A 56,523-nucleotide genomic window follows, 5' to 3' on the forward strand; every position below is an offset into this window, starting at 1 on the left:
TCCTGGAGACAGGCAATCCCACAGGTCGCCCCGCCAGCGCTGGCTCCCCTCTGGTGCGGGGCGTCGGTCAGGTCTTGGGCACGACGTGCCCTATCCCTCCTCGTCTTCGCCCTGGCCGACCCCGTCCCCGTCCTCGCCTACCCCCAGCGCCTGCGCCGTCGCCACGATGCGCTGGGCCACGCGGACGGTCATCGCGTCGGCCATCTCGCCGTCGACCACCCAGGCGCCGGCGGTCTCGCGTGTGGCCGCCTCCAGCACCCGCTTCGCCCAGGCCACGCGGTCCGGCGACGGCGTGAAGACGCGGTTGAGGACCTCGACCTGCTCGGGGTGGATGGCGGCCTTGCCGGCGAAGCCCAGGTCGGCGGCGTCGCGGGCGTCGTCCTCGAGGCCGACCAGGTCGCCCAGGCGGAACCACGGGGTGTCGATGGCGACGACGCCGGCGGCGGCTGCGGCGACGGCGATCACCGACCGCGGGTAGAGCAGCGACGCGGGCGTGCGCTGCCCGCCGGTTTCGACCAGCAGGTCGCCGGCCCCGAAGAACAGGCCGATCACCGCCGGGCAGCAGGTGGCGATCTCGACGGCGCGCACCAACCCCCGCGCGGTCTCGACGTGCGGGAGCAGGCCGACCCTGGTGCCCTCGAGGGCGCGCGCGACGGCCAGCACGTCGTCGGGGCCCGCGACCTTGGGGATGACGACCACGTCCGGCAGCGGGTCGGCGGCGCGCAGCGCGGCCAGGTCGTCGCGCCCCCAGGGCGAGGCCAGCGCGTTGATGCGCACCAGCCGCTCGCGCGGGGCCAGCGGCAGGTCCCGCAGCGCCTCGCGGACGCCGGCGCGCGCCTCGGCCTTGCGGGCCGGGGCCACGCCGTCTTCCAGATCGAGGATGACCCCGTCGCAGGGCACGGTGGCCGCCTTCCGCAGCTTCAGCGGCTGGTCGGCGGGCACGAAAAGCAGGCTGCGGCGGGGGCGGGCGACGCCAGGCCCGCTGTGATCCTGCGACGGGTGTCCAGGGCGCATCGTCAGATCACCCCTTCGTCGCGCAGGCGCGCGATCTCCTCGCGGGAGAGCCCGAGCAGGTCGCCGTAGACGACATCGTTGTGCGCGCCCAGCGGCGGGCCGGCGAACGCCACCTGCCCCGGCGTACGGGAGAACTTGGGGATCACGGCCGGCATGGGCACGGCGCCCAGGTCGTCGTCGGGGACGGTCACGATGTCCTCGCGTGCCCGGTAGTGCGGGTCCTCCAGGATGCGGCGCGCGTCGTACACCGGGCCGGCGACGGCCTCGGCGTCGGTCAGCCGCCTGAGGACCTCGTCCAGCGGCCGCGCGCGCATCCACGCCTGGATGATGGCGTCCAGGGCGTCGATGTGGGCGATGCGCGCGGCGTTGGTGGCAAAGCGCGGGTCGGTGACGAGGTCGGGCCGGTCCATGGCGCGGGCGAGCCGCTCGAACGTACGCTGGCTCGTGGCCGAGACGGCCACCCACGCGCCGTCGCCGGCCTGGTAGAGGTTGCGCGGCGCGGCGCCCGGGAAGCGGTTGCCGGTGCGCTGCTGGACCTCGCCCAGCAGCGCGTACTGGGGCACGAGAGGAATCAGCAGGCGGAACAGCGGCTCGTAGAGGCTGAGGTCGATGACCTGTCCTCGTCCGCCGCCGTGGTCGCGGTGGTGGAGCGCCGCCAGCGCGGCGGCGGCGCCGAGCAGGCCGCACACCGCGTCGGCAAGCGGCATGGGCGGCAGCAGGGGCGGGCCGTCGGGAAATCCCGACAGCGCCACGTACCCGCTCATGGCCTCGGCGATCGTGCCGAACCCCGGCCGATCGCGGTAGGGCCCGGTCTGGCCGAAGCCGGAGATGCGGACGATCACGAGCCGGGGGTTGGCGGCCTCGAGGGCCTCGGGCCCCAGGCCCCAGCGCTCGAGGGTGCCCGGCCGGAAGTTCTCGACCAGGACGTCGGCCCGCGCGGCCAGCGCCCGCAGCAGCGCTTGCCCGCGCGGGACGCGCAGGTCCAGGGTGATCGACTCCTTGTTGCGCGAGAGGACCTTCCACCACAGCGAGACGCCGTCTTTCGTGGGGCCCCAGGCCCGCAGCGGATCGCCGCTGCCCGGTTGCTCGACCTTGACGACCCGGGCGCCGAAGTCGGCGAGCACTGCGGTGGTGGTGCCCCCCGAGACGATGGTCGAGAGGTCCAGCACCAGCAGGCCGTGCAGCGGCGGTGTGGTCATACGGGCTCCGTGGCGCGCACCGGTTTGCAGAGCATGGTTCTGCCGGCCGCGCGCGCACTCCTGGCGCCCCGGCCTGGCGATGCGCAGGGGTCGTCGCGCGCCGCTGCGAACTTCCTCACCGGATCCGATGCGTACTGCGCTCGTAGACGGGGACGTCCAGGACAGCGGGCGGCGCGCGGCACGGCTGGCCGCGCTCTATGCCACGGCCCTGATCCTCACCCACGCCACGGTCGACGCCGGCGCAGGCGCCAAACCGGCGCTGGTCCAGTTCTTCCGGGCGCACCTCGGCCTGTCGTACACGGTGCTGGGCGTGATCGTCACGGCCTCGGCGCTGGGCGGCGCCATCGCCCAGGTGCTGTTCGGCCTGCTGGCCGACGCCCACCGGCGGCCGTGGACGGCGGCCGCCGGCGGCGCCCTGGCGGCGTTCGGCTTGAGCCTCACGGGGTTCGTTACCAGCGCGGTGACGGCCGCGGTGGCGCTGGGACTCGTGGCGCTCGGCTCGGCGGCCTTCCACCCGGAGGCCTTGCGCACGATGCACCGGCTGGGTGGCGAGCGCCGCGCGACGGCCATGTCGTACTTCACCGTGGGCGGCAGCGTGGGGTGGGCGCTGGGGCCGGCGCTGGTGGGCGCCATCGCCGGGACGTTCGGCCTGGCCGCGATGCGGTGGTGGGTGGTCGGGGCCCTGCCGGTGCCCGTGGCGTTGTGGCTGGCCAGCGTGCGGGTGCTGCCGCAAGCGGCGACGCGTCCCGCAGCCGACGCCGCCGCGGGCGCCGACCGGTGGGGCGACTACCGCACGCTCTTCGCGGTGGTGCTGCTGCGGGCCGCCGCGCACCAGTCGTTGACGGTGTTCTACCCGGCCTACCTGATCGACGTGGCCGGGACCAGCCGCACTGTGGCGTCGCTGTCGCTGTCGCTGCTGCTGGTCTCGGGCATCGTGGCTGGCCCGGTGATCGGCCGCCTGGCCGACCGGTGGAGCCGCCGCGGCGTGCTGGTGGCCACCGTGATCCTCTTCGCGCTGCTCACCCTGGTCCTGCCGGCCCTGCGCGGCCCCGTGATGTACGCGGTGCTGTTCCTGGTCGGGGGCGCGTCGATGGGCGCGGTGCCGATCACGCTGGTGATGTCGCAGGAGTACCTGCCCCGCCGCACGGGGCTGGGCGGCGGCCTGGTGCTGGCGGCGTCGGGCACCGCCTCGCTGGTGGCGACCCCCTTCGGGGCGCTGGCGGATGCGGCGGGGCTCGCCGCGGTGATCTACGCCTGCGCCGCGGTGGCGGGGTTGGCGGCGGTGATCGCGCTGCGGCTGCCGGGTGATGCGCCCGCCGCACGCGCGCGGCTCGCCGGAGAGCTGACGGGGTAGCGGCGCAGGAACGGTTGCTCCGGCTGGCCAACACCACGTATCGTGAACGTGCACGGGCGCGTGACAGCGTGAAGAACGGCGCGGAGGTGAGGACACGGTGGACCTGCAGGGGCTGCGGGTGGCGGTCCTGGCCGAGGAGCTCTACGAGGACCTTGAACTGTGGTACCCGGTGCTGCGGTTGCGCGAGGCCGGGGCCACGGTGACGATCGTCGGCCCCCGGGCCGGCGAAGTCTACAAGAGCAAGCACGGCTACCCCGCGAAGGCGGACTTGGGCATGGACGAAGCGCGGCCGGCCGACTTCGACGGCGTGGTCATCCCCGGCGGCTACGCGCCCGACCGCATGCGCCGGCACCGCGCGATGCTCGAGTTCGTGCGCGCGCTGCACGAGGCGGGCAAGCCGGTGGCGTTCATCTGCCATGCGGGCTGGGTGCCGATCTCGGCGGGGATCGTGCGCGGCCGCACCGTGACCAGCGTGTCGGCCATCAAGGACGACCTGGTGAACGCCGGCGCCACGTGGGTCGACCAGGAGGTCGTCGTCGACGGGAACCTGGTCTCGTCGCGCACGCCGCCCGACCTGCCCGCGTTCTGCCGCGAGGTGATCCGTCTGCTGGCGCAGCGGCGGGTGGCCGCGGGGCGCTGACGTCAGTACACCGGCGGCGCGTAGACGTTCACCGTCACCAGCGGCGTCCGCCCGGTGTTGCGGATCTCGTGCGGCTCGCCGGCTTCGATGAGCAGGAGGGTGCCGGCGGCCAGCGCCACGCGCCGCCCCCGGACGACCGCCTCGCCCCGTCCAGCGATCACGTAGAGCCACTGGTCGGACGTGTCGTGGACGTTGTCCGCGCCGCCGGTACCCTGCCCGGGCGCGAGGACCATGGTCGCTGCCTGGGACCGGGGTGTGCCGCCGACAAGACGGAAGAAGCCGGAGGCGGCCGCGGCATGGACCAGTTTCATCGAGCGAGCCCGCGCCCCCGGGGCGACGGCATCGGCATCCGTGCGTACCCGACCTATCCCCAGCCCCAGGCCGCCCGCGGCACCCGCCGCCAGCGTACGTCGAAGCGCCACAGCCCCGCCGCCCGTGCGTAGGCCAGGGCCTGCTCCAGCTCGGCGCGCGTGATCCGCCGGTTGATCTCTTTGAACTTCTCTTCGGTCTTGGCCCGCCAGGCGGGGTAGTACTGGTCCATGATGTTCACATAGGTGTCGCGCGAGAGCCCGGCCAGGTAGTTCATGATCTCGCGGGTGTCGTCCAGCGCCCCCGGCATCACCAGGTGGCGCACCAGCAGCCCGCGCACCGCCAGGCCGTCCTCGGTGACCTTCAGCTCGCCCACCTGCTCGTGCATCATGCGGATCACCCGCCGGGCGGCCTCGGGATAGTCGGGGGCCAGCAGGTAGCGGCGGCTGCGCTCGCGGTCCCACAGCTTGAAGTCGGGCATGTAGATGTCCACGACGCCGTCCATCAGCCGGATGCTGTGCTCGCTGTCGTACGCGCCGGTGTTGTAGACCAGCGGCAGCCGCAGGCCGCCCTCGACGGCGAGGAGCACGCCTTCCAGGATCTGCGGCACGACGTGCTCGGGGGTGACGAAGTTGATGTTGTGGCAGCCCTCGGCCTGCAGCTGCAGCATCATGCGGGCCAGGTCGCGGGGGGTGACCTCGACGCCCTCGCCGATCTGGCTGGTTTCATAGTTCTGACAGTTCCCGATCGCCACGCCGTGGACGAGGAAGGAATGCGCATCATCTGCGACTTCAAGATTGTAGACGGGGCCGTCGTAAGGAATGCGGGAGATGCGTCGGATGGGGACCCAAAACCCGTGTTCAGTCCGGAAGTGGCGCACGCGCTCGTCCGGCCCGATGCCTTCCCATGCCGCGCGACGGCACTTGACGTAGTAGAGGGTCTCGCGCTGCCGCACGCGACGACCTTGAAGGGTTTGGAAGCGAGACCGCGGTGTGGCGTAGAAGTATGGGAACACGCCAACGCGCAGAAACAACGTCATCAGACCCAGCGCGAGGTCCTCGGACACGGTGCTCGCCGCGATGTAGTGGGTATGCCAGCACCCGTCGCCCGCGAGGTACGCTTCGAGGAACGCACGCACGATGGCTTTCGGTGCAGTCGCCAGCGGAGGTGGCACGCGCTTCTGCGCGGCCCTGTGACCGCAAAGGCTCGCAAACAGTAACGCCAGCGCACTGTTGCCAACCTCCACGGTGATCGTCGTCGAACGCGTCCGCACGGACGGCGTCACGCCGAAGACCGTCTGCAATAGTGTTCGGACGTGGTGTACCTTGTCCGGTTCATGGAGGCCAAAAGAGAAGATCAACCGATGCGAGTTGGGCCGGCTCCGCGCCGAGGTCACGTGGCCCTCCGCACAGTAGTAGCCCAACAGCCGGGCTACTCCTTCGTCCAGTTGCAGACGACACGGCACGCCCGGGCCCTTCTCGGTCTTGAAGCGTACGCGGCCCCCGCGCTCGACGAGCACATTGGGTAGATGCTCGCTGTCGTGCAATGCCAGACCGCGACGAAGTCGTCCTCGCAGGGTCCGGACGTAGGCCGGATGGTAGCCCAACGTGAGGCCCACAGCGCGGGACGTAAGGCGTGGGGAAGCGGTGGATCCCAGCAGTGCGCGCAGGAGGGCGACCGGCACCCGACGCGTCGCAGGGACGCGAACACTGGTCCGATGGTGCTCAAGCAGTGTCCTGGTGTCAATCTCGGGCACAGCGCCGTCCGCCGGCAGGCTCGGGATGAACAGGAGATGCCGCTCGGTCAGGTCTGCGGCCAGTACCTTGCGCGGCGCCGCGCCTGGAGCAGGCGCGGCGAAGATCGCGTGGTTCGCCGTCACAGTGATCGCGGGCAGGCCGTAGGGCTTGACGACGACCATCTCTCCGCGGTGCGCGTGCCGGAAGACCTTTGCGACGGGCGCCAGACGCCCTTCGTGCGTGTACACACGCAGTGAGTCGACGAAACGCACCGACCCGTCAGGAAGCGTGACCTCACGACCCGTTGCCGAGTCGAAGATCTCTCCGATCGGCAGGGCGCCTCGATCGGTGAGGACGCGCACGTCGGGACTCAAGCAGAAGACGCAGCGCAGGTTGCACCACGCGAAGAAGATCGTCCCCGACCCGTTCCAGCCCCGCAGGACGTCCTCCTCGCCAAAGTGGTGGAAGAACGACGACACCCGCGCGTAGCGCCCGGTCTTGCACACGGCGAAGCGGTTGGCGAGACGGTCGACCCCGCAGTCGCGCGGGCACAGCCGGCAGTCGCGCAGCGCCTCCAGCGCCTCCTCGACCTTGGCGCGCAGCCGGCCCTCCTCGTAGGTGCGGACGTACGCCGGGACGAAGTCGGCCGCGCGGATGACGAACCGCCCGTGGCCGTGGACCTCGGGCGGCATCCCGCGGCTCACCAGGACCATCGCGCGCTTCCCCCCAGGGCCATGTCCCTTCAATTATAGCCGTCCGGGTGTGACCACCCGAGCGCGCGCAGTACCCGCGCGAGCGCCCGCGGACCCGGGGCGGCCGCGGGAACCCGGGTCAGCTGATCCCTGCGCCCGGCGCCTCGCCAGCGGTGGCCCCGGGCACCGCGGCCGGCACCGCCGTGGGCGCCCCCGCCGTCGGTGCCCACCCCAGGTAGTCCTCCAGCGCCCGCAGCACCTTGCCCAGGGCATCGCGCCAGGTGGCCCGGTGGGTGAACAGGTGCGTCTCGCCGGGGTAGTAGTGGCTCTCGACGGTCTTCCCGTGGGCAACGCAGTCGGCGACGATGAGGTCGAGCTGCTCGAAGGGGACGGCCTCGTCCCGGGTACCGTGGAAGTTGACCAGGGGGGCGCGGAGCTGTGCGACCCAGTGGCGCGGGGAGGCTTGGTGCCAGACATCGGGGCGCTGCTCGCGCGTGCCGCGGGCGCGGCCCAGGAAGTAGTCGTAGGCCGGACGGAACGCGCCCTTCGCCCATGCCATCCACCGGTCGAAGTCCCAGATGCCAGCGACGTTGATCCCCAGCGCGAACGTCTCGGGAAAGCGTGTCAGCGCCGCGAGGGTGAGCCACCCGCCGTACGACAGCCCCCAGATGCCGACCCGCTGGGGGTCGACGAAGGGCAGGGTCTTGAGCCACTCACCGGCGCGCACACAGTCCTCACACTCGACCGTGGCCAGGCCGCCCGCGTTGCCCTGCTCGAACGCCTTGCCGTAGCCGATGCCGCCCCGGTAGTTCACCAGGTACGAGACGACGCCGAGCTCGGCCAGCCACAGCGACACCGCGTAGAAGAACGCGTAGGCCTCCAGCGGCGGGAAGCCTTCGCGCATCTGCCGCATGCCGCCACCGTGCACGTAGACCAGCGCCGGATAGCGCCGGCCCGGCTCGAGCGTGCGCGGCGTCAGCAGGTAACCCGGGATCTGCCAGCCGCCCGGCCCCGGGGTGTGCACCAGACGCGGCCGCGCGAAGCGCGCGGGGTCACACCCCTCGGGCATCGCACGCACGAGGCGGCGCAGCCCGGTGCCGTCGCGGGCGACCACCCACAGCTCGGGCGCGTGCTCCACGGTGCTGTGCTTGAAGACCAGGCGGTCGCCCGCGGGGGACCACGCGGGCTCGACGCTGGTGCCATGCGCGGTCACCAGTTGACGCAGCCGGCCCGTGGCGAGGTCGACGGCGTACAGATGCCGCAGCCCCAGGTCGGCGCGATTCGACGAGAACGCGACCTCGCGGCCGTCGGGGCTGACACGCGGGTGGTCGTAGGCGTGCCCGACGTCTTCGCCGATTCCGCCGGTGAGGGCCCGCAGCGCGCCGGTGTCGGTGTCGAGCAGGTAGAGATGCCACCACCCCTCGTGCCGGAGCACGAGCACGGCTCCCCGCCCATCGGGCAGGGCCTGCGCCGCAAACGCCGCCCCCAGTCCCTCGGGCTCGTCCTCGCGATGCACGACCCGGAGCTCGCTGCGCGCGGGCAGGTCCAGCACGCACCACTCCCGCACCGTGTAGGCCACCGACGGTCGGGCGAAGAGCAACCGGTCCGGCCGCAGCCACGTGACCGGCCCTTCCAGGGTCTCGGCGCGCGACCGCCACAGCAGCTGGCCGGTCGGTGTGACGACCGCGAGATCCCACCACCCTGCGTCCTCGACGGTGACGGCCAGGGCCGAGCCGTCGGGCGCCCACACGACGGCCGGCTGGTGGTCGAGCGCCCGCACGCGCCCGGGGGTCGGCAGCTCGCGCAGGGCGGGGATCGCCTCGTCCCACACCCACAGCCGCTGGCCGGCGACGAACGCCAGCAGCCCCGTCGGCGCCCAGGCGACCTCACTGACGGGCTGGGACGGGCTGACGTAGCGCTCGCGCGGCTGCCAGCGCCGGTCGGGGTCGCGCACCGCGACGACGACGCGCCCGCCCTGCACGTAGGCCACGCGGCCGTCGCGGCCCCACGCGAACGCCACCACGGGGTCCTGGCCCTGGGAGATCTGGGTGACCTCGCCCGTGGCCACGTCCACCACCCGCAGCGTGTAGTGGCCCCCGTCGTCGTTGATGTAGCCCACGCAGGTACCGTCGGGTGCCCACGCGTGGGCCGCGGTGAACTGGATCGCCAGGACGTCGTCGAGCGTGATGGCCGGTCTGGACATGGTCGGCAGTCTCCTCACGTATGGCGGGCGGCGTACCTCGTCGAGGCCGCGCGCGACGTCGACCGGCAGTCTTCCCACGTACAGTCGGACGTGCCGGGCGAGGTGCAGGGTGGACGTGCGCCGCCGGGATCGCACGGGAAAGTTCCCCTCCCGGGGTGGGCTTCCTGCCGCCTCCGGCGGTGGACACCGATCCCTGACCAATGTCAGTGGTCGGCGCCGCGCCCTCGCCCCTAGAATGCTGCCCGATATGCCGCTCACCGACCGCTGGCTGGCCCTGGGCCTGTGGGTGGTGCTGTCGGCGGCCGGGATCGCGGCCGCCCGCATCGACTTCTTCCCACCCGCCGGCGCCCGCGAGGCGCAGGTGGCCGATGCGGCGTTCCGCCTGCTGATGCGTCTGGCCGCGCCCGTCTTCGCCCTGGTCGTGACCGTGCTGGTCGTGGCGCTCGCGCGCCGGCGCGGGCACGGCGATCCGCCGCCCGACGCCGTCGTCGGCCCCGAGCACCCTGCCGTGCCACGGGCATGGTTCGGGCTGACCGCGGCCCTGGCGGCCTACGTCATCTACAACCCGGGCCTGGTCGGCATCCACGAGATGCGCGGCGACCCGCAGGCCGACGTGGTGGTCCGGGTGGACGCCACGAGCTGGTACTGGGAGGTGACCTACCCCGAATCGGGCGTCCGCAGCCGCGAGGTGGTGCTGCCCGCAGGCCGCCGGGTGCGCGTCGAGATCACCTCGCGTGACGTGCTCCACAGCTTCTGGATCCCGGCGTTTCGCACCAAGGTGGACGCGGTCCCGGGCCTCCGAACGGTGTTGCTGGTCACACCCACCACCGTTGCGACCTCTGAGACGCACCACGCGTACCGCCTGCAGTGCGCCGAACTGTGCGGCACCGGCCACGATACGATGCGCGCGACGGTCCGCGTCGTCGACGAGGCGACCTTCCGGCGCTGGCTGCAGGAGCAGCGGCGCACGGCGCGCCCCGGGAGGCCGTAGCGATGCGGTTCGTGCTGCGGGGTCTGACATGGGGTGCGCTCGGCTACCTGGGTGGCGGGCCGGGGCTGGCGGCGCTGGTCCGGTGGCTGGGCGGGCCGGCCTGGCGCCTGGAGACCGTCCTCACCGTCGGCTACCCGTTCGCCCTGGCGGGCTGGCTGGCGGGGATCGGGCTGTGGGACGCGTGGGCCCGGGGGTGGTTTGGCCTGGCCGTGCGTCCGGTGCACGCGCCGGGGTGGCGCCGCTACTTCACCTTCTGCACCGACCACAAGGTGATCGGGCTCCAGTACCTGGTGACCTTCGTAGGCCTGTTCCTCCTGGCCGGAGCCATGGCCCTGCTGATGCGGGTGGAACTCGCCTGGCCGGGCCGCAGCGTCGTCGGCCCGGCGGCCTTCAACCAGATCATGAGCCTCCACGGGATCGTGATGATCGCCGTGGCGGTGGCGGTGGTGCTGGGCGGGCTGGGCAACTACCTGGTGCCGCTCATGATCGGGGCGCCCGACATGGCCTTCCCCCGGGTGAACGCCCTGAGCTACTGGCTGGTCCCGCCGGTGGCGCTGCTGCTGCTGGGGGCGCAGCTGGTGGGCGGGTTCAACACCGGATGGACCGCCTACCCCCCGCTGTCGGAGATCAACCCGGCGGGCCAGGCGCTGTTCATCCTGGCGGTGGTCACCTTCGGGCTGTCGTCGATTCTGGGCGGCATCAACTTCGTCGTGACCATCGCGCGCCTGCGCGCGCCGGGCATGACGTGGGGGCGCCTGCCCATCTTCGTCTGGTCGGTCTTCGCGGCGTCCCTGCTCTCGTTCACGTTCACCCAGTACCTGGCGGCCGCGCTGCTCATGGTGCTGCTCGACCGCCAGGTCGGCATGGCCTTCTTCCACTTCGCACGGCAGGGCACGCCGCTGCTCTATCAGCATGTGTTCTGGTTCTACTCGCACCCGGCGGTCTACATCATGATCCTGCCGGCGTTCGGCGTGGCGCTGGAGGTGATCGCGCACTCCGCGCGCACGCCGCTGTACGCGTACCGGTGGGCCGTGGGCGGGTTCCTGGGCATCGTGGGCCTGAGCCCGCTGGTGTGGGCGCACCACATGTTCACCAGCGGCATGCGCGAGGGGCTCCACGCGCCGTTCCTGGTCACCACCGAGGCGATCTCGGTACCCACGGGCCTGGTCTTCCTCTCGGCGCTGGGCACCCTGTGGCGCGGCCGGCTGTGGCTGCGCACGCCCATGCTGTTCGCCGGCGTGGGGTTCCTGTGGAACTTCCTCATCGGCGGGCTCACGGGCATCTTCAACGCCGACGTGGCCACCGACCTCCACCTGCACGACACCTACTTCGTCGTCAGCCACTTCCACTACACCATCGTCGGCGGCGAGATCTTCGCGCTGTTCGCCGCGTTGTACTACTGGTTCCCGAAGCTGACCGGCCGCATGTACCACGAACGCCTGGGGCGGCTGCACTTCTGGTGGATCTTCCTGGCGTACAACGCGACGTTCCTGCCCATGTTCTGGCTGGGGTTGCACGGCATGAACCGCCGCATCGGTGACTACCCGCCCGCGCTGGCCGGGGTGAACCTGTTCGTGAGCGTGGCGGCCTTCCTGCTGGGCGCCGGGGTGCTGGCGGCCGTGGCCAGTCTGGGCCAGGCATGGGTACGCGGGCAACGTGCGGCGGCCAACCCCTGGCAGGCGACGACCCTGGAGTGGCAGGTGCCCTCGCCGCCGCCCGAGCACAACTTCCCGGCGCCGCCCCAGGTGGTCGGGCCACCCTATCCTTACGGGCAGCCTGGCCTGCGCCACGCCGTCATGCCGGCGGCCGGAGGGGATCGATGACGGGCCCGCCGCAGGAGGCAGCCCTGGCCCGCGCGCTGCGCCGGGGGTGGGGCGTGTTCGTGGCCCTGGGCGTCTTGGCGGTCGTCGAGTGGTACGCGGCCGTCGCCCGCGTGCCGGGGCTGCTGTGGTACCTGATCGTGGTCCAGGTGGTGGAGGCAGGCTTGATCGCGCACTACTTCATGCACGTGGCCCAGTTGTGGCGCCGCCCGGAGGAGCCCGGCGGCCCCTGACGGGACATCCCGGAGGAGACGATGGCGAGCCTCGCGCCGCACGCACCCCCGCACACAGACCTGGCCAGCGGGCGGCTGGGTCTGTGGCTGTTCATCGCCTCGGAGGCCCTGCTGTTCTCCGCCTTCATCGCCGCGCGCTTCGCCATGGTGGGGCTGACCCGTCCGGCGGAGCTCAACCAGGCGTTGGGGCTCGCCATCACCACCGTGCTGCTGGCCTCCAGCCTGACGGCATACCGCGCCGAGAGCGCCATCGCCCACGGCGACCGGGCCCGGTTCCTGCGCAACGTGCTGGCCACGCTGGGGCTGGCGGGCGCGTTCCTCGCGGGCGTGGTCGTCGAGTGGCGTGAGGGGTTCCACGCCTTCCCGCCGTCGACACGGTTTGGCACCGCGTTCTTCTCGCTCACCGGCCTCCACGCGCTGCACGTGCTGAGCGGCGCGGTGCTGCTGGCGTTCGTCTACGCCCACGGTCGGCGCGGCCGCTACGGTCCGCAGGACTACTGGCCGGTGGAGGGCGTGGTGAAGTACTGGCACTTCGTGGACGTGGCCTGGGTCTTCATCTACCCGACGCTCTACCTGGTGAGTCCCTGAGGGGTGCTGGGCAGCCGCGGGTGTGGGCGACGCGGCTCTGAGCGTCCCGACGCGCCCCGCGCTCCCGGGGCGTTCGTCTTCACCATGTCGTGACCACGCTGGTGGTGCGCCGCGCCGTGCGCTCCCAGGGCGTGCCGCGGGACCGCTGAGGGCCGCGCGCGGTGCCGGGCGCCGCCAGGAGGAGCGCGCCTGCCCGGGGCGAATGCCGCCCGCTGTGGACCCGTCCACTCAGCGGCCCCATGCATGGCGCCTGCTGCGCTTCCTGCTCGAGGAGGTCAGCGCGCTCGTCGGCCGTCCGGTGCTGGTGGTCGACCGCACCGGCCGGTTCGCGTGCACGTCTGGCGGGCACCCGTGCACCTGCCCGCTGGACGGGGCTGCCACGTGTCCGGTGGCGCGGAGGGTGAGCGCCCGCAGGTTGCAGGATGGGCCCTGCATCGTGCGCTACCGCGGGGTGCCCCACGTCGTGGTCGCCACAGGCACCGGCGACGTCCCGGGGCCCCTGGTCGTGGTCGACGGCTGGGCACCGTGCGGCCGGGCCGGCGTGCCGCGCGCGGTGCCGCTGCGCCGGATGCGGCGCGGGGCACGCCTGGCCGCCGCGTTGGTCGGCTGGGCGCACGGGAAGGGAACGTGGCGCGACGCGGTGGGGTGTGAGCCGCCGCCATCTCAGGGACCGCCCTCTCGCCCGTGGACGGGAGACGGACCGCCGTCGGCGGTGCGCCGGTACGGCCGGCGCGGCGACGGCGGCAGCGCCCTTGTCCACCAGTGGCTCACCCCGCAGGGGATCGCGCGGTTGCGCGACGCCTATCGGCTGACCTGGCGCGAGATCGACATCCTGCTGCGTTACTACCTGGTGCCTCCGTCCCCCGGCGAGGAGGCGTCCACGCGCCGCGCGCTGGCCCGGCAACTCGGTCTGACCGACGGGACCCTGCGCGCCTACGTCAACGGGATCCGCGCGAAGCTCGGGCTGCGCGCCCGCCGCGGGGCGCTCGCGTACTGGGCGTGGGCGCGGGCCGAGGGGATGCTCCGGGAACGGGATCTGTAGGCGAGAACGCCCCATCGCACGTGGTGTGGCCGCTGGCCGTCGAAGCGCCCCCCCGCGAGCGCCGTTACCGCTCCGGCGTTACAGCCGTGGATCGAGGGCGTCGCGCAGCCCGTCGCCCAGGAAGTTGAAGCCCAGCACCGTGAGCATGATGGCCAAGCCGGGGAAGGTCGAGATGTGCGGGGCGGTCCGCAGGAACCCGCGGCCCTCGTTGAGCATCGTGCCCCACGACGGCGTCGGCGGCTGCACGCCCAGCCCCAGGAACGACAGGGCCGCCTCGGCGATGATGGCCGTGGCCATCCCGACGGTGGCCAGCACGATGATCGGCGCCAGCGTGTTGGGCAGGATGTGCCGGATCAGGATGCGCCCGTCGCCCACGCCGACCGCCCGGGCGGCGTGCACGAAGTCCAGCTCGCGCAGCACCAGCACCTGCCCGCGCACCACCCGCGCGTAGGTCGTCCACGCCACCAGGCCCAGCGCGATCATCACGTTCACCAGGCTGGGTCCCAGCACGGCGATGATGCCGATGGCCAGGACGATCACCGGGAACGCCAGGAACACGTCGACCGTACGCATGAGCACGCTGTCGACCCACCCGCCGTAGTAGCCCGCCGCCAGGCCCACGAGGGTGCCCAGCGTGGCCGCGATGCCCACGGCCACCAGCCCCACCTGGAGCGAGATGCGCGTCCCGTAGATCAGGCGCGCCAGGATGTCACGGCCGACCGCGTCGGTGCCCAGCAGATGCCCGCCGACGCCCGGGGGCGCCGCCGGGTGGGCGTAGTCGATCGCCAGCGGGTCGGTCGGCGCGAGCAGGGGCGCGAAGATCGCCAGCAGGACGATGCCGGCGATGATGCCCATCCCCAGCATCGCCAGCCGGTGACGGCGCAGCCGACGCCAGGCCGCCGCCCAGGAACTCTCGTGGCGGGCGGCACCGGCGGTGGCCCGTCCGGCCGCTTCGGCGCGCAACGGGGATGCGCTGTCACCCATGCCGCGACGTCGCGGCCGGCTCGCAGCGGCCGGCGCCCTCACTGATAACGGATCCGCGGGTCGATGACCGCATAGAGCACGTCGACCGCCAGGTTGGCGCAGATGCGCACCACGGCGATCATGAGCACCACGCCCTGCACGACGGGAAAGTCCCGCTGGAAGATCGAGCGGATCGCCAGCCGCCCGATGCCCGGCCAGGCGAAGATCGTCTCGGTGATCACCGCCCCGCCGAGCAACGCGCCGAACTCGAGGCCGACGACCGTCACCACGGGGATCAGCGCGTTGCGCAGGGCGTGGCGCAGCACCACCCGCGGGCCGGGGAGGCCCTTGGCCCGCGCCGTCCGGATGTAGTCCTGGCCGATCACCTCGAGCATGGCGCTGCGGGTGAGCCGCGTGATCACCGCCGCCAGCGCCGAGCCCAGCGTGACTGCCGGTAGGACCAGGTGCGCGGCGGCCGTGGCCAGCGCCGACGGGTCGCCCGTGGTCACCAGGGTGACCAGGCCACCGACGAGCGACTCCGGGCGCCCCGACGCCGGCAACCACCCCAGCCGCAGCGCGAACAGGAAGATCAGCATGACGCCCAACCAGAAGTTGGGCATGGAGATGCCCAGCAGCGCCGCGACGGTGCCGGCCGTGTCGACCACGGTGTACTTGCGGATCGCCGAGACCACCCCGGCGGGGATCGCAATGGCCAGGGCGACCGCGATGGCCGCCAGCGTCAGCTCGATGGTGGCCGGGAGACGCTCGCGGATCAGGCGGCTCACCGGCTCGTCGGATGCGAGGGAGAGCCCCAGGTCGCCGGTGACCACGCGCCGCAGGAACTTCAGGTACTGCACCGGGATGGGCTGATCGAGCCCCAGCACCTGCCGCAGGCGGACGATCTCGTCGGGGGTGGCCTGCTCGACCCCGATCATGATGACGATCGGATCGCCGGGGACCAGCCGGATGATCGTGAAGATCACGACCGAGATCCCAAACAGCAGCGGGACCATGGCCAAAAGGCGCCGCGCGATGTAGCGACCCACTAGCGTGTCCTTGCGGTCGCCGGCCGGAGCACGGCCCGCGTGGACGATCCAGACGACGTCACCGCGGTGGGTGGCGGACGGGCGGGCGCGGACGCTGTCGCAGTGCCCGCGCCCGCCCGGTCACGGATCCTACGGCCGCGCCGTCTTGACGTCGATCCCGTAGGGCGTCTTCAACACGATCCAGCCGCTCACGTGCGGCTTGAACCCCACGACCGCCTTCCGGGTGGCGTAGGTGCGCTTCTCGTGGAAGAGGAAGACCATGGGCGCGTCCTGGACGATCAGCCGCTGCGCCTCGCGGTAGATGCGCACCCGCTCGGCCTGGTTGGTGATCGTGCGGCCCCGGTCCAGCAGCTCGTCGACGCGGGGGTTGCGGTACTTGGTGAAGTTGAAACCGCCGATCGCCGACGTGTGGAAGGGGCTGTAGAGCAGCGAGTCGGGCTCGGGGTTGGTGGTCCAGCCCACGCGCAGCGTGTCGTACTCGGCGCGCAGCAGGCGCTGGAGCAGCGTCGGGAAGTCGACCACGGTGACCTTCACGGTGATGTTGAGCGGCCGCAACATGTCGATCAGCAGCGGCGCCTCCCGGCGCAGCTCCTCGCTCTCGGAGATCAGGTAGTTCATCTCGAAGCCGCCGGCCAGGCCCGCCTCGGCCAGGAGCTGCCGGGCGCGGGTCGGGTTGTACGGGTGGCCGCGGAAGCGCTCGTCGTAGGCCCACGACGTCGGCGGGAGCGGGCCCTCGGCCAGGACCGCGCGCTCCTGCCAGACGACGTCGACGAGCTTCTTCTTGTCGATGGCCATGGCGATGGCCTGCCGGACGCGCACGTCGTCGTAGGGCTTGACCGACGTGTTGAAGGCGATCAGCCGGTAGTTGGTGCCGATCACCTCGTGCAGGTCGACCAGCAGGCTCACCCGCAGGCGCCGGAGGTCGGGCGCGGGGACGCCGGCGATCAGGTCGACCCCGCCCGCCTCCAGCTCGGCCAGGCGCACGCTGCCCTCGGGGATGAAGCGGAACTGCACCCGGTCCATCGCAGGCCGTCCGCCGTAGTAGTCGGGGTTGGCCTCCAGCACGATCCGCTCCTCGGGCACCCATTCCACCCACTTGAACGGCCCCGTGCCCACCGGCCGCCGGGCGAAGTCGCGGCCCAACCGCGTGTGCGCTGCCTTCGGCACGATGTAGGCCGACGTGGCGAGGTTGGTGAGGATTGGGACGAACGGCGCCCGGGTGGTGATGCGCACCGTGTGGCGGTCGACCACGTCGACGGCGGCGATCTGCGACAGGGCACCCCGCTGCGGCGACCGCGTGGCGGGATCAAGGATGCGATCGATGGCGTACTTCACGTCGTCGGCGGTGAACTCGCTCCCGTCGTGGAACTTCACCCCCTGGCGGAGCGCGAAGGTCCACGTGCGGCCGTCGGGCGAGGTGGTCCACGACACGGCCAGCGCAGGGCGCGGGACGCCCTGGGTGTCCAGCATCACCAGGCCCTCCAGCACGTGGGAGTACACCTGGTGGGAGTAGAGGTCGGTCGACAGGCCCGGGTCCATCGTCGTGGGCTGCGCTTCCATGCCCACCCGCAGCAGGCCCGCGGGCGCGGGCGCAGGGGTGGCCGGGGCCAGCAGCGCCAGGACCATGCCGGTCGCGACGAACAGGGCGGGCCATCGGTTCATCGGTGCTCACCTCCGGGTTCGCAGGCCGTCCACTTGGCGACCATGCGGAGGTTCGCGTCGCAATCCGCCGGGTCCTGTCGGCGGGAGCGTGGCGCGGTGCGTCCCCGCGCAGCGGACGCTGTCGGGCGCGCGTCGTATGGGCATGGCGCCCCGCCGGCGCTATACTGTCCGCCAGGAGTCGCCGCATCGTGCCCAGCGAGCCTGCGTCTGCTCGGCAGCCGTCCGTCCGTATCCGGCCCCTGCGCGCCGGTGACGTGGAGACGTGCGCGCGCATCGTCGCCGGCGACCCGCTGTGGCAGCGCTACGGCCTGACGCTGCGCCGCGCGCGCCGCGCCCTCCGTCGGGTGCTGACCGCGCGTCGTCGCGGGGGCGCCGCCACCCTGGCAGCAGGCGAGGTGGCGGTGGCCACCCTCGGCGGGGCGCCGGTGGGGTTCGTCTGGTTCCGGCGCGAGGGCACGTTCCACCACAGCGGCTACGTGCGCTGGCTGGCCGTGGCGTCTGCAGCCCGCGGGCGGGGCGTGGGGAGGGCGCTGCTGCGCCATGCCGAGGAGCGCATCTTCCGCCACGGGCCCAACGTCTTCCTCACGGTCTCGGCCTTCAACCGGCGCGCGCGGGCGTTCTACCGGCGGCTGGGCTACGTCCGGGTGGGCGCGCTGGTCGACTACGTGATGCCTGGCGTCACCGAGGTGCTGCTGCGCAAGACCCGCGGGCCGCTCCAGCCGTCGCGGCTGCACTCCCAGGCGCGCGCCATGCCGCGCCCGCGCCGCGGCCGGCGGTCGCGCGCGCGCAGTCCCGGTCCGGGCGCCGTGCCGGCCCGGGGCGGATGAAGGGCCGGGCAGGGGACGATCAGTCCGTGGTGGGTACTGCCGCCGTGCTGTGCCTGTACTGGAATAGCGGGGTACCCGGGACCGGGCGGGGTCGACCAGTCCGTGGCGGTTCCCCTCGGCCGGCATCCCGCGGATGCGGGCGCGGGGGCAGGCTCGACGACCGCGTACCAGATGACAGTGCACCCAAAGGAGGGACACGCTGTGCGCATGCGCTGGTGGGTGGGGCTCGTGGTGGTGGCGCTGGTCGCGCCGGCTCTGCCGGTGCGGGCAGCGCCGGGCGGGACGACGCTGACCATTGGCGTCGACCAGGAGGTGGTGGGGCTCGACCCCAACCTGGTGACGGCGTTCTCGTCGTTCCGGCGCCTGGACTTCCTGTACAACAAGCTGGTGCGGTACAACGACCGGCTGGAGATCGAGCCCGACCTGGCCGAGTCGTGGGAGTTCCCCGACTCCCGGACGGCCGTCTTCCGGCTGCGGCGCGGAGTGCGGTTCCACAGCGGCGCCGAGATGACCGCCGAGGACGTGAAGTTCACCCTGGAGCGGGTGCTGGATCCGGCCACGCGCTCGCCGGGCCGCTCGTTCATCGACGTGATCACCGACGTGGAGGCCGTCGACCGCTACACGGTGCGCATCAAGATGCGCTTCCCGCTGGCCTCGCTGCTCTCGGGCCTGGCCTCGGGCAACCTGGCGATCGTCGAGAAGGCGGCGGTTCAGCGGGCCGGCAACCTCCAGCGCACGGTGGCCGGCACCGGCCCGTACATGCTGGCCGAGTGGGTGCCCGACAACTTCATGCGGCTGGTGCGCAACCCCCACTACTTCCGCCGCGGTCTGCCCCGGATCGACACCATCGTGATCCGCGTCATCCCCGACCAGGCCTCGCTGCTGGCCGGGGTGCGCACCCGGGCCCTGGACATGGCCACCATCAACCAGGGACCGGTGATCGTCCAGGCCCGACGGGAGCCCGGGCTGGTGGTGCTGCAGAAGCCCGGGATCAACCTGCGCATCTTCTCGTTCAACACCACCCGGCCGCCGTTCACCGACGCCCGGGTGCGCTACGCGCTGTCGTGGGCGATCGACCGCCAGGCCATCGTGAACACCGCCGAGTTCGGGTTCGCGCAGATCTCGGGCCCCATCCCGGCCTCAACGCCGTGGGCGACGCCCGCCAGCCGGTTGCCCTCCTACCAGCGCGACGTGGAGCGCGCCCGGCGCCTGCTGGCCGAAGCCGGCGTGGGCGGGGGCTTCGCCACGCGCATCGTGACCTCGCCGACCTACGAAGGCGGCATCGCCGTGGCCCAGGTGATCCAGGAGCAGCTGCGCGCCGTGGGCGTCACCGCCACGCTGGAGACCGTCGAGTGGGGCACCTACATCAACCGCTGGGTGCAGCGCGACTTCGACACCATGGTCGAGCTGCGCGGGGGCGATCCCGACCCCGACCGGTTCCTCTACCGCACGTTCCACAGCACCGGCGCCGTCAACAACTTCCTGTTCAAGGACGCGGCCATCGACCGGCTCCTGGAGCGCGGCCGCGTGAACCTCGACCCCGACGCCCGCCGGCCGATCTACGCGCAGCTGGAGCGGGCGCTGGTGGAAGCGGCACCGGCGCTGTTCCTGTACACGCCCATGGAGACCCAGGTGCTGCAGGGCTACGTGAAGGGGTTCCGGATCGTCGGGAACGGGTCGCTCTACTACCTGGAGGGCGCGACGCTCGAGCGCTAGCCCGCGCGGAGGGTGCACCGCCATGAGCCGACGTACATCTCCGCCACGGCCGTGAATGCGCGCAGCGCGTCCCCACCCGGAGGGTGCACCGCCATGAGCCGGTCTCCATCGCACCACCACGACGGCCCCCGAGGCTCGTAGCGCTGCGGAGACGGGCGGGGGCGGCCTGCAGGCCGCCCCCGCCCCGGACCGCCGCGTCCCCGGCCCGTGCAGCGGTACCTGGCCACCAGGCTGCTCGCCCTGATCCCCGTGCTGCTGGGGATCCTCGTCGTCGTCTTCCTGCTGATCCGCCTGATCCCCGGCGATGCCGTGCAGCTCTTCCTGGGCACCCAGGTCGAGATGACCCCCGAGCAGATGGCGGAGCTGCGGCGCTTCTTCGGCGTGGACAAGCCCCTGTGGGCGCAGTTCGTCGACTACCTGGGCCGGGTGCTGCGGGGCGACTTCGGGGTGTCGCTGCGCACCGCGCGGCCGGTGCTGCCCGATGTCCTGGCGCGGCTGCCGCTGTCGTTCCAGCTGGCGACGCTGGCCCTGGTGGTGGCCGTGGCGCTGGCCGTGCCGCTGGGGATCGCCTCGGCGGTGATGCGCAACTCGGCCCTCGACGTCATGGTGCGCGTCGGCGGGCTGCTGGGGCTCTCGATGCCCAACTTCTGGCTGGGCGCCATGCTGATCCTCCTGTTCTCCCGCTACCTGCACGTCTCGCTGGGGCAGTACACGCCGATCACCGTCAACCCCCTGGCCACGCTGCAGAGCCTCTACCTGCCCGCGCTGGCGCTGGGGGCGGCGATCGCGGCGATCCTCATGCGCTACGTGCGCTCGTCGCTGCTGGAGGTGCTGGGGCAGGATTACGTGCGCACCGCGCGCGGCAAGGGCCTGCGCGAGCAGGTGGTGCTCCTGCGCCACGCGCTGCCCAACGCCCTGATCCCGGTGATCACCGTGGCGGGCTTCCAGATGGGCTACCTGCTGGGCGGCACGGTGGTCATTGAGGAGATCTTCGCCCTGCCCGGCATGGGGCGGCTCGTGCTGCAGGCCATCTTCCAGCGCGACTACCCGGTGGTGCAGGGTGTGGTGCTGGTGATCGCGTTCCTGTTCGTGCTCACCAACCTGGTCGTGGATCTCCTCTACGCGTGGATCGACCCGCGCATCCGCTACCAGTGAAGCGTCCCGGCCCGGCAGCGGTACGGCACGCCGGCCCCGGGCAGCCGGGCAGCGCCCCGGCGCCGGGGGCCAGGCGCGTGCGGCCGCAGGCGCCGGCCGAAGAGCCGCGCCTGCAGGTCGGCTGGCGCTGGTGGGCGCGGCGCTTCTGGCGCACACGCGTGGCGCCGCTGGGCCTGGCCATCGTGCTGGCGGCCGTGGGCGTGGCGGTGGCAGCGCCCTGGCTTGCGCCCCACGACGTGCGCGCCATGCACCCCGAAGACAGCCTCCAGCCGCCCGGGCCGCGCTACTGGTTTGGCACCGACGAGTTCGGCCGCGACGTCTTCAGCCGGGTGCTGGTGGGTTCGCGGATCTCGCTGGTGGTGGCGTTCCTCTCGGTGCTGACGGCGCTGGCCCTGGGCACGACGCTCGGCCTGGCCGCGGGCTACTACGGCGGGCGGTGGGACGTGATCGCCATGCGCGCCATGGACGTCCTGTTCGCGTTCCCGGCGATCCTGCTGGCCATCGCCATCATGGCCGTGCTGGGGGTGAGCGTGGTCAACCTGGTGCTGGCCATCGGCATCGTCTACACGCCCCAGTTCGCGCGGGTGGCCCGGGCGGCGGCGCTCACCGTGCGCGGCCTGGAGTTCGTGGATGCCGCGCGCGCGCTGGGCCTGCACCACCTGCGCATCCTCTGGCGCCACGTGCTGCCCAACGTGCTGCCGCCGGTGATCGTGCAGGTCTCGCTGAGCCTGTCGCTGGCGATCCTCTCGGAGTCGGCCCTGTCGTTCCTCGGCCTGGGCACGCAACCGCCGACGCCCTCGTGGGGGAACATGCTGAGCGAGGGCCGGCAGTTCCTGGAGCTCGCGCCGTGGAATGCGGTCTTCCCCGGGCTGGCGATCATGCTGGTCGTGCTGGGGTTCAACCTGCTCGGCGACGGGCTGCGCGACCTGCTCGACCCGAGGCTGCGATGACGGTGCCGTCTGGGGGACGGGCCGACCGCGGTGAGGCCGCCGGTGGCGGTGCGTCTGCTGCCGGACGCGGAGCCCCGATGACGCGCCCCCCGGCGCTGCGCGCCGCACGGGCCCGCCGGACGGAGGTCGCGGCGAGGGTGCGCGCGGCGGTGCGCGCGGCGATCACGGAGGGGCTGGCGCGCGGCGTCTTCCCGGGCGCGGTGGTGGCGGTACGGCAGGAGGGGCGCTGGCTCGTGCACGCGGCGTTCGGGTGGGCGCAGGTCGTCCCGCGGCCGCGGCCGATGACCGTCGACGCGGTCTTCGACCTGGCGAGCCTCACCAAACCCCTGGCCACGACGGCCGTGGCCCTGCACCTGTGGAGCCGCGGGCTGCTGGACCTCGACGCGCCGGTGGGCGCCTACCTGCCGGCATTCGGGCACGGGCAGCACGCGGCGGTGCGGGTCCGCCACCTGCTCGCGCACACCGGTGGCCTGCCGGCCTGGGAGCCGCTGTACCTGCCCGCTGCCCGGCCGCCCGATGGGTCCCGTGCCCCAGGGGCCCGCGCGCGCGGGTGCCGGACCGTCGCGCAGGCGGTGCGCCGTATCGCCGCCACGCCGCGCATCGCGCCCCCGGGTACCCGCGTCGAGTACAGCGACCTCGGGTTCATCGTCCTCGGTTACCTGCTGGAGCAGCTGGCCGGCGCGCCGCTGCACGTGCTGGTCCGCCGCATCGTCGGCCGGCCCCTGGGGATGCGCACGCTCCGCTATCGTCCCCCAGTGTCGTGGCCGTGCGTGGCCACCGAGGCGGGCAACGCCTACGAGCGTCAGCGCGCCGCAGCGCAGGGGCTGGGCGCGCGGTTCTCCTGGCGAACCCACGTGCTGCGCGGGGAGGTCCACGACGGCAACGCCTGGTACGTCGGCCGCGGGATCGCGGGCCACGCCGGCCTGTTCGGCACCGCCGCCGACGTGGCCGCGCTGGGCCAAGCCTGGCTCGACGGTGGCGCTGCCAGGGGCGCACGGCTGCTGCCCACTGATGTCGTGCGCGAGGCCCTCTGCGATCAGACCGGGGGCCTGCAGCCCGGGCGGCGCGGGCTCGGGTGGGCCCTGGCCGGATGGCCGTTCGTGGGGCGGCGCGCCTCCCCCAGCGCGTTCGGGCATACGGGATTCACGGGCACCTCAGTGCTGGTCGATCCCGCGCGGGCGCTCGTCGTGGTCTTGCTGACCAACCGCGTGCACCCGTCGGCGGCACACGACGCGATCGTCGGGTTCCGCCCGGCGTTCCACGACGCGGTGCTCGAGGCGTGCGATGGCTGAGACCGTCGTTGGCATCGACGGGGGTGCCACCAAGACCCGCGCCGTGGTCCTGGTGGACGGCGCCATACGGGGCGCAGCGACCGTGCGGTCGGCCAGCGCCTACCACCGCGAGCCCGACGAGGCGGCGGCGGTGGTGGCCGAGGCGGCGCGCGCTGCGCTGGCTGCGGCCGGGCTGTCGGCGCCCGCGGACGCGCTGGGCGCGGGCCTGGCTGGCGCCGACGATGCGGAGGTGGCGCGGCGGCTGCAGGGTGCGCTGGCAGCTGCCGGCCTGGCACGCGTCGTCGCCATCGACCACGACGCGGCGGCGGCGCTGGCCGGCGGTCTGGCCCTCCAGCCGGGGATCGTCATCGTGGCCGGCACCGGCTCGATCGCGTTCGGGATCGACGCCACAGGCCGCCGGGTCCGTGCCGGGGGCTGGGGACCGCTGCTCGACGACGAGGGCAGCGGGTACGCGGTGGGCCGTGCGACGCTGCGGGCGGCCATGCGCGCATTCGACGGCCGCGGCCCGGCCACCGCGCTGGCCGAGGCGGTGCGTGCGCGCTTCCGCCTGACATCGCTCGCGTCGTTGAAGATCCCCGCCCGCACCCTGAGCGTGGACGAGGTCGCGGCCCTGGCACCGCTGGCCGTCGAGGCCGCGCGTGGGGGCGACGCGGTGGCGACCGCGATCCTGGCCGCCGCCGGGGAGGCGCTGGCGGCGATGGTGGCCGCTGTGGCCAGACAGCTGGGATGGGAGCGGACGCCGTTCGCGCTGGTGGCGGTCGGCGGCATGTTCGAGGCCGGGGACCTGCTGCGCGCGCCGCTGCTGCGGGCGCTGGCGGGCGCAGGCTGTACACCGCGCCTGCAGCCGGCGCGGTTCCCGCCCGAGGTGGGCGCCGCGCTGCTGGCCGCGCGGACCGCGGGCCTGGAGGTCCAGCGCCTGCTGGCGGCGCTGGCCACGCACGTGCCGGAATGAACGGCCGCTCACGCTTGCGACACCACCCGGGCGCGCGCCGCGCTGCAGCCGGGGCATCTGCCCATCGCCCGCCGACCGAGCAACGCCTGCCCGCCTCGCGGCACCTCGACCGCCTGACCGTGACCGAGATCCTGCGGCTGATCAACCGCGAGGATCGGCGCGTGCCCGTCGCGGTCGGGGCAGAGATCCCGCGCATCGCGCGCGCGGTGCGCGCGGTGGTGCGGGCGCTCGCTGCGGGGGGCCGGGTGGTCTATGTGGGCGCGGGCACCAGCGGCCGCATCGGCCTGCTCGACGCGCTGGAGTGGCCGCCGACGTTCGGTGTGGCGCCAGACCGCATCCGTGCGGTGGTCGCGGGTGGGGCGCGGGCGACCATCGGTTCGGCGGCGCCCGCGGAGGACGACCGCGCCGGTGGTGCCGCGGCGATCCGGAGGCTCCGCGTGGGCCGTCGCGACGTGGTGGTGGGGCTCGCCGCCAGCGGCACCACGCCGTTCGTCCTGGGCGCGGTGGCGGAGGCCCGCCGCCGGGGGGCCGTGGTGGTGGGCGTTACCAGCGTGCCCGGCTCCCCGCTCGCCCGCGCGGCGCACATCGCCATTACCCCGCGCACCGGCCCCGAAGTGCTCACGGGCTCGACGCGCATGAAGGCGGGTACCGCGCAGAAACTCGTCCTGAACATGCTCAGCACCGCGGCCATGGTCCGCCTGGGCAAGGTCTACTCGAACCTCATGGTGGACCTGGTCCCGGCGAACCGGAAGCTGTGGGCGCGGGCCGTGCGCATCGTCGCCGAGGCCACCGGGCGCGACGCGCGCGCCGCCGCGCGGCTGCTGCGCGCGGCGGGCGGGCGGCCCAAGGTGGCGATCGTGATGGCGCTGGCGCAGTGCAGCCGGGCCGAGGCGCAGCGGCGGCTGGCGCGGGCCGGCGGGCACGTGCGGCGGGCGATCGCCCCCGCGCGGCGCGCGACGGTGCGCTGAGGACACCGGATGCGCGCGATCGCCGACCTGGCTGCGAAGGACCCCCGGGTGGTGGTCGGGCTGATCTCAGGGACCTCTGCCGATGGGATCGATGCGGCCCTGGTAGAGATCCACGGCAGCGGCCTGGAGGCGCGGCTGCGGCTGCTGGCGGGCCTGACGCACCCGCTACCTCCGGCCGACCGCGAGGAGCTGTTCCGCCTGTTCGAGCCGGCCACCGGCACCGTCGATCGGCTCTGCCGGTTCAACTTCCGGCTGGGCGAGCTGTTCGCCGAGGCGGCGCTGGCCGTGATCGCCGCCGCGGGGCGCCGCCCCGACCAGGTGGACCTGATCGGCTCCCACGGGCAGACCGTCTGGCACGTGCCCGCCCCAGACGGCGCCACGCTGCAGATCGGCGAGCCGGCCGTGATCGCCGAGCGGACCGGGCTCCCGGTGGTCGCCGACTTCCGCGTGGCGGACGTGGCCGCCGGCGGCCACGGCGCGCCGCTCGTCCCGTACTTCGACCTGGTCGTCTTCCGCCACCCCACGCGGACCCGGGCCGTGCAGAACATCGGCGGCATCGGCAACGTCACCTACCTGCCCGCCGGCGCCGATCCGACGGCCGGAGGAGTGCGCGGGGTGCTAGCGTTCGACACCGGCCCGGGCAACATGGTCATCGACGAGGTCGTGCGCGTGCTCACCGGTGGTGCGCAGACGTTCGACCGTGACGGCGCCATGGCCGCCGCGGGCCGCGTCGACGAGGCGTGGCTGGCGGCCCTGCTCGACGATCCGTACCTGCGCCAGCCGCCGCCGAAGTCGACGGGGCGCGAGGTCTACGGCCGGCCGTTTGCGGCGCGCCTGCTCGCCGAGGCCCGGCGGCGGGGCCTGGAGCCCGCCGACGTCGTGGCCACGGTCTCGGCCTTCACCGCCGACAGCATCGTGCGTGCCTACCGCGACTTCCTGGTCCCGCGGGCGGGCCTGGACGAGGTGGTGCTCTGCGGTGGCGGCGCGTACAATGCGTTCCTGCGGCAGCGCATCGCGGCCGGCCTGGGCGTGCCGGTGCGGACCTGCGACGAGTTCGGGGTCGACGCCAAGCTCAAAGAAGCGATGGCCTTCGCCCTGCTCGCTGCCGAGGCGGTGGCGGGGCGACCGACGAACGTGCCCGCCGCGACCGGCGCCGCCGGCCCGCGCGTGCTGGGCAAGTTCGTGCCAGGACCGGCAGCAGGCCGGCCCGGGGTAGTATCGTGGGCAGAGGCAACCGATGTTTCGCGACGCGTTGAGACGTGAACTGCGCGAGGCCGTGGCCCGCGCTGCGGCCACGGGCGCGCTGCCGGCCGTCGAGCCGCTTCCCGAGCTCGAGGTGGAGGTGCCGCGCGACCGCCGCCACGGCGACTACGCGACCAATGCCGCGCTGGTCCTGGCCAGGCACACCGGCCGGCCGCCCCGCGAGGTGGCCGAGCGCCTGCTGACGGCCTGGGCCCCACCGCCGGAGCGGATCGCGAAGGCGGAGGTGGCCGGGCCGGGCTTCATCAACCTCACCCTGGCCTGGCCATGGCGGCGCCAGCTCGTGGCCGCCATCCTGGCAGACGGCGAGGCGTACGGCGCGCAGCCCCTCGGGGTGCGTCCCGACGGGTCGCGGGTGCGCGTGAACGTCGAGTTCGTCAGCGCCAACCCCACGGGGCCGCTGCACGTCGGCACGGGCCGCAACGCGGTGGTGGGCGACGTCGTGGCCAACCTGTTGACGGCGCTGGGCTTCGAGGTCACGCGCGAGTACTACATCAACGACGCGGGTCAGCAGGTCGTCAACCTGGCGCGTTCGGTCGAGGCGCACTACTTCGCGCAGTTTGGCCGCGCCAGACCGTTCCCCGAGGACGGCTACCGGGGCGCGTACGTGGTCGACCTCGCCCGGCAGATCGCCGAGGCCGACGGGCCGGTCTGGCTGGAGCGGCCCGAGTCCGAGCGCCTGGAGCACTTCCGGCAGGTGGCGGTGGAGGCGATCGTGGCCGAGATCCGCGACGTCCTGGCGCGGTTTGGGGTGCGCGTGGACGTGTGGTTCAGCGAGCGGACCCTGGTCGCGTCGGGCGCCGTCGACCGCGTGCTCGAACGGCTGCGCGCGGGCGGGTGGGTGTACGAGGCCGACGACAAGGTGTGGTTCCGCGCCACCAGTTTCGGCGACGAGAAGGACCGCGTGCTGTGGCGGCCCGACGGGGGCTGGACGTACTTCGCCACGGACCTGGCCTACCACCTGGACAAGCTCGCCCGGGGCTTCGACCTGCTCATCGACGTGTGGGGGATCGACCACATCGGCGACGTGGCGCGGGTGCGGGGCGGGTTGCAGGCGCTGGGCGTGCCCCCCGAGCGGCTGGAGGTGCTCATCCACCAGCACGTCCGGCTGAAGAACGAGGGCGAGGTGCTGCGCATGTCCAAGCGCAGCGGCGAGTTCGTCACGCTGCGCGACCTGATCGACGCCGTGGGCGCCGATGCGGCCCGCTACTTCTACGCCATGACGTCGTACACGGTACCCATGGACTTCGACGTGGCGCTGGCCGTGCGCCACTCGCAGGACAACCCGGTCTACTACGTGCAGTACGCCCACGCGCGGATCGCCGGCATCCTCCGTGAGGCGGCCGCCCAGGCCCGGCAGCCGGCCGCGCTGGCCAACCCGCACGCCGCGCTGGCCCCCCTGGAGCACGAGCGCGAGGCCGCCCTGATCCATACCCTCGCCGAGTTCCCCGAGGTGGTGCGCGTCGCGGGCCTGCGGCGGGAACCGCACCGGCTGTGCGCGTACGCCCGCGAGGTGGCCGAGGCGTTCCACCTGTTCTACACCCACTGCCGCGTGCTCGGCGAGCACGCGGAACTGACCGCAGCCCGCCTGGCTCTGGTGGAGGCCACACGCACGGTGCTGCGGCGGGTGCTGGGGTTACTGGGCGTGACGGCCCCCGACCGGATGTAGGGCCAGGGGGCGCCCCAGGCCACCACCGGATGAAGGGCCGCGGCATGCCAGTCCCCGGCCGCATGGAAGGCCGAGGGACGTGCCAGCCCCAACCGCAGGGAGGGCTGCGGGGTTGCGCCGGGGTTCACGTCCATGTTACAAATAGCGTGTACGAGTACGTACGACACGGCTGGCGCATCCCGCCCGCTGGCGATCCTCCCGGCCCTGCGTGTCCGGGCCGTGTCCCAGGCGATGTGAGACCCATAGTGACTGCGAGGCCAGCGCATAACCGAGCCACAGGCTGCCAGCGCAGATCGAGGAGGCGTGCGTTCCCATGACCACGACAACGCGGGTGCTCGCGGCGCTGGCAGTGCTGGCGCTGCTGGCCGCGCCGGCCGGCGCCCAGATCTTCACCGACATGCGCGACCACCCGGCCCGCCGGGCAGCAGAGCGGCTGGCCGCCAAGGGCATCGTGACGCGCCTGCCCGACGGTCGGCTGGCGCCCGACGAGCCGCTGACGCGGCTGGACGTGGCGGTACTGTTGGCCCGGACGATCGGCCTGCCCGCCAGCGGGGTACGGGTACCCGACTTCCGCGACCTCGACCAGATTCCGCCCGCCGATCGGCAGGCGGTGGCCGCGGCCGTCAGCCTGGGGACGGTGTCGGCCCGGCGCGTGGAGCTGCGCAAGGGCAGCGTCACCTACACGTTCACCGTGAACAAGGTCTCCTACGCGCCCGATGAACCGGTCGAGATGACCTTCACCATCGCCAACGACGGTCCCGGCCGCGAGACCGTGATCACCGCGCTCGACCGCGGCCGCCTGCGCGTCCGGCTGAGCGAGGGCCTGCGGGCGGGCTACGAGGGCCAGCTGTACGTCGAGACGCGGACCCCGCAGGGGACCGCGCGCGAGGTGGTGGGCCGCGTGCGCGTGGTCGAGGTGCGGGGCGACGGTGCGGTGCTCGAGGTGGTGGAACCCGGGAAGGTCGAGCCCAAAGCCGGCCTGCGGGTCTTCTTCGTGCAGGACGTGTGGTTCGAGTACGCCACGTCGCAGTTCCACGACTTCATCGTGCGGGACGTCGAGGGCAACGAGATCGCCCGCTGGTCCCTCAACCGGCCCTTCCAGCCCGTCGACCGGCCGTGGCCGCTGGCGGCCGGGGCCCGGTACGTGGAGGTCACCCGCTGGCGCCAGCTCGACCAGAACGACCAGCCGGTGCGGCCCGGGCGCTACGAGCTGGTGGCGGTGCACACCACCAAGGAGAACCCAACGCAGCTGGTCATCGGCTTCCAGCGCGGGGTGATCACGGCGTTCCCCGACGACACCTTCCGCCCGCGCCAGCCCGTCACCCGCGCCGAGCTCGCCACCTACGTGGTGCGGGCCATGGGCCTGGCAGGCGAGGCGGTGCGGCGGGCCAGCGATCCCTTGCGTGTACCCGACGCGGGCGACGTGCCGGCCGAACACCGTGGCAGCGTCGTGGTGGCCCTGGAGCGCCGGCTGCTGGCCCCGGCCAGCGACGGCGCGTTCCGGCCCGGGCGTCCCGCGACCCGCGGCGATGCCGTGCTGGCCCTGAACGCCCTCATGGAGGCGCTGGGGCGCTACGACTACACCACCGCCACCCTGCGCGAGATCCGCGGCGGCCCGCCGCCCATCGTGGTGGTCGAGGACGCCAACAAGCAGATCCGCTCGCACCGCGTGGCGGTACTGAGCGCCATCTACCGCAACGACCAGCCCGTGGTGCTGCTCCAGTTGCGGCCTGGCGACCAGGTGAAGATGCTCAAGCCGACCGACGCCGGCGAGGTGATGTACATCGAGGCCACGGGACGGTGAGGGCGATGCTCTTCTTCCTCGACACGGCCAACCTGGACGAGATCCGCACCGCCGCCGGGTGGGGCATCCTCGACGGCGTGACCACCAACCCGACCCTGGTGGCCCGGGAGGGGCGCGAGCATCGGGCGCAGATCGAGGAGATCTGTCGGATTGTGAGCGGGCCCGTGAGCGTCGAGACCACGGTCGCCGACGCCGAGGGGATGATCCGCGAGGGCGAGGAGTTCGCCACGTGGGCGCCCAACGTGGTCGTCAAGGTGCCGGTCACGCCGGCCGGCCTGGTGGCGCTGCGTGCGCTGCGCGCCCGCGGCATCCCGGTCAACGTGACGCTGGTCTTCTCCGTGAACCAGGCGCTGCTGGCGGCCAAGGCCGGCGCCACCTACGTGAGCCCCTTCGTGGGCCGCCTGGACGACATCGGGCACGACGGCATGCAGGTCGTGCGCGACGCCGTGGCGATCTTCCGCACGTACCGGTTCGAGACCAAGGTGCTGGCTGCCAGCCTGCGCCATCCCATGCACGTGGTGGAGGCCGCCCGCGCGGGTGCCGATGTGGCCACCATGCCCTTCAAGGTCATGGAGCAGCTGTTCCGGCACGCCCTGACCGACGCGGGGCTGGAGCGGTTCCTGGCGGACGCCCGCCGCCTGCGCGCGGAGCTGGAGGCCCGCCGCACCCCAGTCTGACGGGCGGGGAGGGGGCCGGTGTCGGGGCCGTGCCGGCAGATGTGGCCGCCGGCCGGGGAGGGAAACGTGGAATACCCGCCCCGGTCGTCGGGTATAGAACAAACGACGGGAGCGTGACATCCCCGTGGCCATTGCAGAGCTTGAGGCCAAGACCCTGGCGGAACTCCAGGACCTGGCCAAGGAACTGAACATCCCCAACTACCGGCGTTTCCGGAAGCAGGAGCTGATCATGCGCGTGCTGCAGGCACAGACCGCCGCCCAGGGCCTGGAGATTCGGGCCGGCATCCTGGAGATCATGCCCGAAGGGTACGGGTTCCTGCGCACGAGCGGCTACCTGCCGGGCAGCGAGGACATCTACGTCTCGCCGTCGCAGATCAAGCGCTTCGGGCTCCGGGTGGGCGACGAGGTGCTGGGGCAGGTCCGGCCGCCCAAGGACAACGAGAAGTACTACGCGCTGCTGCGGGTGGAGGCGGTCAACGGCCTCGACCCCGAGCAGGCCCGCACGCGTCCGTCCTTCGAGCAGCTGACCCCGGTCTTCCCCCACGAGCGCATCCGGCTGGAGACCCCCGATGGCGACCTGACGGTGCGCGTGGTCGACCTCTTCGCGCCCATCGGGAAGGGGCAGCGCGGCATGATCGTCTCGCCCCCGAAGGCCGGCAAGACCACGCTCCTCAAGAAGATCGGGCAGGCCATCGTCCAGAACCACCCCGAGATCTACCTGATCGTGCTGCTGCTCGACGAGCGGCCCGAGGAGGTCACCGACATGCGGCGCTCGGTCGAGGCCGAGGTGATCGCCTCGACGTTCGACAAGGCGCCCGAGGAGCACATCCAGGTGGCCGACCTGGTGCTGGACCGGGCCAAGCGCCTGGTGGAGGGCGGCCGCGACGTCGTGATCCTGCTCGACAGCCTGACCCGGTTCTCGCGAGCCAACAACCTGGTCATCCCGCCGTCGGGACGCACCCTGTCGGGCGGACTGGACCCTGCGGCCCTGCACCGGCCCAAGCGCTTCTTCGGCGCCGCCCGCAAGATCGAGGAGGGTGGCTCGCTCACCATCATCGCCACGGCGCTGGTCGACACGGGCAGCCGCATGGACGACGTGATCTACGAGGAGTTCAAGGGCACGGGGAACATGGAGCTCCACCTGAACCGCAAGCTGCAGGAGCGGCGCACCTTCCCGGCCATCGACATCAAGATGTCGGGCACCCGGCGAGAGGAGTTGCTCCTGACCGAGGAGGAGCTGCGGAAGGTGTGGGTGCTGCGCAAGAGCCTCGAGCAGCTCGACACCGTGGCGATGACCGAGCTGATCCTCGACCGCCTGCGCAAGACGCCCAACAACGCGGCGTTCCTGCGGTCGATCGTCAAGAGCAGTGAGGAGAACACCAATTGACCATATCCCCTCCCCCTGGGGGAGGAGTAGGGCTGCTCCGGTCCCCAGCAGGAGATCTGGCCGCTGCGGCGAATACGTCCGCGTCGCCTGCAGCCACTGACGATGCGCCGACGTAATCGCGATCGCGCACTTCCGGAGTAACGTGCGGACAGGCGCGCAGCCCGCGCGCGCCACGTAGGCAGCACAGCAACTCAGGCACGTTTCGGCCGGCGCCGGACCGGCACTTCTCGGCGTAGGGGAGCGGTGGTGCGACACGCACTGGCACCGTTCGTGGCAGCTTCCATACTGCTCCTGGTGGCGCCGGCCATCGGGCCGGGCGCATCGGCATCGCGCGAGACACCCACGGCCAGGACGCGCTCGACTCCGGGCGCGGACCGTGGGGGAGTGCCCCAGGCCGAGCGCGCGCTCGTACAGGTCCTGCGCGCGGCACCGGGCGTAGACGCGGTCCGCCGCCTGCGCGCACAGGCCGCGCAGCCGACTGCCCCGATGAGGACAGCGGCCGCGGGGGGCGTGCCCGCGGGCGGGGCTGCGCCCGGCGCAGCACCGGTCCGCCGGCCTGTGCGCACCGTGGCCGCGCGCGGCGACGTCCCCGTGCGCGCGCATCGGCTGCGCAGCGGCGAGAGCCTGTGGACGGTTGCCAGACGGTATGGCGTGACGGTTGAGGCGCTGGCCGCTGCCAACGGCCTGCGGGTGGATGCCGTGCTCCAGGTGGGGCAGACGCTGGTCGTCCCCGGCGGTGCCGGGGCGACCGCTGCGCCGGCGCGCGCCCGGGGGGGCGCGCGATCTCCTGCGGCGCGGGGACAGGGCTTCACCTACGTGGTCCAGCCCGGTGACACGCTCTGGAACATCGCCTTCCGCTACGGGACCACTGTGGAAACCCTCCTGAACCTGAACGGGCTGGACGACCCTGACCGCCTGCAGCCGGGACAGCGGCTGACGATCAGCGGTCGGCCGCCCCAGGGTGCGCGGGGCGGGTCCGCCTCGCGCGTGGCAGACGTGCCCGCGGTACGCATTGGGCTACGGCTGCTCTGGCCGGCCCGGGGGGTCATCACCTCGCGCTTTGGCTGGCGCCGGTACCGCTACCACCACAACGGCATCGACCTGGCTGCGCCCGCCGGCACGCCGATCTACGCGGCCAGCGACGGCGTGGTGGAGTTTGCCGGCTGGAAGGGCGGCTACGGGCGCGTGGTCTATCTGCGGCATCCCAACGGGGTCACCACGGTGTACGCCCACGCCAGCGCCCTGCTGGTGCGGACGGGTCAGCGGGTGGCGCGGGGGCAGGTCATCGCCCGCGTGGGGTGCACCGGCGCCTGCACCGGTCCCCACCTCCACTTCGAAGTGCACGTGGGCGGCCAGCCCGTGAACCCGGTGCGCTACCTCCAGTAGGCGGGCCGGGACAGTCGCCCGGGAGGCGGGGCTCGGCCAGCAGTCGCCCGCGTAACCGACGTTACGTGTTGCGGCCGCACCGGGGCGACTGCAGGCCGTCCCAGGTACGCGTCACGTAGCGGAGTCGGCGCACGCCTGCCGGTCGAGGCATGACCCGCCTGCGGGCGATCCGCGGCCGGCTCGTTGGGAGCGTCCGCAGCGGGCGGCCCGCAGCTGCCGAGGACGGCCACGGGTCGAGCACGTGGCAGCACGCTGGGCGTCGGGCGGCGGGATCTGGTATACTCCCAGCGTTGCACCTGTCCGGTCGGACGACGAGGAGACCTTACCATGAAGCAAGGGATCCACCCCGAGTACTACCAGGCCCAGGTCGTCTGCGCGTGCGGCGAGACGTTCGTCACCGGCTCGACCCGCAAGCAGATCCGCGTCGACATCTGCTCGAAGTGCCATCCCTACTACACGGGGCAGCGGCGGCTCGTCGACACCGAAGGCCGCGTCCAGAAGTTTGCCCGCAAGTACGGCCTGAAGGTCTGATCGCCCGGCGCGCGCGCCTGGTATTCCCGAGCCCTGCCGCCGCTGTCCGGACGCGGCGACGCCCGGTGCTATAATCGGGGCGGTGACAGCCGTGGATGCCAGGATGCGCGAGCGACTGGAGGCGATGGCGGCGCGCCATCAGGCGCTGGAGGCCGCCCTGGCGGATCCATTGCTGCTCGCCGACCAGCCACGCTACCAGCAGGCGGTGCGGGAGCACGCCGAGCTGGCCGAGCCCGTCGCCCGCTTCCGCGCCTACCTGGACCTGGAACGTCAGGTCGCCGAGGCCGAGGCGATGGCCCGCGACGACGCCGACCCCGAGCTGCGGGCGCTGGCGCGGGCCGAAGTCCAGCGGCTGCGCGAGCGGCTCGAGGCGCTGGAGGCGCAGCTGCGGGAACAGCTGCTGCCCCGCGACCCCTATGCCGACCGCAACATCATCGTCGAGATCCGCGCGGGCGCGGGCGGGGAGGAAGCCGCGCTGTTCGCCGGCGACCTGTTCCGCATGTACACCCGGTACGCGGAGCGCCGGCGGTGGAAGACGGAGGTGCTGGAGGCCCACCCCACGGGCATCGGCGGCTTCAAGGAGATCGTGTTCAGCATCTCGGGTCAGGGGGCCTACAGCCGGCTGAAGTACGAGAGCGGCGTGCACCGCGTGCAGCGGGTGCCGGTCACCGAGTCCGCAGGGCGCATCCACACCTCGACGGCCACGGTGGCGGTGCTGCCCGAGGCCGAAGAGGTCGACGTGGTGCTCAAGCCCGACGAGCTGGAGATCGAGACGTACCGCGCGGGTGGCGCCGGCGGGCAGAACGTCAACAAGGTCGAGACCGCCGTGCGCGTCCGGCACCTGCCCACGGGCATCGTGGTCGCCTGCCAGGACGAACGCTCGCAGTTCCAGAACCGCGAGAAGGCCCTGCGCATCCTGCGCGCGCACCTGCTGGAGCGCCGGCAGCGCGAGCAGCAGGAGGCGATCGCGCGCCAGCGCCGTCAGCAGGTGGGCACGGCCGAGCGCAGCGAGAAGATCCGCACCTACAACTTCCCGCAAAACCGCGTGACCGACCACCGCATCGGCCTCAGCGTGCACCAGCTGGACCGCGTGCTCGACGGCGACCTGGACGAGATCATCGACGCGCTGGCCGCCGCCGACCAGGCCGCGCAGCTGGCCGCCGTCGACTGAGGGGTGCAGGCCGGGGCGTGACGGTGGGCGAGGCCTGGCAGGCGGGGCGTGAGCACCTGACCGCGCTGGGGGTGCCCGAGGCGGCCATCACCGCCGAGGTGTTGCTGCGCCACGCCCTGCGCTGGTCACGCACCGAGCTGTACCTCTCCTGGCACCGCCCCCTGGATCCCGACGCCTGGGCGCGCTACGAGGCGCTGCTCGCCGAGCGGGCCCGCGGCCGCCCGGTCGCCTACATCGTGGGGCGCCGCGAGTTCATGGGGTTGGAGTTCCTGGTGGACGAGCGCGTGCTGATCCCGAGGCCGGAGACCGAGCTGCTGGTGGAGGTAACGCTGGCGGCCCTGGCCGGGCAGCCCAGGCCCGTGATCGCCGACGTCGGTACCGGCAGCGGCGCTGTGGCCGTGAGCCTGGCCGTGACCCGTCCCGACGCGCTGGTGTTCGCCACCGACATCTCCCCGCCGGCCCTGGAGGTCGCGCGCGCCAACGCCCGGCGCCACGGCGTGGACGGACGCGTGCGCGTGCTGTGCGGCGACCTGGTGGCGCCGCTCGTTGCGGCCGGCGCGCGGCTGGACGCGCTGGTGTGCAATCCGCCGTACGTCGACCCCTTGACTGCCGCGGCGCTGCCCCGGGAGATCCGCGACTTCGAGCCGCGGGAGGCCGTGGTCGCGCCCGAAGGGATCGGCCTGCACCGCCGGCTGGTGGCCGAGGCCCCGCGCGTGCTGGCCCCGGGCGGGCTGCTGGCCGTGGAGGTGGCAGCAGGCCAGGCCCCGGCGGTGGTCGAACTCTTCCGGCGCGAGGCCCGCTACGAGGAGATCGCGACGCACCGCGACCTGGGGGGGTGGGAGCGGGTCGTCAGCGCCCGCCTGCAGCGCACGGCATCGGATGCTGCGGGACCAGCGTTGGGGTGAGTGCGCCGATGAGCTACTACCAGCTGACGTTCCAGCCGGCAGTGACCCGCCAGCCGCGCCACGTACCGATCCTGCGCGTCGATCCCGACGAGGAGGCGGCGCCACGCCGCGCCGTGGAGGTGCTGCGCGCAGGTGGCGTGATCGTGTTCCCCGCAGACGACGGCTACTACGTCGGGTGCCTCGCGGCCGATGCGGCCGCAGTGGAGCGGCTCTGCCAGGTGACTGGTGCCACCCCCGACCAGCTGGTGCGCTACGCGGTCTCCGGGGAGGAGGGTACGCGCACCCCGGCGCACCCGGTGGCCCGGGCCCTGCTGCGCGAGGTCGGCGGCCCGCTCGTCGCCGCCACCGCGCCCGCGGGCCGGCGACCGGCGCCCACGGCGCAGCAGGTGGTTTTCGTGGTGGGCGATGGCGTGGACCTCGTGCTGGATGCCGGGCGGATCCTGGCGTTGCCGGCGGCGGCCTGACGACAGGAGGCAGCCATGCGCATCGCAATCGGCGGCGACCACGCAGGGGTCCTCCTCAAGGCCGAGATCGCGCGCCTGCTGCTGGAGCTGGGACACGAGGTGCGCGACCTCGGCACGCACAGCGCCGAGCCGGTCGACTACCCGGACTTCTGCATTCCCGTGGCCGAGGCCGTGGCCCGGGGCGAGGCCGACCGCGGCATCATCTTCGGCGGCACGGGCAACGGCGAGGCCATGGCGGCCAACAAGGTGCCGGGCATCCGCTGCGCCGTCGTGCACGACGTGACCACGGCGCGCCTGGCACGGTACCACAACGACGCCAACATGATCGCGCTGGGCGCGCGCATCGTCGGCTCCGAGGTGGCCAAGGAGATCGTGCGGACGTTCCTGACGACGCCCTTCGAGGGCGGCCGTCACGTCCCGCGGCTGGAGAAGATCCACCGCTACGAGCGGACCCGCGGCTGCACCCGCTGACGCAGGGCCGGTGGGCCTCGCGCGGGGCGCGCCGCGGCGCTCCCTCCGCGGCACGCCGCTGTACCCGCCGAGGTCTCAGCCCAGACCCGGCACGGGGAACTGGCGGCAGAACGCGCGCACGTCCTCGCGGATCGCTCGCAGCGCCGGATGGGCGGCGACCATGGCCCGGAACTCCCGCACCGCCCCGGCCCGCGCCTTGGGGTCGGCCGGCAGCTGCGCCCCCTCGATGAGCGTGTGGACCCGCGCGATCCACTCCGCCAGCCGGACCATCTCCGGCTCCCGCATCCCGCGGGTCGTGGCCGCCGGCGTGCCCAGGCGGATGCCTGAGGGGTAGAAGGGCGACGACGGCTCGCCGGGGATGGTGTTCTTGTTGACGGTGATCCCTACGGCGTCCAGCGCCTCCTGCAGGAAGACGCCGCGCCCGATCCCGCCCGGCGTGAGGTCGACCAGCAGCATGTGGTTGTCGGTGCCGCCGGTCACCAGCCGGAACCCCCGCTCGAGCAGGGCAGCGGCCAGCGCCTTGGCGTTGGCCACGACCTGCGCGGCGTAGGCCCGGAACTCGGGCCGCAGCGCTTCCCCAAGCGCCACGGCGATCGCCGCGGTGATGTGGTCGTGGGGCCCGCCCTGCAGGCCGGGGAAGACCGCCCGGTCGATCTTCTCGGCCAGCTCCGGGTCCCGGGCCAGGCCGCGCTCGGTCACCATGATCATGGCGCCGCGCGGGCCCCGCAGGGTCTTGTGGGTGGTGGTCGTCACGATGTGGGCGTGGGGCACCGGGCTCGGATGCACCCCGCCGGCGACCAGGCCGGCGACGTGGGCGATGTCGGCGGCGAAGTAGGCGTCCACCTCGTCGGCCACGTCGGCCAGGGCGGCGAAGGGGAACTCCCGCACGTAGGCCGTGGCCCCGCACCAGATCAGCCGCGGCCGGTGCTCCCGCGCCAGCCGGCGCACCTCGTCCAGGTCGATGTAGCCGTCGGGCCGCACGTGGTAGGGCACGCTGCGGTAGAAGATCCCCGTGGCGCTCACCTTCCAGCCGTGGGTCAGGTGGCCGCCGTCGGGCAGGTTCTGGCCCATGATGACGTCGCCCGGCTGGCAGGTGGCCAGGTAGACCGCCAGGTTGGCCGGGCTGCCGGAGTAGGGCTGGACGTTGACGTGGGGCACGCCGAAGAGCTGCTGGGCCCGGCGCTGCGCCAGCCGCTCGATCTCGTCGACGACCTCGTTGCCGCCGTAGTAGCGCCGTCCGGGGTAGCCTTCCGAGTACTTGTTGGTGAGGATCGAGCCCATCGCCTCCAGCACCGCGGGCGACGCGTAGTTCTCCGACGGGATGAGCTCGATGCCGTCGCGCTGGCGCTGGCGCTCGCGCTCCAGCAGGGCGTGGAGCTCGGGGTCCTGGACGGCGACCACCATGGCGGCCCTCCCGGGAGGCCGTGCGGGTATGTTATCGTGAATGTTCGGTGAGCCGTAGCGGCCCGCCTGCCGGGCCGGCCGCTCGACGAGAGGAGGAGGACCGTGCGCGACCTGCACGTCTTCGACCACCCGCTCATCCGCCACAAGCTGACCATCCTGCGCGATCGCCGCACCGGGCACAAGGAGTTCCGCGAGCTCACCGAGGAGCTGGCCATGCTCATGGCCTACGAGGCCACGCGGTCGCATCCGGTCCGCGAGGTCGAGGTGGAGACGCCGCTGGCGAAGACCACGGGGTGGTCGATCGCGGGCCGGGAGATCGCCGTGGTGCCGATCCTGCGGGCGGGGCTCGTCATGGAGGCCGGCATCATGCGGCTGATCCCCACGGCCCGGGTGGGGCACATCGGCATCTACCGCGAGCACGACACCCTGCAGCCGGTGAGCTACTTCGTGAAGCTGCCCTCCGACATCGCCGAGCGGCAGGCGATGATCCTCGATCCCATGCTGGCGACCGGCGGGTCGACCGTGACCGCCATCGACACCCTCAAGCGCGCCGGCTGCCGCAGCATGACCGTCATGGCCATCATCGCCGCGCCCGAAGGCATCGCGCGGGTGCACGGCGCGCACCCGGACGTCGCCATCTACACGGCCGCAGTGGACAGCCACCTCAACGAGCACGGGTACATCGTGCCCGGCCTGGGCGACGCCGGCGACCGCCTGTTCGGGACGAAGTAAGGGGCACGGTGCGAGACGGCACGGCATGAGGGGGCGCGCGTGATGGCGTCCGGGATCGGCGCGACGCTGCTGGCGCTTGTGGTCGCCGCCGTCCTGGGCGCCGTGCCCACCGGGTACCTGGCGGCCCGGTGGTTGCGGACCGAGGACGTGCGGCGCTACTCGCCGCACAACCTGGGCCTCGCGGCGGTGGTGGCGGCCGCGGGATGGCGCACGGTCGCCCTGGCCGTGGGTCTGGATCTCGCCAAGGGCGCCCTGGCCGTGGGCGTGGCCGCGCGCCTGGGGGTCGAGGGATGGGGACTCGTGCTCGCCACCGCGGTCCTGCTGGTCAGCCACGCGTGGTCGCCGCAGGTCCTCCTGGCGCCCGTCGCAGGAGTGCGGGTCAAGGGCGTGGTGGTCGCAGCGGGAGCCGCCGGCGCGCTGGCCGCCGTCGGCGAGGTGAGCTGGGCGGCAGTCGTCGTGCCGGCGGTGGTGGCAGCGGCCACACTCCTCCTGCCACGGCTCGTGCGGGGCCGGTGGGGGTTCCTCTCGCTGGCGACGGTGCTGGCGGCCGTGGCCGCGCCGGTGGTCCTGACGCTCACCGGGGCGCCGGCGCCCTACGCTGTGGGCGCCACACTCTACGCGCTCGTGATCCTGTGGAACTACAAGGAGCACCTGGCGCGGATCGCCGACGGGACCGAGCCGCGGGTGGACGAGCGGCTGCCGCTCCCGGGCCGTCCGGGCGAGGACGCGGTGTGTGCCTTCCTGATCCACCCGATGACGGTCGAGGACTTCTGGCAGGCACGGCGCTTCCGGTGGCTCGAGCCGCTCTACCGGCGCGGCGTGGTGACCGCCCGGGTGCTGCGGCGGCTCGCGCGGTACGCGCGGCCGATGAAGGTCGACGACGTGCACCCGATCGTCACCGCCGACGGCCGGCGGGTGCGTGTCTATCTCATCGGCGTCCCGCTGTTCCCCGACCAGATCCAGGCGGACCCCCGGCTGGCCGTGCGGCGCGCGGTGGAGGCAGCGCAGCTCGCGGCCAACCTCGGCGCCACGGTGCTGGGGCTGGGCGCCTACTGGTCGGTGGTCGGCAACAAGGGCGCCGACGTGCAGGCCCGCGCGCCCATCGCGATCACCAACGGGGGAGCCTACACGGCCGGGACGGTGAAGATGGTGGTGCCGTTCGTGCTGGAGCGGCTGCGCCGGCGTGGCGTGGACCCCGCCGAGGTGACCGCGGCCGTGGTCGGCGCCAACGGCGTGGTCGGCTTCGGCATCTGCCGCGCCGTGGCCGGCCACGTGCGACGCCTGATCATGCTGGGCCGGCACCAGGAGCGACTGGAGCGGTCGCGCGACCTGTTGGCGCGGCGGCACCCGCGGCTGGCGATCGTCGCGACCACCGACTACGCCGTGCTGCGCGAGGCCGACGTGATCTTCTCGGCGACCTCCGAGCCGGCGCCTGTCGTCTACCCCGAGCACGTGAAGCCCGGCGCGCTGCTCGTGGACCTCGGGCGCCCCCCCGACGTCCACCCCGCCGTGGCCCGCGTGGACGGGGTGGAGCTCGTGGCCGGCGGGGTCGTGCGCCTGCCCGGCGCGCCCCGGGGGCAGCTCGACTTCGGCTACGGTCCGGGCAACGTGCCGGCGTGCCTCGCCGAGACGGTGATCATCGGGCTCGAGGGGGCCTACGACCGCGTGAGCCTGGGGGATCGCACACGCAGCGAGGACATCGAGTACTTCGTCGCTCGCGGTGCGGCGCTGGGGTTCGAGGTGCTGGCTGGCCCGCCGGTGCCGGAGACCGCGGACCTGCGCCAGGCCACGGCCGGGCGCGCGTGAGCACCCCCTGGAGGAACAGGCCCCACGTCATGACCCGCCCGTCCTGGGACGAGTACTTCATGCGGATCGCTCATCTCGCGTCGAGCCGCTCGACGTGCCGCCGCCGGCGGGTTGGGGCCGTCATCGTCAAGGATCGCATGGTGTTGTCCACCGGGTACAACGATACGCCGCGGGGAGTTCCCAACTGCGGCGAGGGCGGTTGCGCCCGCTGTGCCAGCGCCGTCCCCTCGGGCACCGGGCACGACACGTGCCTGTGCATCCACGCCGAGATGAACTGTGTGATCCAGGCGGCCTACCATGGCGTGAGCATCAACGGCGCCGACATCTACGTGACGCACCAGCCGTGCCTGACGTGCGCCAAGATGCTGCTCAACGCGGGGATCCGCCGCGTGGTGTTCGCCGGTGACTACCCCGATCCGCTGGCGCGGGCGCTGCTGGAGGCGGCGGGGGTGGCGCTGGAGCGGGTGGAGGTGCCCAGGGCGGGCGATCCCGCGCCCGATGGCCCTGATGCGCCCGATGCCTCTGAACGCGCCCGATGGCCCTGATGCGCCAGATGCGCCCGACACGTCGGATGCGATTGGCGTGCCGGACGCACCTGCCGTGGAGCGGCGTTCATAGGACCGCTCGTACAGACGTGCATCGTTGCGGCCGCGCTGCAGCGGTCGGGTCGCAACGGCCGCATCGCAGGGGTCGCGTCGCAGCGGCAGAGCATCAGCGCCCGTCATGCGCCGGAAGCCTGTACCGTTCTGTGGTGGCCCACAGGAGCTCGTCGCGGATCTCCTGCACCATCGTGCGGGCCCGGTCGATCAGCGTGCGCGCTGCCGCATCCGACAGGCGGGAATCGATGGCCAGCTCGGCCTGGATGCACGCGTCGTGTGCGTCGAGGAGCCATTGGAGCCACCGTTGCCGACGTGCGTCGCCACCGGTGCGCCGGCCCGCGCTGCCGCTGGCCAGCCAGCGCGCAAACTGCTCGCGGACGTCGTCGGAGGAGCTCCAGGAGATCTGGTGCTGGACCAGCAGCGCTCTGGCCGCCGTCTCCATGGCCAGGAAGGCCAGCACCGCAACCAGGTCTGCGTTGCCCGGGCGAGCCACCATGCGCGCCCCCAGGAACGCGCGCCAGGCCCGCTCCAGGAGGCGCCGGGCGTCGCGCTTCACGGGCAGTCACCGGTCGTGTGGTGGTCGTTTGCTGGCGCTCCGGTGCGCGCTGGCGCGGCGCTCCCCTTGAGGGAACCGCAGGTGTCGAGAGTGCCCAGGGTGTCACGGACGCCGGGCGCCTCAGGAGGCTCAGGCGTCTCGAGCGTGTCGGACGTGCCGAGGGCCTCGGGGACCTGGCCCTGCGAACCCCTCGTCTGGGGGCGCTCGAACCACCGCTTCCAGCGGTGCCACTCCCGGAGCGGCACGAAGACGCGGCCCACCGTCAGGCCGTACATGACGGACCACGTCGTCACCAGTTCACCCGTGCGCTCCAGCTCGGCGGCGTAGTCGTCCACCCGGTCAAGCACGATCCATAGCCGCACAGCCCGCCCGCTGACATGCTCGTGGTGAATCGATCGCAGCCGCGGACCGTACAGTGCCGCCAGCGACGTGCGGGCTTCCCTGGCAAGTGCTGCGGCGCTACGTGCGCCACCACGGGCGGCGCTGGTGATCGCCGGCAGGGCCCAGAGGCCGACCGGTCGGACGAGCAGGCCACCAGGTGTTTCACGAATCTCCACCAGCGCCCCGCGGTCCAGCCCCAAAAGTGCCAGGTGCTGCGGGGGGAGCGTGACAGCGGTGCTGTGGCCGATTCGCATGAGCTGGCGAACCGTGCGTTCCATACCACCCTTGTCATCGGCCGAAACGTAGTAGCGTACAGGGGGTGTACGTACGGTACGTACAATGCCGGAAATTTCCTAGGGACTGTGCCACCCATCTTCCTGCCCCTGCTGGGTGCCCGGGGTGGGCCACAGGCGTGCCGCAGGTGCTATGGTATGCTCCAAAATTTGGGTTGCTTTTACGGCCGTGCCCTGCTACACTATGTTTAGTCGTCATCGTTGCGTCTTTGGAGCGGGCGGTGCGCATGGCGGCACCGCCCGTTTCGTGTGTCCGCGGTCGAACCTCCCACCAGGGCCGGGAAGAACCGGAGGGCACGCGCAGCTGCCGGCTCAATCCCGGCCCGGTGTCCCCGGGCCAGCAACAGGAGGCACGACCATTTCTACCGCGACACGCGAGGCCGCGTTCGGCGGACTCGTATCCCGTCCGGAGATGCTCCGGACGCTCGCTCACCTGGGGTGGACCGAACCCACCCCGATTCAGGCCCGGGTGATTCCGCACCTGCGCGCGGGCCACGACGTCGCCGGCCAGGCGCAGACCGGCTCGGGCAAGACGGGCGCCTTCGGCATCCCGCTCGTGGAACACCTCATGCGCGGCCAGCGTACGCTGCGGGCGCTCGTCCTGGCGCCGACGCGGGAGCTCGCGCTGCAGACCACCGACGTCCTCCGCGCGCTCGGCGGGCCGCAGAGGCGCATCGTCGCCCTGTACGGCGGCCAGCCCATCGCCCGGCAGATCGAGGCGTTGCGCGGTGGCGCACACGCGGTGGTGGCCACGCCGGGTCGCCTGCTCGACCATCTTGCCCGGCGCACCGTCTGCCTCGCCGACGTCGGCTTCCTGGTCCTGGACGAGGCCGACCGCATGCTGGACATGGGCTTCCTGCCCGACGTGGAGCGGATCATCCGGCACACCCCCGCCGCCCGGCAGACGGCGCTCTTCTCGGCCACGCTGCCGCCCACCGTGACGGAGATCGCGGTGCGGCACATGCGCGACCCGGTGTGGGTCCGGGTGGAGGCGCCCCAGCCGACCGTGGACACCGTCACCCAGTACTATCTGGAGGTGGCGGAGCAGGACAAAGTCCGCGCGCTGCGGCTGCTCCTCACGAGCGGCGAGGTTCCGTCGGCCCTGGTGTTCCGCCGCACCCGGCGCGGCGTGGAGCGCCTAGCCCGGGCACTGCGCGACCGCGGGCAGCGCGTCGAGGTGCTCCACGGCGACATGACCCAGGGCGCGCGCCTGCGCGCGCTGCAGGCCTTCGCCCGCGGCCAGGTCCGGGTGCTGATCGCCACCAACGTGGCGGCCCGCGGCCTCGACCTCCCCGAGATCTCCCACGTCGTCAACTTCGATCTCCCCGAGGACGTCGAGACGTACGTGCACCGTATCGGCCGCACCGCCCGCGCCGGGCGCCGCGGCGAGGCGATCACGTTCGTGGGACAGTACGACGTCGCGGCGTTCGACCTGCTGCAGCGGCGGTTGCCCGGCCTGCTGCGGCCTCATCCGCTGCCGTTGTACCGCTAGGTTCCGCCGCCAGGCGCCCGGCGGCGCCGTGCAGCGGTGATACACGGGTCACCCTGACAGCGGCGCGGGCTGCCGCGCCGCCCTCGCGGGGCCGCGGGGGGCCCACGGGCATGCGCCTACCCGGCGCTCAGAGCAGCGCCCGCAGCACCCACGTGATCGCGGCGGCCACCAGCGCGCACACGGGGAACGTGAGGATCCAGGCCGTGACGATCTCCAGCCCCACCCCCCAGCGCACGGCCGACAGACGCCGGATCGCCCCGACGCCCATGATGGCGGTGTTGATGGTGTGCGTGGTGCTCAACGGAATGCCCAACCGGCTGGCCACTTCGATGGCGGTGGCCGCGGCGGTCTCGGCGGCAAACCCCTGGTAGGGCTCCAGCTTCGTCAAGCGCATGCCCATCGTGTGCACGATCCGCCAGCCGCCTAAGGCCGTGCCCACCCCCATGGTCAGGGCACAGAGGACGATCACCCACAGGGGGATGTGGAACTCCGGCAACACCCCGCCGAGCACCAGGGTCAGGGTGAAGACGCCCATGAACTTCTGCCCGTCGTTGCTGCCGTGGCTGAAGGCCATGAACGCCGCCGACAGCACCTGCAACCTCCCGAACAGCCGGCGCACCGTCCCCAGGGGCGTGCGATGGCACAGCCACCCGATGGCCAGCATCAGCAGGAAGCCACCAGCGAACCCCAACACGGTGGAGAAGCCCAGACCGATCAGGACTTTCCGCCAGCCCTCCCACAACAGCGCCTGTGGCCCGGCCGTGGCCAGGCCGGCGCCTGCCAGCGAGGCGACCAGCGCGTGGCTCTCGCTGGTAGGGAGCCCGTGCAGCCACGCCAGCGTGCTCCAGACGACGATGGCGACCATGGCGGCTGCGATGGTGACCGGATCGATCACCTGCGCCCGCACGATGCCCGTGCCGATGGTGGCGGCCACGGCCGTGCCCGACATCACGCCGAGCACGTTGAGGACGGTGGCGAGGACGATGGCCGCCGACGGCGTCAGCACCCGTGTGGACACCACGGTGGCGATGGCGTTGGGCGCGTCGGTCCAGCCGTTCACGAACTCGGCGGCCAGGACCAGCGCCAGGACGGGAAGCAGCCCCAGAGGGAGGACGACCGGCATCAGCGGATGGCGCTGGGGCGGTCGGGCGGATCGACCACGCCGTGGGGCAATGGCCCGAGGCGACGGCGCATCCTACAGGTGCTTGGCCTGCATGCCCTCGAGCACGTGCGCCACGTGCTCGGCCTGATCGGTGGCTTCCTCCAGCGTCTCGTACAGTTCTTTCCACTTGATGATCTCGATGGGGTCGCCGCCGCTGGCGAACAGCTTGGCGATGGCCTCCCGCTGGACGTGGTCGGCCAGGTTCTCCAGCCGGTTGATCTCGCGCAGCGTGGCGGTCACCCGCTCCAGCCTGCGCAGGTCGCGGATCGCCTCGACGATCGCCTGACAGGCGCTGGCGATGATGTGGCCCAGCTCACGCGCCTCGGGCGTCGAGCGGTCGATGCGGTAGGTGGCCATCCGGGCCGACGAGGCCTCGATCCAGTCCAGCACGTCGTCCAGCTGCTTGGCCAGGGCGAAGATGTCCTCGCGGTCCAGGGGCACCACGAAGGTCCGGTTGAGCCGGTCGATGATGGCATGGGTGAGCTCGTCGCCGCGGTCCTCCAGGGCCTTGATCGCGGTCGCCCGGGCTTCCACGTCCCGGTAGTCGTCGAGCAACTCCTGCAGCGTGCGCGCGGCCTTCAACACGTTGTCTGCCGCCTGGTTGAAGAGGTCGAAGAAGATCTCCTCCCGCGGGAGCAGGCGCAGTACCATGTCCGAACCCTCCTCTGTCTCGTCGACCGGCGAGCGCCAACCCCAGGCGCCGGCTACGAGGGCATTCCCCCACCGCGGGCGGGTCCCTGCTCGTGGTCCGGTGGCTGCTCGTGGTCCGGTCCCTGCTCAGGGCGGGGCGCCCGCTCACGGCCGGGTCCCTGCTCCTGGCCGGAGCGGCCGCGCCCCAGCATGGCCCGCACGCGGTCCAGCAGGAGCCAGGCCGCCTCGAACTTGGGCAGCGTGGGCAGCTCTTCGACGGTGCCATCGCGGCCAACGAGCACCAGGCGATTGGTGTCGGCGCCGAACCCGCTGCCGCGCTCCGCGACGTCGTTGGCGGCGATCAGGTCGAGGCCCTTGCGGAGGAGCTTGGCGCGGGCGGCGGCCACCACGTCGGTGGTCTCGGCCGCGAAGCCGACCCTGACCAGCGCTGGCGCGGCTGCGCCGACCTCGGTGAGGATGTCGGGGGTCTGGACCAGGTCGACGGTCCAGGTCGGCGCGCCCTTCTTCACCTTGTGCGGCGCCGGCGCCGCGGGACGGTAGTCGGCCACCGCAGCGGCCATCACCAGGGCGTCCGCCTCCCGGCACGCTGCCAGCACGGCCTCCCGCATCTCCAGGGCGGTCTCCACCCGCTGCACCTCCACACCCGGGGGGTCGGGCAGCGCTGTCGGCGCGGTGATCAGGATCGTGCGCGCGCCGCGGTCCCTGGCCGCTTCGGCCACCGCGTAGCCCATCTTGCCCGACGACCGGTTGGTCAGCACGCGCACGGGATCCAGCGGCTCCCGGGTGCCGCCTGCCGTCACCACGATCGTCACGCCCCGCAGATCGCCGGTGGCCGCGCCCAGGGCCGCGCGCACGTGGCCCACCACCTCGGCCACGTCGACCATGCGGCCACGGCCCACCAGCCCGGAGGCCAGCCGGCCCTCCGTCGGGCCGACGATGCGGGCGCCCCGCGCGCGCAGGCGCGCCACGTGCTCCTGCACCGCGGGGTGCTCGAACATCTGCGCGTCCATGGCCGGCACCAGCACGAGCGGCGCGCGCGAGGCCAGCACCGTGGCCGCCAGCGCGTCGTCGGCCAGGCCGAGCGCCAGCCGGGCCAGCGTGTGCGCCGTGGCCGGGCAGACGACGATGACGTCGGCCCGCGCCGCGAGGGCCACGTGGTCCATGGCGATCTCGGCCCGGGGGTCGAAGAGGTCCGTGGTGACCGGGCGGTGGGTGAGGGCCTGGAAGGTCAGCGGCGTGACGAACCGGGCGGCCTCCGGGGTGAGCACCACGTCCACCACCGCCCCGTGCTGCACGAGCTTGCTGGCCAGGTCCGCGGCCTTGAAGGCCGCAATGCTGCCCGTGACCCCCAGGACCACGCGCGCGCCGTGGAGCACCGTGGGCATGCCATCACCTCCCTACGCCGTGCACCGCACAAGCCTCTCATCCAGTCCCGGAGAGCAGCCGCAGACCGTGCAGGATCAGATCCTCGTCCACGGACGCGAACACCGCCGTCTCCGCGGCGATCAGGCGCGCCAGCCCGCCCGTCGCGACCGCAGGGGCGCCCTCGCCCATCTCGCGGCGGAAGCGCGCGATCATCCCCTCGACCATCCCCACGTGCCCCAGCACCACCCCTGACTGGATCGCGCCGATCGTCGTGCGGCCGATAGCTGCTGCGGGACGGCGCAGCTCGATGCGCCGCAGCTGGGAGGTACCCGTGAACAGCGCCTCGGCGGCGAGCTGGAGGCCGGGGTGGATGGCCCCGCCGAGGTACTCGCCGGCGGCAGAGACGGCGTCGAACACCGTGGCCGTCCCGAACTCCACGACGATCACCGGGCCGCCCAGGCGCCGGTAGGCCGCGGCCGAGGCCACCAGCCGGTCGGCCCCGACGTCGGCGGGCGGCTCGTAGAGCACCCGGAGGCCCGTCTCGAGGTTCTCGCCCACGACCAGCGGGCTCGTGCCGAACACGTCGCGGGCGACCTCGCGGAACACCGCGGTCAGCGGGGGCACGACGCTGCACAGCGCCACACGCTCGACCTGCGTCGGGGCGATCCCGCGCATGGCCAGCAGCGCCACCACCAGGGCCGCGTACTCGTCGGGTGTCCGTCGCGGGTCGGTTGCGATGCGCCAGGTGGCCAGCAGGTCCGGGCCCTGGAACGCGCCCAGCTTGACGTTGGTGTTGCCGATGTCCACCGCCAGCAGCATCGTCCGCCTCCGCGTCGATCCGCCCCTCACGGCCGGGACCTGGGCGCCCCGGCGACGGCCACGGGTCGGCTGTCGACCACGCGGCACTCCGGCTCCGCGTTGGCGGGCGCCGCGGCAACCACGGGTCGACCCCCTTCCACTCGATGCTAGGCGCTCCAGGTGCCCCTGTCACCTCTGCGGGGGCGCAGGGCGGCAGACGGCTGCCGGCCTGTGGTATCCTGAGGCCATGCCACGCGTGCTGTTCGTCTGACACCACAACACCGCCCGCTCGCCGATGGCGGCCGCGCTCTTCAACGCGGTGGCCCCGGCGGGCTGGGAGGCGGGCTCCGCGGGCACGGAGCCCGGCGAGCGTGTGCGTCCCGAGGCGGTCGTGGCCATGCGCGAGGTCGGCCTGGACATCAGCGGGCACCGTCCCACCGCGCTGGCGGCGGCCCTGGGGCCCGAGGTGGCGCTGATCGTGGGCCTGTGCGCGGAGGAGGCCTGTCCGACGGTGCCCGGGGTCCCCAGCGAGCACTGGCCGCTGCCCAACCCCGCCGGCGGAGGGCTGGACCGCTACCGCGCGGTGCGCGACGACCTCACCAGCCGGGTGCGCGCGCTGGCCAGCCGGCTGGCGACGGAGGGACCCTGAGTGGCCGGAGCCACGGTGTGGGCGTGCGTGGAGATCGCGCGCGGCAGCCGCAACAAGTACGAGTGGGACCCCGCCACGGGCCGCCTGCGCCTGGACCGCGTCCTGTACTCGCCGCTGCACTACCCCGCCGACTACGGCTTCATTCTGGACACCGTGGCCGAGGACGGCGACCACCTGGACGTCCTGATCTTCACCTACGAGCCGACGTTCCCGGGCTGCCTCGTCGAAGTGCGCCCCATCGGGGTGCTCAACATGCGCGACGAGAAGGGCATAGACCAGAAGATCCTGGCAGTCCCCGTCGGCGATCCACGCTTTGCCGGCGTGGAGGACCTGGGCGGCGTGCCGCCCCACTTCCTGAAAGAGGTCGAGCACTTCTTCACGGTCTACAAGACCCTGGAAGAGAAGGCCGTGGAGATCTACGGGTGGGAGCCGGCGGCCGCGGCGTGGCGGCTGGTGGAGGAGGGGCGGGCGCGGTTCGGGCGATAGGGGTGCGACAGGCGGGGCTGAAGACCGCCGCAGAGGACGTCCCGGCGTGCTGGCCACGGCGCCGAGCGGCGAAAGCGCAACGCCAGGCGGGGCCACCACAACGCCGGGCGGCGCGGCCAAGACACCGGGCGGGGCGACCGCAACGCCGGGCGGCGCGGACGCAACGCCGCCCGGCGTGCGCGCCGGAGCCCCATCTCAGCGCCTACTGGTCCTTCCACGCCCGGAGCCGCCGGAAGTTGCCGTAGACCTGGTCGCCGATCACCGACCGGGGATCCCAGGTGAAGGTGGTGCCCTGATCGAAGTCCACCGCTTTCGCGAGGATCGCGCCGTTGGTGATCTGCGCCTGGTCGAGATGGAAGCCGCCGTTGGGCACGATGAACGTGCCGGCGATCAGGCCCGACTGGTTGAAGTCTACCGCGGTCCCGCTCGTGGAGACCACCTTGACCGTGAACCGGTGTCCTTCCACGGGCTCCTCAGCCGTCAACACCTGCGACTTCGTGCCAAGCACAGAGCGCTGGACCGTTCGCAGAGCGGTGCCGGAAGGCTCCAGGAGCCGGAGCTCGACCTTGCCCTGGCCTCGAATCTCCACCCGCGCGCACTTGCCCACCTGGAGCGTCCTCATCTGGAACGTCACGGTCGCGTTGGGATCGCTGCCGGCGTCCAGCACCAGCGTGGCGCGCTGCGCCGGATCCGACGGGCACGAGGAAGGGTTGCCCGGTGTGTCCTCCAGCGTCACCGCGCCGTAGTTCATGGCCGGGTTGGCGATGACCGTGCTCCCGCGGGGCACGGACAGCGGCGTGGCGCCGGGTTCGCCCCAACTTGGGAGCGCGACCGTGGGGCACACCGACCCGGCCGGCTGATTCGGTTTCGCGTGGCCCTCCACCTGGTTGGGGCACCCGCCGCCGTTGCACGTAATGGCGCCAACGGCCGTAGCGTCGCTGGTGAACTCGTTCACGGGAGTCGGGTTGGGGGTGCCACATCTGCCCCCGAGCCCGGGCCCGTCCGGGGCGGAGTCACAGATCGCCGCGCGATTGCTGGTGCTGGGACCGCTGAGCGTGATGGTACCGTTGCTGCCCACCGCGCCGTAGATCGTCACCTGCTGGTCGAGCGTCAGGCCATCGTACGCGCAGACGGCGTAGGTCCGCGTCACCGACGTCGTGCCCTCGACGACCACCGTGACCACGCGCCGGGGCTCCGGGACCGTCAGGGTGCCGGTGGAGATGATCCGACGGTAGGCCGGTTCGACCGCGGCGCATGCGTTGGCACCCGGACGGCTCCCGTCCAGGCAGCGGACCTCCACGGTGGCGGTGCCGATCGTGATGTTGCCGTCAGTAATGGGGACCGTCTCGCCCTCGTACCGGTCGGCCCCTTCGGTCTGCAGCCGCGCGATGGCGTAGTGCACGCCTGCTTCGGCCACGTTGAACACCTGGACGGCCTGCTGCTGGCGGATGCCAGCGGCCAGGTCGCTGCGGACGACGGCCATGACGCCCACGGTGACCATCAGGATCAGCAGCAGGAACACCACCACCGAGAGGAGGGCCGCGCCGGGGGCGCCGCCGCGCATCGCGCGGCGGCGCCCCGCCACAATCGCCCCACGGACCACACGCACCTGCGTCATGGGTTCGACTCCGTGTCCGATGGTGGCAACCACTCCGTGCCCGATGGTGGCAACCACCCGCTGCGGTCCGGGCGCGGGTTGCGCAGCATCACCTGCCGGGTGAATCGCTGGATCTGCGCGCCCGAGCGCCCCTGCTCGGCCCGCACCGTCAGGCTGATCTGCACCATGCGGATGCTCCGGATCGCCTCCTCGTCCGCGGTGGGCACGGCGATCTCTCCGCCGCTGGGGCCGAAGTACCGGAAGAGCAGGCTCGTCACGACGACGGCGGGATTCGACACGTCCGCCGTCGTGGGTGCCCAGGCGGCGCACGCGCTGCGATCCTCGACGATGCGCCCGCCGTCGAGGCGGTAGCCCAGCACGATCACCTCGTCGCCCGCCGTGGTGTTGGTGTTGAAGATCTCGCCGGCCACGTAGAGCTGCGTCGCCGTCGGCCGCAGGGCCGGGTCCTTGGCCACCACCATGTCGTCGCAGCGGTCGGGCTGGGCGGCGGGATCGATGTACAGTCCCGCGTTGCGCAGCCGCTCGGACATCATCTCCAGCGCCTGGCGCGCGGTTTCGGTGTCCGACGATCGGCTGGCCACGATCATCTTGCTGCGGACCGCCGCACCCACCAGGGTGGCAATCGTGCCGATCACGACGGTCATGATGACCATGGCCACCACGACCTCGACCAGCGAGATTCCCGCCTGTGCGCGGCACCTCGGTTGCGTCGGGTTCATCCTCGTGCTCCTCATGGGTAGTCGAAGCTCGCCACGTACGTGACGAGGATCGTGTAGGGTGGCGAGGTGGGTGTCTGGTAGAGGCGCACCGTCATGGACTTCAGGGGGATGCCGCGGGTCGCGGTCAGGTCCTCGACGACGACCTCGGCCCGGTCGAACCCGTCGGGGATCCGTGGCTCCTGCAGGTCGCCGTTGGTCAGGTAGCCGTCGGTGGGCACGGTGCGGGTGCCGGGTACCAAGCCGTACCCCATGGTCCGCAGGAAGTCGAGCTCGGCCTGGACCCAGGCGGCGGCCTGCGCGCGGTCGAAGCCCCGGCGGGTCTGGGTCATGGTGAACAGCAAGCCGCCCAGCGCGGTCGTGGCCACCAGGGACAGCACCGCCATGGCCACGACGACCTCGATGAGCGTGAACCCGCCCGGTCGCCGCTCGTACCGGCCGGGCCGTCGCGCGCGCCAGCGCTCACTCATTGACGGTCACCCGGCCCGTGCTGGCCTGGATCCTGATCGTGTAGGTCTTGCCCGCCCGTGCACTCGTCAGCGTCACCGTGGCGGCGCCGTCGGGCACGCCCCGTCGGTCGAACCTCACCGCCTGCAGCGTCGAGCCGAAGCTGATGTGGGCCGGCAGGTCCTGGGTTCGCAGGGTGCCGGCGCGGACGGCAACCACGGTCAACGTCTGGTTTTGGAAGGAGACCGTCACGGTGGTGCGCCGTGTCATCGCCTGCTGCTGGGCAGCAGTCAGCTCAGCAGCCACCGCCTTGGCCCACCCGTCCAGCTCCTCGCGGGCCATGGCCCGGCTGATGCCGCCCACGCTAAGTGACAGCACCAGCAGGCCGATCGCCGCGACGATCATCAGTTCCAGGACAGTGTAGCCTGGCTCGCCGGACCTGCCGGGGAGCCAACTCCGGCCTGACCACTGTTGGATGCCGTGCGGGAAGGACGTACTCGCCCCCGCGCCTGGCTGCGCGGGGTCACAGGAGGTACCACGCACTGTTTTCCCCTCTTCGGCAGCTCAGCCGACCCGGGATGCCGGGTCCTGGTGCTTTGCGCCCGCCGGATCGCTCCGGGGTGGCCTTTGTCGGAGGAGCCCTGAGAACGTTGTGCCCGTTCGGCCGCGGTTCTAGACCTCAGAACACCTCGCGCCAGCGCGCGATCACGATCCCGAAGCCGGGCTCGACCAGCGCAGCGACGCCCGGCGGGAGGTTGGCCTTCAGGCTGGCGACGGGATAAATGGACGGGTTGTTGTCCCAGTCCAGCAGGCCCGCAATGAACATGCCGTACCAGGCCTGCGGGTTGTCGTTCTTGATCGTACCGTGGGCCAGCACCACCAGGTTGAGCTCGATGCCCGACCCCTTGATGTAGGCACCCCCGCCGGTCGGCGTGCAGATCAAGGATCCCGAAGGCGGGGCGCTGGTGCACTTGGGCCCGACCGCAAAGGCGTAGGTGTCGCCGCTGGGCCGGCCGAAGGTCTGGGTGCATGTGCTATCGCTCGCCCGACACAGCGGCGTGACCGACCCCCGGATCTCCAGGGCGGGGGTCGGCGCGGTGGCGTCGTCGGCGTTCTCGATGAGGAAGGTCGTGCGGCCAGCATAGCGCACGTCGCCGTCGATCCGCACGTGCGACTGGATGTGGATGTACGCGTCGTCGCCCGACTGTGTCCACAGGTTGACCTGGGTCGCGGGCGCAAACCCGTTGTAGACGAGCGAGAAGTCGTCGGTGTCCTTGACGTCGTCGGTGCCCGCAGCGGCGTCGCAGATCGCGGGCGTCGCCGTGCAGTTGATCACGGGCGACCCGTCTGGGTTACGGTCGGGAATCACCACACGGGTACGCGTCGGGGTGCTGGCCGACAGCCGCAGCAGCGACGCCGCACCGGGCCCCCAGATACGCACCGCCGTCCAGTCGCTGGCGGAGGTACAGGTGGCCTTGGTACACACGTAGGCCGTGTGGGCGTTGATGGGCGTGATGCGGCCGCTGCCAGACCAGTCGAGCCGGTTCAGCAGACACCGCGGCGGGTCGCCGGGCGCTCCCGGCTCGCACAGTTTCGAGGGGTCGGGGAACGGGACGAAGGGCACCGTGGCGCCCTTGTCGAGCGCGTCGATCTGGGCGTCGTAAGCGCTGGCCCAGCCCCGCGTAGCGTAAACGCCCTGCATCGGTTGGGCGTCGAGGCCGATCTGCCACGAGTTGCCCTCTCCCTTGACCTGCCCGACCACGTAGACCCGGTTGTTGTAGGGTGGCGTGGTATCCGGATCGCCCGGCGTGGGGTAGGGCACGTCGTTGAGGATGGCGCCGTTGCCCTGCATCTTCAGGCCGACGCACGGGTCGCCGCCGTCCGCACTGCACGACGCGATGTACAGCGGGCCGTGTAACTGGAACGTGCCGTTGCCGCCACCGCCGGCACCGACGTTGATGGGACTGGCCGAGTAGTTCGCCAGGTCGTAGCCCGGCGAGATCTGCCCCAGCAGGAACTCGATCTGCCGTGAAGCGAGGCCGGCGATGCGGCCCGTGGCCCGGACCCAGATGCACACGCTGGGCGTGCACCCGGGGACGGCGGGCGAGGGCACGCCGGGGCATCCGGTACCGTCGCTGAAGTTGTCGTCCCGACACAGCTCCACGGTGACCGTGCCGATCGAGGTCCCTGGAGGAAACGGGACGGCGACCAGGTCGGCACTCCCGTCCCACAGCGCCGCCCACTGCCGGGCCGCGGCCAGGTTCTTCGTCGCGCCCGCCGTCGCGCCGGCGTCGGTCCAGTCGAGGTCGCGCTTGAGCTCGTAGATGGCCTTCTCCAGGCCGGCTTCGGCCAGCTGGAACGCCTGACGGGACCGCTCGCCGCCGGCCGCCGCCTGGTACTCGTTGAGCGCGATCGCCACCAGCGTCGCGGTCACGATCAGGATGACGTTGATGGTCAGGAGCACGACGGCCAGCGCCAGCCCGGCCTCGCCCCGACGCCCCTGCCTTGCCCGCATGCTCTCTGCGTGTGCCTGGCTCATGGCGACCTGCCCTCCGACGGCAGCACGGGGATGTGCGCTACTGGACCCGGTTCCGGAGCACGGCGTCCATGGTGAACGTGACGTCCGCAGCGGCCTCGAAGGCGCCCGAGCGGTTGGAGTCCAGCCCCAGCACGATCCGGACCCGCCGGATCTGCGAGAGGGCGCTGGTCGAGGCCTCCTGCCCGTTGAAGTACGCGAACTGGAGGTAGGAGACGCGCAGCGCGTGCAGGCCCTGCGAGGTGATGGGAGCGCCGGTACAGGCACCGCCGGCGGACAGCGGCAACGCCGCGGGCTCCTGCAGGTCCTCGCGCACCACGCCCGCGGCGCTGTCGTGGCAGTAGCGGCGCCACTCGACGACGCCGTCGCCATTGGTGTCGCCGAGGAACGCCAGCGCCGAGGAACCGGCCTCGGTGAAGAACGCGGTGGTGCCGGCGGGCACACCGATGCCGGCGAGGCGGATGCGCCGTGTCATCCACTCGAGCACCAGGCGGGCGTTCTGGTGTTCGTCGGCCATCTCCTTGCCGGCCACCAGGCCGCGGTAGCTGGCGTTGAACGCCGCGAAGCCCGTGAGCAGGACCACGCCGAAGAGGCTCAGCGCGACCAGCAGCTCCAGCAGGGTGAACGCCCGCTCTCCCTGGCGCCGCGGCGGTCTCAGACGTCGCTCCATGTCGGGTCCCTCCGCGCCCTGCGCCCCGCTATCGCCACGACCGGGCGGTCGCGCTGCGGACGAAGGGTATCCCGCCGGCCCCGCCGGGCGTGGCGGGCATGTCGCCTGCGGCCAGGTAGACGGTCACGGTGACGATGCGGGGACGGCAGTCCAGCGGGGCCGCAGCCGGCGCCGTGATCGTCGGGTCGGTCGTGATCACGATGTCCGCCCCCGCGAACGACGCCGGCAGGCGGGGTTCGTTGGCGTCCAGGTAGCTGCCCGGCACGCGGCGGGCTGCGGCGATCGGCGTGGGCGCGCCGGGCGGGTTGCAGGCCGCGGGGTCGCGCAGGACGTAGTAGTCGCGGTTCTGGAGGTACTCCATCTCGGCCTGGACGTACTCCATCGCCAGGGTGCGCAGCCGCGCCGGCCGCTCGTGCCGGCCGGTGGAGACCTGCGAGCGGCCCAGCAGGCCCAGCGACCGCACGACACCGCCGCTGCCCAGCGCGACGATGCCAAGCAGCAGCATGGCGATGATCACCTCGATGAGGGTGAACCCACGGGCGCCGCGCGTCGTCATCGCGTGATCTCCACCCTGCCGGTGCGCTCGTGCACCGACACCGTGCGCGTACGACCGCCCGCGACGATGCCGACCGCGGTCGCACTGCCGGGTGCCGGCGAGCCTGCGTTCGAGAAGGCGAACGTCTCTGCGGCCACCGTGACCCCGCGGGGATAGGGCTCGCCAACACGGACCGTGACCGGGTCGGCGCAGCCGCCGTTTGCCTCGCGCGGGACCCGCCGGACTTCGGCCCGGGTGCCGCCGGTGACCACCTCGACGCGACAGACGTCCACGGACTCGGCCACCGCCCGCTGCTGGGCGAAGCGCAGCAACCCGGCGAGGTCCTCGGCGACCCGGGCGGCCCGGCGCTCGTTGACGAAGCCGAAGTACAGCGGCATGGCCAGGGCCAGCAGCAGCGCGCCCAGGCCCAGGGCGACGCCCAGTTCCAGGACCGTGACGCCGCCAGGTACCCTTGGGTGCCTTCGACCGGGTGTCGATCCACCAGGACGATCGCCCACCATCGTGCCTCCCCCCGGACCGGCACTCGGCG

54 protein-coding genes are annotated in these 56,523 nt (G+C 72.6%); 31 read left to right on the top strand and 23 right to left on the bottom strand.

Annotated features, from left to right (window positions below; all coding sequences use genetic code 11):
• Positions 1–90: 90 nt before the first annotated feature.
• Both QN157_08550 and QN157_08555 read right to left on the bottom strand, forming a co-directional pair.
• Positions 91–1,014, bottom strand: a complete 924-nt coding sequence (locus QN157_08550; GenBank protein MDR7555642.1) for a CoA ester lyase — start codon at positions 1,012–1,014, stop codon at positions 91–93.
• 2 nt (positions 1,015–1,016) lie between these two features.
• Entirely contained in the window at positions 1,017–2,213 is a 1,197-nt protein-coding gene (locus QN157_08555; protein MDR7555643.1) for a CoA transferase, read from the bottom strand.
• A gap of 127 nt (positions 2,214–2,340) precedes the next feature.
• On the opposite strand from QN157_08555, the gene QN157_08560 reads away from it, so the two are divergent.
• Positions 2,341–3,567 (top strand): MFS transporter, encoded by a 1,227-nt coding sequence (locus QN157_08560; GenBank protein MDR7555644.1) that lies wholly within the window; start codon positions 2,341–2,343, stop codon positions 3,565–3,567.
• A 97-nt stretch (positions 3,568–3,664) separates the two neighbouring features.
• Entirely contained in the window at positions 3,665–4,207 is a 543-nt protein-coding gene (locus tag QN157_08565; protein MDR7555645.1) for a type 1 glutamine amidotransferase domain-containing protein, read from the top strand.
• A gap of 2 nt (positions 4,208–4,209) precedes the next feature.
• Here the strand turns inward: QN157_08565 and QN157_08570 are convergent, their stop codons facing one another.
• The 3 genes from QN157_08570 to QN157_08580 form a co-directional block, all read right to left on the bottom strand.
• Complete coding sequence (locus tag QN157_08570) at positions 4,210–4,518, bottom strand: cupin domain-containing protein (protein MDR7555646.1); 309 nt, start codon at positions 4,516–4,518, stop codon at positions 4,210–4,212.
• A 53-nt stretch (positions 4,519–4,571) separates the two neighbouring features.
• A complete protein-coding gene (locus tag QN157_08575) occupies positions 4,572–6,965 on the bottom strand; it encodes an LAGLIDADG family homing endonuclease (GenBank protein ID MDR7555647.1) in 2,394 nt (797 codons plus the stop codon).
• 118 nt (positions 6,966–7,083) lie between these two features.
• A complete protein-coding gene (locus QN157_08580; protein ID MDR7555648.1) occupies positions 7,084–9,147 on the bottom strand; it encodes a prolyl oligopeptidase family serine peptidase in 2,064 nt (687 codons plus the stop codon).
• A 247-nt stretch (positions 9,148–9,394) separates the two neighbouring features.
• Between QN157_08580 and QN157_08585 the strand changes: the two genes are divergently transcribed.
• From QN157_08585 to QN157_08605, 5 genes are all read left to right on the top strand, one after another.
• Positions 9,395–10,138, top strand: coding sequence for a cytochrome c oxidase subunit II (locus QN157_08585; GenBank protein MDR7555649.1), 744 nt, complete (start codon positions 9,395–9,397; stop codon positions 10,136–10,138).
• Positions 10,139–10,140: 2 nt separating this feature from the next.
• A complete protein-coding gene (locus QN157_08590; GenBank protein MDR7555650.1) occupies positions 10,141–11,961 on the top strand; it encodes a cbb3-type cytochrome c oxidase subunit I in 1,821 nt (606 codons plus the stop codon).
• Positions 11,958–12,191, top strand: coding sequence for a cytochrome C oxidase subunit IV family protein (locus tag QN157_08595; protein ID MDR7555651.1), 234 nt, complete (start codon positions 11,958–11,960; stop codon positions 12,189–12,191). Before QN157_08590 ends, QN157_08595 begins: the two co-directional genes overlap by 4 nt.
• Positions 12,192–12,212: 21 nt before the next feature.
• Complete coding sequence (locus QN157_08600; protein MDR7555652.1) at positions 12,213–12,779, top strand: cytochrome c oxidase subunit 3; 567 nt, start codon at positions 12,213–12,215, stop codon at positions 12,777–12,779.
• A 214-nt stretch (positions 12,780–12,993) separates the two neighbouring features.
• Positions 12,994–13,821, top strand: coding sequence for a hypothetical protein (locus tag QN157_08605; GenBank protein MDR7555653.1), 828 nt, complete (start codon positions 12,994–12,996; stop codon positions 13,819–13,821).
• 78 nt (positions 13,822–13,899) lie between these two features.
• On the opposite strand, the gene QN157_08610 is transcribed toward QN157_08605, so the two are convergent.
• From QN157_08610 to QN157_08620, 3 genes are all read right to left on the bottom strand, one after another.
• Positions 13,900–14,805 carry an ABC transporter permease gene (locus QN157_08610; GenBank protein ID MDR7555654.1) on the bottom strand — a complete coding sequence of 302 codons (906 nt, stop codon included), beginning with the start codon at positions 14,803–14,805 and terminating at the stop codon, positions 13,900–13,902.
• A gap of 38 nt (positions 14,806–14,843) precedes the next feature.
• Positions 14,844–15,830 (bottom strand): ABC transporter permease, encoded by a 987-nt coding sequence (locus tag QN157_08615; protein ID MDR7555655.1) that lies wholly within the window; start codon positions 15,828–15,830, stop codon positions 14,844–14,846.
• A gap of 129 nt (positions 15,831–15,959) precedes the next feature.
• Complete coding sequence (locus QN157_08620) at positions 15,960–17,492, bottom strand: ABC transporter substrate-binding protein (protein ID MDR7555656.1); 1,533 nt, start codon at positions 17,490–17,492, stop codon at positions 15,960–15,962.
• Positions 17,493–17,680: 188 nt separating this feature from the next.
• On the opposite strand from QN157_08620, the gene QN157_08625 reads away from it, so the two are divergent.
• From QN157_08625 to rpiB, 18 genes are all read left to right on the top strand, one after another.
• Entirely contained in the window at positions 17,681–18,319 is a 639-nt protein-coding gene (locus QN157_08625) for a GNAT family N-acetyltransferase (GenBank protein ID MDR7555657.1), read from the top strand.
• A gap of 207 nt (positions 18,320–18,526) precedes the next feature.
• Positions 18,527–20,035 carry an ABC transporter substrate-binding protein gene (locus QN157_08630; protein ID MDR7555658.1) on the top strand — a complete coding sequence of 503 codons (1,509 nt, stop codon included), beginning with the start codon at positions 18,527–18,529 and terminating at the stop codon, positions 20,033–20,035.
• A gap of 207 nt (positions 20,036–20,242) precedes the next feature.
• The gene (locus QN157_08635; GenBank protein MDR7555659.1) at positions 20,243–21,190 is read left to right on the top strand and encodes an ABC transporter permease; all 948 of its coding nucleotides are present in this window, start codon (positions 20,243–20,245) and stop codon (positions 21,188–21,190) included.
• 77 nt (positions 21,191–21,267) lie between these two features.
• Positions 21,268–22,140 carry an ABC transporter permease gene (locus QN157_08640; protein ID MDR7555660.1) on the top strand — a complete coding sequence of 291 codons (873 nt, stop codon included), beginning with the start codon at positions 21,268–21,270 and terminating at the stop codon, positions 22,138–22,140.
• A gap of 77 nt (positions 22,141–22,217) precedes the next feature.
• Complete coding sequence (locus tag QN157_08645) at positions 22,218–23,432, top strand: serine hydrolase domain-containing protein (GenBank protein ID MDR7555661.1); 1,215 nt, start codon at positions 22,218–22,220, stop codon at positions 23,430–23,432.
• Positions 23,425–24,384 carry a BadF/BadG/BcrA/BcrD ATPase family protein gene (locus QN157_08650; GenBank protein MDR7555662.1) on the top strand — a complete coding sequence of 320 codons (960 nt, stop codon included), beginning with the start codon at positions 23,425–23,427 and terminating at the stop codon, positions 24,382–24,384. Before QN157_08645 ends, QN157_08650 begins: the two co-directional genes overlap by 8 nt.
• Before the next feature lie 14 nt (positions 24,385–24,398).
• Positions 24,399–25,352: an N-acetylmuramic acid 6-phosphate etherase gene (murQ, locus tag QN157_08655; GenBank protein MDR7555663.1), complete on the top strand. Its 954-nt coding sequence runs from the start codon at positions 24,399–24,401 to the stop codon at positions 25,350–25,352.
• A gap of 9 nt (positions 25,353–25,361) precedes the next feature.
• On the top strand, positions 25,362–26,615 hold the full coding sequence (locus QN157_08660; protein ID MDR7555664.1) for an anhydro-N-acetylmuramic acid kinase: 1,254 nt from the start codon (positions 25,362–25,364) through the stop codon (positions 26,613–26,615).
• Entirely contained in the window at positions 26,590–28,281 is a 1,692-nt protein-coding gene (gene argS / locus QN157_08665; GenBank protein ID MDR7555665.1) for an arginine--tRNA ligase, read from the top strand. Before QN157_08660 ends, argS begins: the two co-directional genes overlap by 26 nt.
• Positions 28,282–28,594: 313 nt before the next feature.
• Positions 28,595–30,085 carry an S-layer homology domain-containing protein gene (locus QN157_08670; GenBank protein ID MDR7555666.1) on the top strand — a complete coding sequence of 497 codons (1,491 nt, stop codon included), beginning with the start codon at positions 28,595–28,597 and terminating at the stop codon, positions 30,083–30,085.
• Between the two features lie 5 nt (positions 30,086–30,090).
• Positions 30,091–30,762, top strand: coding sequence for a fructose-6-phosphate aldolase (fsa, locus tag QN157_08675; protein ID MDR7555667.1), 672 nt, complete (start codon positions 30,091–30,093; stop codon positions 30,760–30,762).
• 124 nt (positions 30,763–30,886) lie between these two features.
• On the top strand, positions 30,887–32,149 hold the full coding sequence (gene rho / locus QN157_08680; protein ID MDR7555668.1) for a transcription termination factor Rho: 1,263 nt from the start codon (positions 30,887–30,889) through the stop codon (positions 32,147–32,149).
• 486 nt (positions 32,150–32,635) lie between these two features.
• A complete protein-coding gene (locus QN157_08685; GenBank protein MDR7555669.1) occupies positions 32,636–33,535 on the top strand; it encodes a M23 family metallopeptidase in 900 nt (299 codons plus the stop codon).
• A 327-nt stretch (positions 33,536–33,862) separates the two neighbouring features.
• On the top strand, positions 33,863–34,066 hold the full coding sequence (rpmE, locus tag QN157_08690; GenBank protein MDR7555670.1) for a 50S ribosomal protein L31: 204 nt from the start codon (positions 33,863–33,865) through the stop codon (positions 34,064–34,066).
• Between the two features lie 103 nt (positions 34,067–34,169).
• A complete protein-coding gene (gene prfA, locus QN157_08695) occupies positions 34,170–35,237 on the top strand; it encodes a peptide chain release factor 1 (GenBank protein MDR7555671.1) in 1,068 nt (355 codons plus the stop codon).
• Positions 35,238–35,254: 17 nt separating this feature from the next.
• Positions 35,255–36,142: a peptide chain release factor N(5)-glutamine methyltransferase gene (gene prmC / locus QN157_08700; GenBank protein ID MDR7555672.1), complete on the top strand. Its 888-nt coding sequence runs from the start codon at positions 35,255–35,257 to the stop codon at positions 36,140–36,142.
• An 8-nt stretch (positions 36,143–36,150) separates the two neighbouring features.
• Positions 36,151–36,606 carry a Sua5/YciO/YrdC/YwlC family protein gene (locus tag QN157_08705; GenBank protein MDR7555673.1) on the top strand — a complete coding sequence of 152 codons (456 nt, stop codon included), beginning with the start codon at positions 36,151–36,153 and terminating at the stop codon, positions 36,604–36,606.
• Between the two features lie 15 nt (positions 36,607–36,621).
• The gene (gene rpiB, locus QN157_08710) at positions 36,622–37,077 is read left to right on the top strand and encodes a ribose 5-phosphate isomerase B (GenBank protein ID MDR7555674.1); all 456 of its coding nucleotides are present in this window, start codon (positions 36,622–36,624) and stop codon (positions 37,075–37,077) included.
• 75 nt (positions 37,078–37,152) lie between these two features.
• Here the strand turns inward: rpiB and glyA are convergent, their stop codons facing one another.
• Complete coding sequence (gene glyA, locus QN157_08715) at positions 37,153–38,481, bottom strand: serine hydroxymethyltransferase (protein MDR7555675.1); 1,329 nt, start codon at positions 38,479–38,481, stop codon at positions 37,153–37,155.
• A 102-nt stretch (positions 38,482–38,583) separates the two neighbouring features.
• On the opposite strand from glyA, the gene upp reads away from it, so the two are divergent.
• Genes upp through QN157_08730 form a run of 3 tightly spaced genes read left to right on the top strand, consistent with a single transcriptional unit; the run spans position 38,584 to position 41,564 of the window.
• On the top strand, positions 38,584–39,213 hold the full coding sequence (upp, locus tag QN157_08720; protein MDR7555676.1) for a uracil phosphoribosyltransferase: 630 nt from the start codon (positions 38,584–38,586) through the stop codon (positions 39,211–39,213).
• A 42-nt stretch (positions 39,214–39,255) separates the two neighbouring features.
• On the top strand, positions 39,256–41,019 hold the full coding sequence (locus QN157_08725; protein MDR7555677.1) for a glycerol-3-phosphate acyltransferase: 1,764 nt from the start codon (positions 39,256–39,258) through the stop codon (positions 41,017–41,019).
• A 29-nt stretch (positions 41,020–41,048) separates the two neighbouring features.
• Positions 41,049–41,564, top strand: a complete 516-nt coding sequence (locus tag QN157_08730; protein MDR7555678.1) for a cytidine/deoxycytidylate deaminase family protein — start codon at positions 41,049–41,051, stop codon at positions 41,562–41,564.
• A gap of 166 nt (positions 41,565–41,730) precedes the next feature.
• Here the strand turns inward: QN157_08730 and QN157_08735 are convergent, their stop codons facing one another.
• Both QN157_08735 and QN157_08740 read right to left on the bottom strand, forming a co-directional pair.
• Positions 41,731–42,174: a hypothetical protein gene (locus tag QN157_08735; protein MDR7555679.1), complete on the bottom strand. Its 444-nt coding sequence runs from the start codon at positions 42,172–42,174 to the stop codon at positions 41,731–41,733.
• The gene (locus tag QN157_08740) at positions 42,171–42,833 is read right to left on the bottom strand and encodes an AbrB/MazE/SpoVT family DNA-binding domain-containing protein (protein MDR7555680.1); all 663 of its coding nucleotides are present in this window, start codon (positions 42,831–42,833) and stop codon (positions 42,171–42,173) included. The genes QN157_08735 and QN157_08740 overlap by 4 nt, the downstream gene beginning before the upstream one ends.
• A gap of 427 nt (positions 42,834–43,260) precedes the next feature.
• On the opposite strand from QN157_08740, the gene QN157_08745 reads away from it, so the two are divergent.
• On the top strand, positions 43,261–44,340 hold the full coding sequence (locus tag QN157_08745; GenBank protein ID MDR7555681.1) for a DEAD/DEAH box helicase: 1,080 nt from the start codon (positions 43,261–43,263) through the stop codon (positions 44,338–44,340).
• A 127-nt stretch (positions 44,341–44,467) separates the two neighbouring features.
• Here QN157_08745 and QN157_08750 read toward each other — a convergent pair whose 3' ends face one another.
• The 4 genes from QN157_08750 to QN157_08765 all read right to left on the bottom strand — a co-directional run bounded on the left by QN157_08750 (position 44,468) and on the right by QN157_08765 (position 48,337).
• Positions 44,468–45,463, bottom strand: coding sequence for an inorganic phosphate transporter (locus tag QN157_08750; GenBank protein MDR7555682.1), 996 nt, complete (start codon positions 45,461–45,463; stop codon positions 44,468–44,470).
• A gap of 72 nt (positions 45,464–45,535) precedes the next feature.
• Positions 45,536–46,153 (bottom strand): DUF47 family protein, encoded by a 618-nt coding sequence (locus QN157_08755; protein ID MDR7555683.1) that lies wholly within the window; start codon positions 46,151–46,153, stop codon positions 45,536–45,538.
• 53 nt (positions 46,154–46,206) lie between these two features.
• Positions 46,207–47,538 carry a bifunctional phosphopantothenoylcysteine decarboxylase/phosphopantothenate--cysteine ligase CoaBC gene (gene coaBC, locus QN157_08760; protein ID MDR7555684.1) on the bottom strand — a complete coding sequence of 444 codons (1,332 nt, stop codon included), beginning with the start codon at positions 47,536–47,538 and terminating at the stop codon, positions 46,207–46,209.
• A gap of 37 nt (positions 47,539–47,575) precedes the next feature.
• A complete protein-coding gene (locus tag QN157_08765; GenBank protein MDR7555685.1) occupies positions 47,576–48,337 on the bottom strand; it encodes a type III pantothenate kinase in 762 nt (253 codons plus the stop codon).
• A 274-nt stretch (positions 48,338–48,611) separates the two neighbouring features.
• Between QN157_08765 and QN157_08770 the strand changes: the two genes are divergently transcribed.
• Both QN157_08770 and QN157_08775 read left to right on the top strand, forming a co-directional pair.
• Positions 48,612–48,965 (top strand): arsenate reductase ArsC, encoded by a 354-nt coding sequence (locus QN157_08770; protein MDR7555686.1) that lies wholly within the window; start codon positions 48,612–48,614, stop codon positions 48,963–48,965.
• On the top strand, positions 48,966–49,451 hold the full coding sequence (locus QN157_08775; protein MDR7555687.1) for an inorganic diphosphatase: 486 nt from the start codon (positions 48,966–48,968) through the stop codon (positions 49,449–49,451).
• A gap of 202 nt (positions 49,452–49,653) precedes the next feature.
• Here QN157_08775 and QN157_08780 read toward each other — a convergent pair whose 3' ends face one another.
• The 8 genes from QN157_08780 to QN157_08815 all read right to left on the bottom strand — a co-directional run bounded on the left by QN157_08780 (position 49,654) and on the right by QN157_08815 (position 56,494).
• Positions 49,654–51,069, bottom strand: coding sequence for a hypothetical protein (locus QN157_08780; protein MDR7555688.1), 1,416 nt, complete (start codon positions 51,067–51,069; stop codon positions 49,654–49,656).
• Positions 51,066–51,788 carry a prepilin-type N-terminal cleavage/methylation domain-containing protein gene (locus QN157_08785; protein MDR7555689.1) on the bottom strand — a complete coding sequence of 241 codons (723 nt, stop codon included), beginning with the start codon at positions 51,786–51,788 and terminating at the stop codon, positions 51,066–51,068. The genes QN157_08780 and QN157_08785 overlap by 4 nt, the downstream gene beginning before the upstream one ends.
• Positions 51,789–51,799: 11 nt before the next feature.
• On the bottom strand, positions 51,800–52,255 hold the full coding sequence (locus tag QN157_08790; GenBank protein ID MDR7555690.1) for a prepilin-type N-terminal cleavage/methylation domain-containing protein: 456 nt from the start codon (positions 52,253–52,255) through the stop codon (positions 51,800–51,802).
• On the bottom strand, positions 52,248–52,637 hold the full coding sequence (locus QN157_08795; GenBank protein MDR7555691.1) for a GspH/FimT family protein: 390 nt from the start codon (positions 52,635–52,637) through the stop codon (positions 52,248–52,250). The genes QN157_08790 and QN157_08795 overlap by 8 nt, the downstream gene beginning before the upstream one ends.
• A 274-nt stretch (positions 52,638–52,911) precedes the next feature.
• Positions 52,912–54,771 carry a pilus assembly PilX N-terminal domain-containing protein gene (locus tag QN157_08800; protein MDR7555692.1) on the bottom strand — a complete coding sequence of 620 codons (1,860 nt, stop codon included), beginning with the start codon at positions 54,769–54,771 and terminating at the stop codon, positions 52,912–52,914.
• 37 nt (positions 54,772–54,808) lie between these two features.
• Positions 54,809–55,438 (bottom strand): prepilin-type N-terminal cleavage/methylation domain-containing protein, encoded by a 630-nt coding sequence (locus QN157_08805; GenBank protein MDR7555693.1) that lies wholly within the window; start codon positions 55,436–55,438, stop codon positions 54,809–54,811.
• A 28-nt stretch (positions 55,439–55,466) separates the two neighbouring features.
• Positions 55,467–55,994, bottom strand: a complete 528-nt coding sequence (locus QN157_08810; protein ID MDR7555694.1) for a prepilin-type N-terminal cleavage/methylation domain-containing protein — start codon at positions 55,992–55,994, stop codon at positions 55,467–55,469.
• A complete protein-coding gene (locus QN157_08815; protein MDR7555695.1) occupies positions 55,991–56,494 on the bottom strand; it encodes a hypothetical protein in 504 nt (167 codons plus the stop codon). Before QN157_08815 ends, QN157_08810 begins: the two co-directional genes overlap by 4 nt.
• Positions 56,495–56,523: the final 29 nt, after the last annotated feature.

It is taken from the genome of Armatimonadota bacterium (assembly GCA_031459855.1).
GTDB lineage: Bacteria > Sysuimicrobiota > Sysuimicrobiia > Sysuimicrobiales > Humicultoraceae > Fervidifonticultor > Fervidifonticultor primus.

Bases quoted from the DNA above. Each gene is read 5' to 3' on its own strand.
- QN157_08800 (MDR7555692.1), bottom strand. From the start codon at position 54,771: ATGAGCCAGGCACACGCAGAGAGCATGCGGGCAAGGCAGGGGCGTCGG.
- QN157_08585 (MDR7555649.1), top strand. From the start codon at position 9,395: ATGCCGCTCACCGACCGCTGGCTGGCCCTGGGCCTGTGGGTGGTGCTG.
- QN157_08815 (MDR7555695.1), bottom strand. From the start codon at position 56,494: ATGGTGGGCGATCGTCCTGGTGGATCGACACCCGGTCGAAGGCACCCA.
- QN157_08770 (MDR7555686.1), top strand. From the start codon at position 48,612: ATGGCGGCCGCGCTCTTCAACGCGGTGGCCCCGGCGGGCTGGGAGGCG.
- QN157_08795 (MDR7555691.1), bottom strand. From the start codon at position 52,637: ATGATCGTCGCGGCGATCGGCCTGCTGGTGCTGTCACTTAGCGTGGGC.
- fsa (MDR7555667.1), top strand. From the start codon at position 30,091: ATGCTCTTCTTCCTCGACACGGCCAACCTGGACGAGATCCGCACCGCC.
- QN157_08725 (MDR7555677.1), top strand. From the start codon at position 39,256: ATGGCGTCCGGGATCGGCGCGACGCTGCTGGCGCTTGTGGTCGCCGCC.
- QN157_08580 (MDR7555648.1), bottom strand. From the start codon at position 9,147: ATGTCCAGACCGGCCATCACGCTCGACGACGTCCTGGCGATCCAGTTC.
- QN157_08755 (MDR7555683.1), bottom strand. From the start codon at position 46,153: ATGGTACTGCGCCTGCTCCCGCGGGAGGAGATCTTCTTCGACCTCTTC.
- rpiB (MDR7555674.1), top strand. From the start codon at position 36,622: ATGCGCATCGCAATCGGCGGCGACCACGCAGGGGTCCTCCTCAAGGCC.
- QN157_08630 (MDR7555658.1), top strand. From the start codon at position 18,527: ATGCGCTGGTGGGTGGGGCTCGTGGTGGTGGCGCTGGTCGCGCCGGCT.
- QN157_08780 (MDR7555688.1), bottom strand. From the start codon at position 51,069: ATGACGCAGGTGCGTGTGGTCCGTGGGGCGATTGTGGCGGGGCGCCGC.
- QN157_08740 (MDR7555680.1), bottom strand. From the start codon at position 42,833: ATGGAACGCACGGTTCGCCAGCTCATGCGAATCGGCCACAGCACCGCT.
- prfA (MDR7555671.1), top strand. From the start codon at position 34,170: ATGCGCGAGCGACTGGAGGCGATGGCGGCGCGCCATCAGGCGCTGGAG.
- QN157_08750 (MDR7555682.1), bottom strand. From the start codon at position 45,463: ATGCCGGTCGTCCTCCCTCTGGGGCTGCTTCCCGTCCTGGCGCTGGTC.
- QN157_08790 (MDR7555690.1), bottom strand. From the start codon at position 52,255: ATGAGTGAGCGCTGGCGCGCGCGACGGCCCGGCCGGTACGAGCGGCGA.
- QN157_08650 (MDR7555662.1), top strand. From the start codon at position 23,425: ATGGCTGAGACCGTCGTTGGCATCGACGGGGGTGCCACCAAGACCCGC.
- QN157_08705 (MDR7555673.1), top strand. From the start codon at position 36,151: ATGAGCTACTACCAGCTGACGTTCCAGCCGGCAGTGACCCGCCAGCCG.
- QN157_08810 (MDR7555694.1), bottom strand. From the start codon at position 55,994: ATGACGACGCGCGGCGCCCGTGGGTTCACCCTCATCGAGGTGATCATC.
- QN157_08590 (MDR7555650.1), top strand. From the start codon at position 10,141: ATGCGGTTCGTGCTGCGGGGTCTGACATGGGGTGCGCTCGGCTACCTG.
- QN157_08730 (MDR7555678.1), top strand. From the start codon at position 41,049: ATGACCCGCCCGTCCTGGGACGAGTACTTCATGCGGATCGCTCATCTC.
- QN157_08805 (MDR7555693.1), bottom strand. From the start codon at position 55,438: ATGGAGCGACGTCTGAGACCGCCGCGGCGCCAGGGAGAGCGGGCGTTC.
- QN157_08595 (MDR7555651.1), top strand. From the start codon at position 11,958: ATGACGGGCCCGCCGCAGGAGGCAGCCCTGGCCCGCGCGCTGCGCCGG.
- QN157_08765 (MDR7555685.1), bottom strand. From the start codon at position 48,337: ATGCTGCTGGCGGTGGACATCGGCAACACCAACGTCAAGCTGGGCGCG.
- argS (MDR7555665.1), top strand. From the start codon at position 26,590: ATGTTTCGCGACGCGTTGAGACGTGAACTGCGCGAGGCCGTGGCCCGC.
- QN157_08600 (MDR7555652.1), top strand. From the start codon at position 12,213: ATGGCGAGCCTCGCGCCGCACGCACCCCCGCACACAGACCTGGCCAGC.
- QN157_08660 (MDR7555664.1), top strand. From the start codon at position 25,362: ATGCGCGCGATCGCCGACCTGGCTGCGAAGGACCCCCGGGTGGTGGTC.
- coaBC (MDR7555684.1), bottom strand. From the start codon at position 47,538: ATGCCCACGGTGCTCCACGGCGCGCGCGTGGTCCTGGGGGTCACGGGC.
- QN157_08620 (MDR7555656.1), bottom strand. From the start codon at position 17,492: ATGAACCGATGGCCCGCCCTGTTCGTCGCGACCGGCATGGTCCTGGCG.
- QN157_08550 (MDR7555642.1), bottom strand. From the start codon at position 1,014: ATGCGCCCTGGACACCCGTCGCAGGATCACAGCGGGCCTGGCGTCGCC.
- QN157_08570 (MDR7555646.1), bottom strand. From the start codon at position 4,518: ATGAAACTGGTCCATGCCGCGGCCGCCTCCGGCTTCTTCCGTCTTGTC.
- QN157_08685 (MDR7555669.1), top strand. From the start codon at position 32,636: ATGAGGACAGCGGCCGCGGGGGGCGTGCCCGCGGGCGGGGCTGCGCCC.
- glyA (MDR7555675.1), bottom strand. From the start codon at position 38,481: ATGGTGGTCGCCGTCCAGGACCCCGAGCTCCACGCCCTGCTGGAGCGC.
- QN157_08670 (MDR7555666.1), top strand. From the start codon at position 28,595: ATGACCACGACAACGCGGGTGCTCGCGGCGCTGGCAGTGCTGGCGCTG.
- QN157_08610 (MDR7555654.1), bottom strand. From the start codon at position 14,805: ATGGGTGACAGCGCATCCCCGTTGCGCGCCGAAGCGGCCGGACGGGCC.
- QN157_08555 (MDR7555643.1), bottom strand. From the start codon at position 2,213: ATGACCACACCGCCGCTGCACGGCCTGCTGGTGCTGGACCTCTCGACC.
- QN157_08645 (MDR7555661.1), top strand. From the start codon at position 22,218: ATGACGCGCCCCCCGGCGCTGCGCGCCGCACGGGCCCGCCGGACGGAG.
- rpmE (MDR7555670.1), top strand. From the start codon at position 33,863: ATGAAGCAAGGGATCCACCCCGAGTACTACCAGGCCCAGGTCGTCTGC.
- QN157_08575 (MDR7555647.1), bottom strand. From the start codon at position 6,965: ATGGTCCTGGTGAGCCGCGGGATGCCGCCCGAGGTCCACGGCCACGGG.
- QN157_08785 (MDR7555689.1), bottom strand. From the start codon at position 51,788: ATGAACCCGACGCAACCGAGGTGCCGCGCACAGGCGGGAATCTCGCTG.
- QN157_08560 (MDR7555644.1), top strand. From the start codon at position 2,341: ATGCGTACTGCGCTCGTAGACGGGGACGTCCAGGACAGCGGGCGGCGC.
- QN157_08745 (MDR7555681.1), top strand. From the start codon at position 43,261: ATGCTCCGGACGCTCGCTCACCTGGGGTGGACCGAACCCACCCCGATT.